General features: G+C 60.7%; 55 protein-coding genes (2 of these 55 only partly in view). 18 read left to right on the top strand and 37 right to left on the bottom strand.

Annotation, left to right across the window (positions count from 1 at the left end; translation table 11 throughout):
- The 4 genes in view from AC13QY_RS27755 to AC13QY_RS27740 are tightly spaced (at most 46 nt apart) and all read right to left on the bottom strand, a layout consistent with a single transcriptional unit that may run on beyond the window.
- Nucleotides 1–928, bottom strand: the 5' portion of a protein-coding gene (locus AC13QY_RS27755; protein WP_488494334.1) for an ABC transporter ATP-binding protein. It extends 131 nt beyond the left edge of the window; the window shows 928 of its 1,059 coding nt (coding positions 1–928); its start codon is at nt 926–928; the stop codon falls past the left edge of the window.
- Between the two features lie 6 nt (nt 929–934).
- Nucleotides 935–1,726, bottom strand: coding sequence for an ABC transporter permease (locus tag AC13QY_RS27750; RefSeq protein WP_488494340.1), 792 nt, complete (start codon nt 1,724–1,726; stop codon nt 935–937).
- Entirely contained in the window at nt 1,726–2,550 is an 825-nt protein-coding gene (locus AC13QY_RS27745; protein WP_488494333.1) for an ABC transporter permease, read from the bottom strand. Before AC13QY_RS27745 ends, AC13QY_RS27750 begins: the two co-directional genes overlap by 1 nt.
- Nucleotides 2,551–2,596: 46 nt before the next feature.
- On the bottom strand, nt 2,597–3,574 hold the full coding sequence (locus AC13QY_RS27740) for an ABC transporter substrate-binding protein (RefSeq protein ID WP_488494339.1): 978 nt from the start codon (nt 3,572–3,574) through the stop codon (nt 2,597–2,599).
- A 607-nt stretch (nt 3,575–4,181) separates the two neighbouring features.
- Between AC13QY_RS27740 and AC13QY_RS27735 the strand changes: the two genes are divergently transcribed.
- The 5 genes from AC13QY_RS27735 to AC13QY_RS27715 all read left to right on the top strand — a co-directional run bounded on the left by AC13QY_RS27735 (nt 4,182) and on the right by AC13QY_RS27715 (nt 9,547).
- Nucleotides 4,182–6,059, top strand: a complete 1,878-nt coding sequence (locus AC13QY_RS27735; protein WP_488494332.1) for an adenine deaminase — start codon at nt 4,182–4,184, stop codon at nt 6,057–6,059.
- A 284-nt stretch (nt 6,060–6,343) separates the two neighbouring features.
- A complete protein-coding gene (locus AC13QY_RS27730; RefSeq protein WP_488486726.1) occupies nt 6,344–7,117 on the top strand; it encodes a sugar phosphate isomerase/epimerase family protein in 774 nt (257 codons plus the stop codon).
- A 333-nt stretch (nt 7,118–7,450) separates the two neighbouring features.
- Nucleotides 7,451–8,239, top strand: a complete 789-nt coding sequence (locus AC13QY_RS27725; RefSeq protein WP_113333559.1) for an EAL domain-containing protein — start codon at nt 7,451–7,453, stop codon at nt 8,237–8,239.
- Nucleotides 8,240–8,339: 100 nt separating this feature from the next.
- On the top strand, nt 8,340–8,927 hold the full coding sequence (locus AC13QY_RS27720; RefSeq protein ID WP_269245698.1) for a helix-turn-helix domain-containing protein: 588 nt from the start codon (nt 8,340–8,342) through the stop codon (nt 8,925–8,927).
- Between the two features lie 170 nt (nt 8,928–9,097).
- Entirely contained in the window at nt 9,098–9,547 is a 450-nt protein-coding gene (locus AC13QY_RS27715; protein ID WP_113333561.1) for a Ros/MucR family transcriptional regulator, read from the top strand.
- Nucleotides 9,548–9,756: 209 nt separating this feature from the next.
- Here AC13QY_RS27715 and AC13QY_RS27710 read toward each other — a convergent pair whose 3' ends face one another.
- Complete coding sequence (locus tag AC13QY_RS27710) at nt 9,757–11,364, bottom strand: inorganic phosphate transporter (RefSeq protein ID WP_113333562.1); 1,608 nt, start codon at nt 11,362–11,364, stop codon at nt 9,757–9,759.
- Nucleotides 11,365–11,604: 240 nt separating this feature from the next.
- Here AC13QY_RS27710 and AC13QY_RS27705 point away from each other — a divergent pair, with 240 nt between their 5' ends.
- Nucleotides 11,605–11,913, top strand: coding sequence for a GCG_CRPN prefix-to-repeats domain-containing protein (locus tag AC13QY_RS27705; protein WP_095433542.1), 309 nt, complete (start codon nt 11,605–11,607; stop codon nt 11,911–11,913).
- 72 nt (nt 11,914–11,985) lie between these two features.
- On the opposite strand, the gene AC13QY_RS27700 is transcribed toward AC13QY_RS27705, so the two are convergent.
- Genes AC13QY_RS27700 through AC13QY_RS27690 form a run of 3 tightly spaced genes read right to left on the bottom strand, consistent with a single transcriptional unit; the run spans nt 11,986 to nt 13,609 of the window.
- Entirely contained in the window at nt 11,986–12,612 is a 627-nt protein-coding gene (locus tag AC13QY_RS27700) for a hypothetical protein (RefSeq protein ID WP_488494331.1), read from the bottom strand.
- Nucleotides 12,613–12,646: 34 nt separating this feature from the next.
- A complete protein-coding gene (locus AC13QY_RS27695; RefSeq protein ID WP_488494330.1) occupies nt 12,647–13,387 on the bottom strand; it encodes a CbtA family protein in 741 nt (246 codons plus the stop codon).
- A 12-nt stretch (nt 13,388–13,399) separates the two neighbouring features.
- Nucleotides 13,400–13,609, bottom strand: coding sequence for a CbtB domain-containing protein (locus AC13QY_RS27690; protein WP_113333565.1), 210 nt, complete (start codon nt 13,607–13,609; stop codon nt 13,400–13,402).
- 242 nt (nt 13,610–13,851) lie between these two features.
- Between AC13QY_RS27690 and AC13QY_RS27685 the strand changes: the two genes are divergently transcribed.
- Nucleotides 13,852–14,418: a histidine phosphatase family protein gene (locus AC13QY_RS27685; protein ID WP_113333566.1), complete on the top strand. Its 567-nt coding sequence runs from the start codon at nt 13,852–13,854 to the stop codon at nt 14,416–14,418.
- A gap of 27 nt (nt 14,419–14,445) precedes the next feature.
- Nucleotides 14,446–14,724: a hypothetical protein gene (locus AC13QY_RS27680; RefSeq protein WP_488494329.1), complete on the top strand. Its 279-nt coding sequence runs from the start codon at nt 14,446–14,448 to the stop codon at nt 14,722–14,724.
- A gap of 239 nt (nt 14,725–14,963) precedes the next feature.
- Here the strand turns inward: AC13QY_RS27680 and AC13QY_RS27675 are convergent, their stop codons facing one another.
- The 5 genes from AC13QY_RS27675 to cyoA form a co-directional block, all read right to left on the bottom strand.
- Nucleotides 14,964–15,728 carry an SURF1 family protein gene (locus AC13QY_RS27675; RefSeq protein WP_488494328.1) on the bottom strand — a complete coding sequence of 255 codons (765 nt, stop codon included), beginning with the start codon at nt 15,726–15,728 and terminating at the stop codon, nt 14,964–14,966.
- 185 nt (nt 15,729–15,913) lie between these two features.
- Nucleotides 15,914–16,318 carry a cytochrome o ubiquinol oxidase subunit IV gene (cyoD, locus tag AC13QY_RS27670; protein ID WP_092714481.1) on the bottom strand — a complete coding sequence of 135 codons (405 nt, stop codon included), beginning with the start codon at nt 16,316–16,318 and terminating at the stop codon, nt 15,914–15,916.
- Nucleotides 16,315–16,944, bottom strand: a complete 630-nt coding sequence (gene cyoC / locus AC13QY_RS27665) for a cytochrome o ubiquinol oxidase subunit III (protein ID WP_095433549.1) — start codon at nt 16,942–16,944, stop codon at nt 16,315–16,317. Before cyoC ends, cyoD begins: the two co-directional genes overlap by 4 nt.
- Before the next feature lie 5 nt (nt 16,945–16,949).
- Complete coding sequence (cyoB, locus tag AC13QY_RS27660) at nt 16,950–18,953, bottom strand: cytochrome o ubiquinol oxidase subunit I (RefSeq protein ID WP_069610896.1); 2,004 nt, start codon at nt 18,951–18,953, stop codon at nt 16,950–16,952.
- A gap of 47 nt (nt 18,954–19,000) precedes the next feature.
- Nucleotides 19,001–20,119: a ubiquinol oxidase subunit II gene (gene cyoA / locus AC13QY_RS27655; RefSeq protein ID WP_488494327.1), complete on the bottom strand. Its 1,119-nt coding sequence runs from the start codon at nt 20,117–20,119 to the stop codon at nt 19,001–19,003.
- Between the two features lie 392 nt (nt 20,120–20,511).
- Between cyoA and AC13QY_RS27650 the strand changes: the two genes are divergently transcribed.
- Nucleotides 20,512–21,849: an MFS transporter gene (locus AC13QY_RS27650; protein WP_069610898.1), complete on the top strand. Its 1,338-nt coding sequence runs from the start codon at nt 20,512–20,514 to the stop codon at nt 21,847–21,849.
- Between the two features lie 57 nt (nt 21,850–21,906).
- Here AC13QY_RS27650 and AC13QY_RS27645 read toward each other — a convergent pair whose 3' ends face one another.
- Both AC13QY_RS27645 and AC13QY_RS27640 read right to left on the bottom strand, forming a co-directional pair.
- A complete protein-coding gene (locus tag AC13QY_RS27645) occupies nt 21,907–22,611 on the bottom strand; it encodes an LrgB family protein (protein ID WP_488494326.1) in 705 nt (234 codons plus the stop codon).
- Nucleotides 22,598–23,005 (bottom strand): CidA/LrgA family protein, encoded by a 408-nt coding sequence (locus AC13QY_RS27640; RefSeq protein ID WP_488494325.1) that lies wholly within the window; start codon nt 23,003–23,005, stop codon nt 22,598–22,600. Before AC13QY_RS27640 ends, AC13QY_RS27645 begins: the two co-directional genes overlap by 14 nt.
- Nucleotides 23,006–23,103: 98 nt before the next feature.
- Here AC13QY_RS27640 and AC13QY_RS27635 point away from each other — a divergent pair, with 98 nt between their 5' ends.
- The 5 genes from AC13QY_RS27635 (at nt 23,104) to AC13QY_RS27615 (ending at nt 29,305) form a co-directional block, all read left to right on the top strand.
- Nucleotides 23,104–23,988 (top strand): LysR family transcriptional regulator, encoded by an 885-nt coding sequence (locus AC13QY_RS27635; protein WP_488494324.1) that lies wholly within the window; start codon nt 23,104–23,106, stop codon nt 23,986–23,988.
- Between the two features lie 119 nt (nt 23,989–24,107).
- Nucleotides 24,108–25,124 (top strand): iron ABC transporter substrate-binding protein, encoded by a 1,017-nt coding sequence (locus AC13QY_RS27630; protein ID WP_488494323.1) that lies wholly within the window; start codon nt 24,108–24,110, stop codon nt 25,122–25,124.
- 217 nt (nt 25,125–25,341) lie between these two features.
- Nucleotides 25,342–26,889: an ABC transporter permease gene (locus AC13QY_RS27625; RefSeq protein ID WP_488494338.1), complete on the top strand. Its 1,548-nt coding sequence runs from the start codon at nt 25,342–25,344 to the stop codon at nt 26,887–26,889.
- Nucleotides 26,886–27,947 (top strand): ABC transporter ATP-binding protein, encoded by a 1,062-nt coding sequence (locus tag AC13QY_RS27620; RefSeq protein ID WP_488494322.1) that lies wholly within the window; start codon nt 26,886–26,888, stop codon nt 27,945–27,947. The genes AC13QY_RS27625 and AC13QY_RS27620 overlap by 4 nt, the downstream gene beginning before the upstream one ends.
- 185 nt (nt 27,948–28,132) lie before the next feature.
- Nucleotides 28,133–29,305 (top strand): M20 aminoacylase family protein, encoded by a 1,173-nt coding sequence (locus AC13QY_RS27615; protein ID WP_488494321.1) that lies wholly within the window; start codon nt 28,133–28,135, stop codon nt 29,303–29,305.
- Nucleotides 29,306–29,389: 84 nt separating this feature from the next.
- On the opposite strand, the gene AC13QY_RS27610 is transcribed toward AC13QY_RS27615, so the two are convergent.
- Both AC13QY_RS27610 and AC13QY_RS27605 read right to left on the bottom strand, forming a co-directional pair.
- Nucleotides 29,390–30,313 carry a nucleoside hydrolase gene (locus tag AC13QY_RS27610; RefSeq protein WP_488494320.1) on the bottom strand — a complete coding sequence of 308 codons (924 nt, stop codon included), beginning with the start codon at nt 30,311–30,313 and terminating at the stop codon, nt 29,390–29,392.
- A 129-nt stretch (nt 30,314–30,442) separates the two neighbouring features.
- A complete protein-coding gene (locus AC13QY_RS27605; protein ID WP_488494319.1) occupies nt 30,443–31,831 on the bottom strand; it encodes a M20/M25/M40 family metallo-hydrolase in 1,389 nt (462 codons plus the stop codon).
- Nucleotides 31,832–32,030: 199 nt separating this feature from the next.
- On the opposite strand from AC13QY_RS27605, the gene AC13QY_RS27600 reads away from it, so the two are divergent.
- Nucleotides 32,031–34,373 (top strand): bifunctional diguanylate cyclase/phosphodiesterase, encoded by a 2,343-nt coding sequence (locus tag AC13QY_RS27600; protein ID WP_488494318.1) that lies wholly within the window; start codon nt 32,031–32,033, stop codon nt 34,371–34,373.
- Between the two features lie 302 nt (nt 34,374–34,675).
- On the opposite strand, the gene AC13QY_RS27595 is transcribed toward AC13QY_RS27600, so the two are convergent.
- Nucleotides 34,676–35,587: a LysR family transcriptional regulator gene (locus AC13QY_RS27595; RefSeq protein ID WP_488494317.1), complete on the bottom strand. Its 912-nt coding sequence runs from the start codon at nt 35,585–35,587 to the stop codon at nt 34,676–34,678.
- A gap of 166 nt (nt 35,588–35,753) precedes the next feature.
- Between AC13QY_RS27595 and AC13QY_RS27590 the strand changes: the two genes are divergently transcribed.
- Nucleotides 35,754–36,425: a glutathione S-transferase family protein gene (locus AC13QY_RS27590; RefSeq protein ID WP_488494316.1), complete on the top strand. Its 672-nt coding sequence runs from the start codon at nt 35,754–35,756 to the stop codon at nt 36,423–36,425.
- A gap of 321 nt (nt 36,426–36,746) precedes the next feature.
- Here AC13QY_RS27590 and AC13QY_RS27585 read toward each other — a convergent pair whose 3' ends face one another.
- Nucleotides 36,747–37,163 (bottom strand): MarR family winged helix-turn-helix transcriptional regulator, encoded by a 417-nt coding sequence (locus AC13QY_RS27585; protein WP_113333869.1) that lies wholly within the window; start codon nt 37,161–37,163, stop codon nt 36,747–36,749.
- 537 nt (nt 37,164–37,700) lie between these two features.
- Between AC13QY_RS27585 and polA the strand changes: the two genes are divergently transcribed.
- Nucleotides 37,701–40,703, top strand: coding sequence for a DNA polymerase I (gene polA, locus AC13QY_RS27580; protein WP_488494315.1), 3,003 nt, complete (start codon nt 37,701–37,703; stop codon nt 40,701–40,703).
- A 284-nt stretch (nt 40,704–40,987) separates the two neighbouring features.
- Here the strand turns inward: polA and phnN are convergent, their stop codons facing one another.
- The 15 genes from phnN to phnG form a co-directional block, all read right to left on the bottom strand.
- Nucleotides 40,988–41,593, bottom strand: a complete 606-nt coding sequence (phnN, locus tag AC13QY_RS27575) for a phosphonate metabolism protein/1,5-bisphosphokinase (PRPP-forming) PhnN (protein WP_092714518.1) — start codon at nt 41,591–41,593, stop codon at nt 40,988–40,990.
- Complete coding sequence (locus AC13QY_RS27570; protein WP_092714520.1) at nt 41,590–42,729, bottom strand: alpha-D-ribose 1-methylphosphonate 5-triphosphate diphosphatase; 1,140 nt, start codon at nt 42,727–42,729, stop codon at nt 41,590–41,592. Before AC13QY_RS27570 ends, phnN begins: the two co-directional genes overlap by 4 nt.
- Nucleotides 42,730–42,739: 10 nt before the next feature.
- A complete protein-coding gene (locus AC13QY_RS27565) occupies nt 42,740–43,432 on the bottom strand; it encodes a DUF1045 domain-containing protein (RefSeq protein ID WP_488494314.1) in 693 nt (230 codons plus the stop codon).
- Nucleotides 43,433–43,621: 189 nt separating this feature from the next.
- Nucleotides 43,622–44,968, bottom strand: coding sequence for a phosphonate ABC transporter, permease protein PhnE (phnE, locus tag AC13QY_RS27560; protein WP_488494313.1), 1,347 nt, complete (start codon nt 44,966–44,968; stop codon nt 43,622–43,624).
- Nucleotides 44,969–44,976: 8 nt separating this feature from the next.
- A complete protein-coding gene (gene phnE / locus AC13QY_RS27555) occupies nt 44,977–45,957 on the bottom strand; it encodes a phosphonate ABC transporter, permease protein PhnE (protein WP_488494312.1) in 981 nt (326 codons plus the stop codon).
- A 66-nt stretch (nt 45,958–46,023) separates the two neighbouring features.
- Nucleotides 46,024–46,935: a phosphonate ABC transporter substrate-binding protein gene (phnD, locus tag AC13QY_RS27550; protein WP_488494311.1), complete on the bottom strand. Its 912-nt coding sequence runs from the start codon at nt 46,933–46,935 to the stop codon at nt 46,024–46,026.
- A gap of 95 nt (nt 46,936–47,030) precedes the next feature.
- A complete protein-coding gene (gene phnC / locus AC13QY_RS27545; protein WP_488494310.1) occupies nt 47,031–47,885 on the bottom strand; it encodes a phosphonate ABC transporter ATP-binding protein in 855 nt (284 codons plus the stop codon).
- Between the two features lie 224 nt (nt 47,886–48,109).
- On the bottom strand, nt 48,110–48,664 hold the full coding sequence (locus AC13QY_RS27540) for a pyridoxamine 5'-phosphate oxidase family protein (protein WP_269245691.1): 555 nt from the start codon (nt 48,662–48,664) through the stop codon (nt 48,110–48,112).
- Nucleotides 48,665–48,754: 90 nt separating this feature from the next.
- A complete protein-coding gene (locus AC13QY_RS27535; protein WP_269245690.1) occupies nt 48,755–49,372 on the bottom strand; it encodes a DapH/DapD/GlmU-related protein in 618 nt (205 codons plus the stop codon).
- Nucleotides 49,369–50,076, bottom strand: a complete 708-nt coding sequence (phnL, locus tag AC13QY_RS27530; protein WP_113333859.1) for a phosphonate C-P lyase system protein PhnL — start codon at nt 50,074–50,076, stop codon at nt 49,369–49,371. The genes AC13QY_RS27535 and phnL overlap by 4 nt, the downstream gene beginning before the upstream one ends.
- A 9-nt stretch (nt 50,077–50,085) precedes the next feature.
- Nucleotides 50,086–50,862, bottom strand: coding sequence for a phosphonate C-P lyase system protein PhnK (gene phnK, locus AC13QY_RS27525; RefSeq protein WP_015338361.1), 777 nt, complete (start codon nt 50,860–50,862; stop codon nt 50,086–50,088).
- Nucleotides 50,859–51,755 (bottom strand): alpha-D-ribose 1-methylphosphonate 5-phosphate C-P-lyase PhnJ, encoded by an 897-nt coding sequence (locus AC13QY_RS27520; protein WP_488494309.1) that lies wholly within the window; start codon nt 51,753–51,755, stop codon nt 50,859–50,861. Before AC13QY_RS27520 ends, phnK begins: the two co-directional genes overlap by 4 nt.
- On the bottom strand, nt 51,752–52,861 hold the full coding sequence (locus AC13QY_RS27515) for a carbon-phosphorus lyase complex subunit (protein WP_488494308.1): 1,110 nt from the start codon (nt 52,859–52,861) through the stop codon (nt 51,752–51,754). The genes AC13QY_RS27520 and AC13QY_RS27515 overlap by 4 nt, the downstream gene beginning before the upstream one ends.
- A 3-nt stretch (nt 52,862–52,864) precedes the next feature.
- On the bottom strand, nt 52,865–53,491 hold the full coding sequence (gene phnH / locus AC13QY_RS27510; RefSeq protein WP_152094642.1) for a phosphonate C-P lyase system protein PhnH: 627 nt from the start codon (nt 53,489–53,491) through the stop codon (nt 52,865–52,867).
- Entirely contained in the window at nt 53,491–53,967 is a 477-nt protein-coding gene (phnG, locus tag AC13QY_RS27505) for a phosphonate C-P lyase system protein PhnG (RefSeq protein ID WP_488494307.1), read from the bottom strand. The genes phnH and phnG overlap by 1 nt, the downstream gene beginning before the upstream one ends.
- Nucleotides 53,968–54,068: 101 nt before the next feature.
- Here phnG and phnF point away from each other — a divergent pair, with 101 nt between their 5' ends.
- Nucleotides 54,069–54,803: a phosphonate metabolism transcriptional regulator PhnF gene (gene phnF, locus AC13QY_RS27500; protein ID WP_145645957.1), complete on the top strand. Its 735-nt coding sequence runs from the start codon at nt 54,069–54,071 to the stop codon at nt 54,801–54,803.
- Nucleotides 54,804–54,810: 7 nt separating this feature from the next.
- Here phnF and AC13QY_RS27495 read toward each other — a convergent pair whose 3' ends face one another.
- The 3 genes from AC13QY_RS27495 to AC13QY_RS27485 form a co-directional block, all read right to left on the bottom strand.
- The gene (locus AC13QY_RS27495; RefSeq protein WP_488494306.1) at nt 54,811–55,107 is read right to left on the bottom strand and encodes a type II toxin-antitoxin system RelE/ParE family toxin; all 297 of its coding nucleotides are present in this window, start codon (nt 55,105–55,107) and stop codon (nt 54,811–54,813) included.
- A complete protein-coding gene (locus tag AC13QY_RS27490; protein WP_488494305.1) occupies nt 55,104–55,394 on the bottom strand; it encodes a CopG family ribbon-helix-helix protein in 291 nt (96 codons plus the stop codon). Before AC13QY_RS27490 ends, AC13QY_RS27495 begins: the two co-directional genes overlap by 4 nt.
- Before the next feature lie 99 nt (nt 55,395–55,493).
- Nucleotides 55,494–55,778: the final stretch of a 2,3-bisphosphoglycerate-dependent phosphoglycerate mutase gene (locus AC13QY_RS27485; RefSeq protein WP_112341831.1), read on the bottom strand. Its footprint extends 351 nt past the window's final position; 285 of the gene's 636 nt are visible here — the last part of the coding sequence; its start codon lies beyond the right edge, outside the window; the stop codon is at nt 55,494–55,496.

Below are 55,778 nucleotides of genomic sequence, written 5' to 3'. Positions count from 1 at the left end.
GATAGGCGCGGCCGAGATAGGTGCGTGTTCCCAGAATCGCCGGCAGGCCGTTGCCTTCGCGTCGAACCGAAAGCCCGTCCGCGCGGCAGCCGAGGACAAAACTGTCCGGGATCGGCCCGAAATCGTCCTGCGACAGAATGATCCTTGCACCGCCCGCAGCCTCGGCTGTCACCACTGCGCCCGCCCGACCGACGACTTGCAGCGGCAGCAGGTTTTCGAAGCCGACGAAGCGGGCGACGAAGCTGTTGGCAGGCTTGCGGTAGAGGGTCTCCGGTGTGCCGAGCTGCATGATGCGACCGGCATTCATGATGGCGACGCGATCCGAGATTGAGAAGGCTTCCTCCTGATCGTGGGTCACGTAAAGCGAGGTCGTGCCATTGGCGCGCTGCAACTGGCGTATCTCGACGCGCATATCGACCCTGAGCTTGGCATCGAGGTTGGAGAGCGGTTCGTCGAACATCAGGAGCGGCGGCTCGATGACGAGGGCGCGCGCCAATGCGACACGCTGCTTTTGGCCACCGGAGAGTGCGCCGGGCAGGCGATCGCCGAGGCCGGAAAGGCCGACGCGCTCCAGCATGGCGGCTGCCTTTTGCCGGCGTTCCTGTGTCGGTATGCGGCGCTGCTTGAGGCCGAAGGCGACGTTCTCAAGTACCGTCAGATGCGGAAAGAGCGCGTAATTTTGGAACACCAGGCCGATATCCCGGGCATGTGCCGGCAGTGTCGTGAGATCGCGGTCACCGAGCTTGATCGTGCCGCTTGTCGGCTGCAGAAAGCCGGCGACGAGCCGCAACGTCGTCGTCTTGCCGCAGCCGCTTGAGCCGAGCAGCGAGACGAGCTCGCCGGCGGCGACGGAAAGCGAAAGATCCTGCAGGACGGCCGTCTTGCCGTAATGGGCGCTGATGGAATTGATGGAGAGCGATACGGTCACGGGCAGCTACTTCGTCAGGAATGTGAGGCCCAGGGTCGCCTCGACGATCGCCATGACGGCGACGGTGACGAGCATCAGCAGCACGGAAACCGAGGCGATGGTCGGGTCGAAGAACTGTTCCATGTGGGCAAGGATCTGGATCGGAAGGGTGGAGATGCCGGGGCCTGTCAGGAAGACCGAGACGGAGACATCGTTGATCGATGTGATGAAGGCAAGGATGAAGGCGGCAATGACGCCGGCGCGGATATTCGGCAGCACCACGGTCGTGAAGGCCTTCAGGGGTGGGCAACCGAGGCTGATCGCGGCCTCTTCGATCGAGAAATCGAAGCTCGCGAGGCTCGCGCTGACGACGCGCACCGAATAGGGCAGCACCAGTAGCGCATGGCCGATCAGGAGGCTCGGGAAGATCGGCAGCCCGAGCCCGATGGTGATCGATTTCATCAGTGAAAAGCCGAAGACGATTTCCGGAACGAGGATCGGCAGCACGAAGAGCGTCGAAAGCCAGCGCGGTAATTCAATCCTGTAACGGCTGATGGCATAGGCGGCGGGAATGCCGATCAGCAGCGACAGCGCCGTTCCGAGGAAGGCAAGCTCCAGGCTGGTGATCGCCGTCGTGCGGAAGGCCTCGATCTGGAAGATGTTCGAGAACCAGTGAAGCGTCAGGCCCTGCGGCGGGAAGGTGAGATAGGTCGTGTCGCTAAAAGCGGCGCCGATGATGATGATGAGCGGCGCCAGCAGGAACAGGAAGACGAGGGCGGTGAAAGCGATGAGCGCGGGATGGACCGTTCTTGTCATGATCACACTGCCATCGGGTTCAGCCGTCGCGCGAGACGGCTCATGATCGCGACAATGCCGATCGTGACCACCACCATGATGGCGGCGATCGTCGAGGTGCCGACCCAATCGAAGGTGACCATGGCGCGCTGATAGAGGAAGGTGCCCATCATCATCTGCTTTTCGCCGCCAAGCAGCTGCGGCGTGGCGTAGGAGGTGAAACTGCCGGTGAAAACCAGCACCGCGCCGACGATCAGGCCCGGCGTGGCAAGCGGCAGGATGACCTGCCGGAAGGTTGCGGCCGGCGTAGCACCGAGCGATGTCGCCGCCTGGATCAAATCCTGCGGTATGCCTTCAAGCACGCCGACAAGCGTCAGGATCATCAAGGGCACGAAGAGATAGACCATCGCGACGATCACAGAGCCTTCGGTATAGAGCATCGAGAGCGGCTCGCTGATGAGGCCGATCGACAAGAGGATGGTGTTCAGAATGCCGTTCTTGCCGAGAATGATCAGCCAGGCGAAGGAGCGCACGACGACGCCAGTCAGCAGCGGAAAGACGGCGGCGATGATCATCACGCTTTTGGCGCGGCCCGGCATCTGCGCGATGACATAGGCGGCGACGAAGCCGATAAACAGCGAGATCGCCGTCGTGATCAGCGCCACTTCGATCGTCCTGAAAAGCACGGTGCGGCGAAAGCCGCTGGAAAAGAAGGCGACGTAGGGGGAGAAAATCCCCTTGGGTTCGCCAAAAGTCGCCGCAATCGTAATGACGACGGGAACGAGCAGGAAGAGCGTTACGGCGAGAATCGCCGGCGCCGCCAAACCCCATTTCACCAAATGCTTCATCAACCAAATTCCGTGAGAACGCCGCATGAAGTGCGGCATGCCCCTGTTACATTCCGAAGATCTCGTTCCAGCGGTCGACCCAATCCGGTTGCGCCTCGATCAGCTTCTGATAGTCGATACGGCTGAGCTTGGCGATCATTTCGGCGCCGTAGGTCCAGAGCTTGGCCTTTTCCGGTGGCAGTATCACCTTGGTCGAGACCGGCGCATCGACGCCCTGTTCGGCTTCCGCCTGCTGCACGTCCTTCGACAGGATGAAGTTGATGAACTGATGCGCGAGCTCGACGTTTTCCGAGCCCTTCGGAATATTGACGGTGTTGAGGACGGCGATATCGCCATCCTTGAGATCGGCCCAGGCCATCGTCGGAACGGCCGATCGCAGGGATGACAGAACAAAATCCTGCGTTATCGCCACCTTGGCCTCACCCGTCGAGATCAGGTTCACCAGTTCGGAGCCGGTATTATAGTTCTTGACGACATTCGGCTTTAGCGCCTCGATAGCTTCGAAGGCCTTGTCGGCATCGGCATAGGGATCGGCGCCGGCATGCTTGCCGGCTTGGAGCACCGTCAGCGGCCCGCCCGTTGTGGTGATGCCGGGAAGCGAAACGGCGCCCTTCAGGTCGTCGCGCCAGAGATCGTTCCAGGAGGAAACCAGTGGGTTCACCTTCGCCGTATCATAGACGATACCAATGCGGCCGATCGTGTAGGCGGGGCCGTAATTGCCTTGCGGTGCCTTGGCGATATCGTAGAGATCGGCAAGGTTGGGGAGCTTGCTGCGGTCGACTTCCTGGAAGAGACCCTGCTGGATGCCGAGCTGCGAATAGCTGTCCGTGAGATAGATGACGTCGACGCCCTTACCGCCGCGCAGCTTCAGCTTGTTGAGGCGGTCGGCATTGTTGCCGGTTTCGAAAACGACATCGCAGCCGCAGATCTTCTTGAAGGGCTCGATGATGTTGGCCTGCATCTTCTCGCCATTATAGCCCCACCAGGAGATAGTCAGCGTCTTTGCCTGGGCGAAGCCCGGCATCGCAGTTGCCGCGGCAAGGAGAACAAATCCCGCGACACGGGCAAGGGTGAGGCCGTTCATTCTCTAAATCCTTTTGGTCAATGAAATCGGGCATATGTTTCAAGCTTGCAGGATACTATTTTTCGAGCACCGGCTTTACAAGCCCAACAAATGGGCAGGGTGGCGGTTTTTGCCTTTGATGGGATGAATATGTCGCGTCACGCTAGGACGTCTGGCCATTACACATCGTTGAGATCCGCGAACTCCTCTCCCTCCTCGGGAGAAGGGCTATCGCATATGAGCTGAAGTCGTTGCCACCTCCCCTTCTCCCCTCGGGGAGAAGGTGCCGACAGGCGGATGAGGGGGTGCCCACCAAACGCACAAAAATCCATGAATTCAAACTGATAGCCCCTCATCCGACCCTTCGGGTCACCTTCTCCCCGAGGGGAGAAGGAGCTTCCGGTGCCCATCCGCTCCATATGCGATAGCCCTGCTCCTTGGGAAAAGGAATAACGCAGCAATACCTTCATTTAACATGCGATTATTCTGCCGGTAGGTCAGGCAACTTTACACGCGGATCGGTCATCTCTACCCTCAATCGACCGAATATCCCTTAGGCATGCGTCCCATGACATCCCCGAAAACGACCCTTCCCGACGATCTGCTCATCAATGCGGAAGACGAAGTGCTGATCCGTCAGGATCTGACGCTGACCGCGCTCGGCCGCCGCCCTGCGGATCGCCTGCTGCGTGTCGGCAGGCTTTTGGATGTGCATAGCCGTACCTGGCTGGACGATCAGGAAATCGTCATCAAAGGCCGGCGGATCGCCTATGTCGGTCCGGCCGGCAGTTATCAGGGTGAGGTGAGCGAGCGTGTGCACGAGCCGCATCTCGCAGCCGTTCCCGGTTTCGGGGAAGCGCACAAGCATATCGAAAGCTCGCATCTGACGCCGGAATGGGAAGCGGCTTTGGTCATGCCGCATGGTGTCACCTGGACTTGCGAGGCGAGCCATGAGTTTTCCAATGTGAACGGCGCCCGCAATCTGGAATTCTGGCTGGCAGCGCGCCGCCGCGGCTCGCCGATGAAGATATTTCCTCTGCCGGGATCGGCCGTGCCGCCGACGGCTTACGAATGGGGCGGCGGTCACTTCGGCTATGACGAGCAGCAGTCGTTTCTGCGTGAAAGCCTGATGGTGGCCGGCCTTGACGAAGTCATGGACTGGCCGTCGGTGAGCAACCCGGAGAATCCGGCTTACGATCGCCTTTGGGGCATGATCCGGGCCACCTTCGAACAGCGCGGCGTGGTCGAGGGTCATGGCGCGGGCCTGCGCGATCTGGCGTCGATCAATGCTTTTGCCGGCGCCGGACTCGCTTCCGATCACGAGGGCTGGTTTCTCGACGAGATCTGGGAGAAGCTGACGCATGGCCTCTTCATCGAGCTCAGGCCGCATTCCCTGCCCGAGGTGATCAAGGGGTTGATCGATAAAGGCCTATCCGACTGGTCGCAGATCGCCTTCGTCACTGACGATCGCAGCGCCAGCGATACGCTGAAGATCGGCGCGACAGACTATAATGTCCGGCTGGCAATTGAGAATGGGTTGTCGCCGGAAATTGCCATTCAATGCGTGACGATCAATCCTGCCCGGCATATGCGGCTGACGCCATGGGTCGGCTCGATCGCGCCCGGCCGTTTTGCCGATATCGTGCTGCTGGACGATGTGAAGACGCTGTCGATTGCCAAGGTCTGGGCCGATGGCAAGCCGGCAGCCGAAGGCAAGGCCTTCGTCGGCGTTCGCCCGGAGATCGACTGGCCGGCATGGGCAACGCAGACGGTCCGCATCGACCGGACCGTCATGGCGGAAGATTTTCGCATTGCCGCTCCATCAGCGTCCGACACGGCCACGGCCGCACTGCTGCGGCCGTTTCACTGGGCCGATGATTTCATCACGATGGATCTGCCGGTTCGCGATGGCGCCGTTCAGCGCGATCATGATCGTAACGTCACGAAATTCGCGATCGTCGACCGCTTTTCCGGCGAGGCCAAGGTCGCGCGCATGTTCTGGCTGGGCACTGGCCCGCGCACGCCGGATACCGCCCTTGGCGCAACGCTCGGCCACGATAAGCACAATATCTGGGTGGTCGGCTCCTCCGATGAAGCCATGGCCATGGTCGCCAATGCGCTGAAGGATCAGCAGGGCGGCTGGGTGCTGGTTTCGGGCGGAAAGGTCGTCGCCCGTGTCCGCTATGAAGTCGGCGGTCTGATGACGGCGCGCTCGGCCGAGGAGCTGGATGCGGAGATGCAGGCGCTGTATAAGGCCGGCGCCGAGATCGATTGGATGTATGAGCCGACCTTCTCACCGCGCTGGTGGCCGGGCTTTCCTGAGCGGCTTTCCTTCGCGACGCTCACCTGCGCGCCCTGGCGCTGGGTTCTGGTCGCGCCCTCCGAAAGGGCGCCGGAAGGTTTCGTCAATGTCGCAACCGGGGAAACGCATCCGATCGTCTGGTGATGGATATCCGGCTTGCTTATTGTGAATATCCCTCGCCGCGCCTTTGATCGTTGATGAGCTGCCCCACGGGGTGGATTGCGATCGGTGCTTGACGGCCGAAGCCAGCTCCTTAATTATCCGTTTGGTTACTTATGTCGAGCCGCAGACCGCGGATGGGTGGAGCGTATCCATCCGCGCATTGAGCGGGTGCCGACCGGGCGGAGGAGGCTCTGGTGATCACAGTTGATAGTGACAGGTCGCGGACAATGTTGGCATTTTCCACACTGGGATGTGCGGAATTCGAATTGAGCGAAGCCCTCGGATTGGCAGCGAAGCATGGCATCGGCGCCATCGAAATCCGCGCCCTTGGCGGCACTGTCGATCTGGTTGCCTATTTCACCGAAAGGTTCGGTTCTCCGGCCGGCTTGGCCAAAGTGCTGCAGGCCTCTCCCGTTAGCGTCTGTGCCTTCAATACTTCGCTGCGTCTTGTCGGCGCGACAGCGCAGGCGAAGGAGGAGTTCCTGCGCTATCTTCCATGGGCGGAGGCCGTCGGCGTTCGTTCGCTCCGGGTTTTCGACGGCGGCGAAACCGCCGACAAGGGCGAGCTGGCCGAGGCGCTGGCGACGCTGCAATGGTGGCGTGAGACTGCGGAGCGTGAAGGCTTTCATGCCGCTATGGTCGTCGAGACACATGATTTTCTTGCATTGCCGGACGCTATTCCACGCTTCCTTGAAATAGCGCCCGATTGCGCTCTTATCTGGGATACGCATCATACTTGGCGCAAGGGCGGGCAAGATCCCGTCGAAACCTGGAAGCAGGTTCGGCGCAACACGCACCATCTCCACATCAAGGACAGCGTTTCCGTGCCGGGGCCGAGACTGCCCTACAGTTACGTGTTGCCCGGTACCGGCGAGTTCCCGATGGCGGCACTGCGGTCAGCGCTCGATGCCGATGGTTATGCCGGCATCATGAGTCTGGAGTGGGAAAGATTGTGGCACCAGGATCTGCCGCCTCTGGATTTAGCCCTGCAGGCGGCGCGGCAAAGTGGCTGGTGGTCCCAGACGGCAAGTGCTGAATAATTGTTGAAGAGCATTAATATTTTAGTTTAGTTGTGCGGGAGAAGCTGCGCGGAGATTGACTTTTGCAGCGCTAGTTAATTAGTGTATTAGCAATTATTAAATAACTATCTCGTAGGCATATCCGTGCCGGGTTGACTATGGTCTTCGGCGCAATATTTCCAGCTCGATGAAGGGGGCCTCAATGATTGAGGTTTGAGGGTGTCTGGAAGATGGAAGAAGCGGATTATAGACACCGGAATCCGATGTTTCGGAGCGAGACGCGCCGTTCATCATCTGCTGTTTCCTGCTCCTGGATGTTCCTCGATCACCGCGTCGCCCCGAAAGGGAAATCCGATGAACGGTAGTGCAAGCCGCGAGGAGGAGGGGCATGGAGCCCTGATCTTGAAGGCGATCGCTGAAGGTGGCCTGGGTTTTGCGGCGCAATGGATTCATGATGCCGGAAATGTCGGCAAGGTATTCTACGCGGAAAGCCTGGCGCGCGTAACGGACTCGGACGGCACCGTGCACACGGCCGGCACCTTCGTCTCGCTGCTCGAGCGGCAGGATCGCTGGTTCGATCTCGATCTGCGCATTCTGGATATGGTGCTGTCCGATCTGACTGCGGATGAGGCGCTGGTTCTCGGTTTCAATCTTTCCGCCACCAGCCTGTCGCGCCGTGATCGGTTCGCCGATGTATTCGGCCGAATCAGCCGCCGCCCGGAGCTTGCTTCGCGCCTCATCATCGAGGTCACCGAAAGTTATCCCGTGGTTGGCGCATCCATCGAACGCATGAAGATGATCCGTGACCTCGGCTGTCGTATCGCCATTGACGATTTCGGGTCGGGTTTCGCCACGCCGGCATCGCTGTTGCAGGTGCCCGCCGATATCGTCAAGATCGATGCAGCCTTTGTGTGGGATAACAGGCAAGGGCGCGACGGAAGCGACAGCCTCTCCCATCTCGTCGGTTTTGCCGCCTGCTTTGCTCCCTTTGTCGTCGTCGAGGGTATCGAAACCAGCTCCCAACTCGATGTGGCGCGGGAAGCGGGCGCAACGCATGTACAGGGCTTCCTGCTGTCGAAGCCGGTTTCCTTGGCCCAGCTCCGGCGCTATAAGCGGAAAGCCGTCTTGCGGGGGGTGGAATGATTTTCCCGCCGAATATGACCGCGATCTCCAAACCTTATGCGTGGCGTATGTATGCCGGTCTTTCGCCGAAGCCTGCCATCAGGGCCTTGCAGGTGAGGTCATGATGAAGCAGCCGGCTTTCACATCGGCCTATCAGATCTCGGCGGCTCGGGCTGCGAGCGAGCTCAAGACGAAGACATTGCTGCGCGCTTTTGTGAGCCGGCTTCGCATCGTCTTTTCCGGGAGCGGCGAGCTGGTCGCCACATTCGTCGGCGGAACCGAGCCGCATGTCCTTATCTGCGATCAGGCGGCAGAAGCGATTGGCCGCGTCAGCATAGATGCCGAGACCGGGCTCTACGTCCTGTGCGAGCTCGGCGGTCATGCTGATGATGTCGTTATCGTGACCGCAAGCGAAAATCGATTGATCGAGGAGATCACCCTCCATCTTGGCGATGGCCGTTTGCTGCAGGGAGCGGTCGATACCGCCGTCAGCAGCCTCGTCGGCCAGACGATGGAGGATGTCGAGCGCAAACTTATTCTCCAGACGCTGCAGCATTGCGGCGGAGATCCCACTCATACGGCGTTCATGCTCGGCATGCCGCTCGTCACTCTTTGCAACAAGCTGGCGGTCTACTTCTCGGACTCCGCCGGCGAACTGCCGCAGACCGCTGCGGATATGGGATACGGAGCGAAAAGCTACCGGCTGTGATTGCGCACGCATTTCATGCGGTCGCATTGTACCCCGGTTACCAAACCGGGATCGCGCCCCTGGAACAGGGCGCAAATCGAAACGGCGCGCTGCCCGGCTGCGGGTATCGCGCATGATGCAATTCGAGCGGGGCGGCGCACGAGGAACCAAATGAGATCCGGGAAAAGATCATGGATTCTTTCAGCGAAAGAAAAGACCCCGCCCCCCAGAAGACGCCTGCTTTGTTCGATGGCTGCGTGAAGATCGTTTCGGCCTATGTCAGCCATAATGCCATCCCTGTTCACAGCCTCCCCAGGCTTATCAAGGATATTCACGAGGCGCTGCAAACGTTGGATGGGTCGGCTTCGATCGTCGATCGAAGCAACCTGGTGCCGGCGGTGGATTTGAAGAAATCGGTAACAAACGACTACATCGTCTGCCTCGAAGACGGCAAACGCTTCAAGACCCTGAAGCGCCATTTGCGCGTGCATTATGGCATGACGCCCGAGGAATACAGACAGAAATGGGGACTTGCTCCCAACTATCCGATGGTTGCTCAGAATTACGCCAACCGTCGCTCGGAACTTGCCAAGATTTCCGGCCTCGGTGCGAACGGCAACAAGAGGGAAGGCGTCGGCTGAAGCAATCCGTTAACAGGCGCCTCATGCGCTCCTGACGGCTCGGCTTCGATGCTCCGTGGGAATGCAGGCGGATCTCGCGAACGCTTTCAATGCGTTTTGCGATGCCGGTCGCAGTGCCGTGTCCGTCGGCGGAATGCTGCAAATGAAATGACGCCCCGTCAGGGGCGCCATAGTCTTATCGAGAATGTTCGACGTCTTTATCGCGACGATTAGAAGACCTGGCGCAGCACGACGAACAGCACGAAGGCAAGCGCGATCGAGGCCGGCAGCGTTAGGATCCAGGCCATCAGCATGTTGCGCACGGTCGACCATTGCAGGCCGGAACCGTTGGCGGCCATGGTGCCGGCGACGCCGGAGGACAGGACGTGCGTGGTCGAGACCGGCAGGCCGAGATGGTCGGCAGCACCGATCGTCAGCATGGCGACGACTTCGGCGGCGGCACCCTGGCCGTAGGTCAGGTGCGTCTTGCCGATCTTTTCGCCGACGGTGACGACGATGCGCTTCCAGCCGACCATGGTGCCGAGGCCGAGCGCCAAGGCGACGGCAACCTTCACCCAGAGCGGGATGAACTTGGTCGCGTGATCGACGGCGGCATGATAGTTCGTGACGGCCTTCAGGTCGTCGGCGCTCATCGGCAGCAGCTTCTGCTTGTCGATGAGCTTCAGCGATTCACCGATCAGGTAGATATCGTTACGAACGTTGCCGACGAGCCCGTTTGGCAGCTTCTCGACGCTTGGATAGGCGGCGATCTCGGCGCTCGTGGCATGAATGTATGCTTGAAGAGCCGGCGTCGTCGCGTCCGTCCAGGTCTTGGTCTTGACGGCACTGCTGACAGCGGCCTTCGGATCGGCCGGAGCGGCAACGCCCGGTTTCACGTACTTGCCAAGCACGGTCTCAACCTGCGTTGAGGCAGCCTTGTAAGCTTCGAGATAGTTGACATCGGGTGTGCGGTTCAGCGCGAAAGCCGTCGGCACGAGGCCGATGAGGATAAGCATGATGAGGCCCATGCCCTTCTGGCCGTCGTTCGAGCCGTGAGCGAAGCTGACGCCGGTGCAAGTGAAGATCAGCAGGCCGCGGATCCAGATCGGTGGCGGCGTATTGCCTTTCGGCGCTTCATAAAGCTCCTTGTTGCGGATCAGCACCTTGGCGACCAGCAGCAATATTGCAGCTGCGGCAAAGCCAATGATCGGCGACAGGAGCAGCGACATGCCGACGTTGCTTGCCTGTGACCAGTCGACACCGCTGGTGGCGGAGCCGGCGGGTGCCAGGAACTGGTTGGCGAGGCCGACCCCGATGATCGAGCCGACGAGCGTATGCGAACTCGAGGCCGGCAAGCCGAGATACCAGGTGCCGAGGTTCCAGATGATGGCGGCGGTCAGCAGGGCGAAGACCATGGCGAGACCGGAGCCGGAGCCGACTTGCAGGATGAGTTCGACCGGCAGCAGCGCCAAGATGCCGAAGGCGACGGCGCCTGAAGACGTGAGAACACCGAGGAAGTTGAAGAAGCCCGACCATATGACGGCGAATTCCGCCGGCAGCGAGCGCGTATAGATGACAGTGGCGACGGCGTTGGCAGTATCGTGGAAGCCGTTGACGAATTCGAAGCCGAGCGCGATCAGCAGCGCCAGGCCGAGCAGGATCCACGGAACGGCGGCGGCTTCGGCGAGGTCGCTGCCAAGAGCATAGCCGACATAGGCAAGGCCGGCCAGCACGACGACACCGAAGATCGGCAGAAACCATTTTGCCGAACTACCGGCGCCGTGAATTGGATGGTTGGCATTGCCACCCTCCGAAGTGTTTGAAGCGAGGTCGACCATCCCAAACTCCTTTATGGCAATTGATATCGTTGGTGTAAGCCTCCTTCATGAAACTCTCGTGACGCGCGAGTAGGTTGCGGCTGGCTGCAAATACCGGCAACAGGACGCTTTTTTGGCTGCGGTCAGGCGTTTGGTCTGATCTTGATTTCGCCGTCAAATGACCTTTTTCGGTTCAGCCGGCGTTCATACCTTAGGGGGTTAAATCCCGCATGTAAGGGACTTGGATAGAGGGCCATCAAAATGAGATCGTCCGTGATTGCCATCGCTGCCTTGTTTGGCAGCCTGGTTGTATCTTCGGCAGAGGCAATGCCTATCCCAGCCGTTGGGACAGCGGCCTCAGCGCCGATCGTGAAAGTTGACTATGCCTGCGGTCGTGGCTGGCACCTGACGCGCTGGGGCGAATGCCGCCCCAATCGCTGGGGTCCGCCGCCCCGGCGCTGGGGGTACTACAGGCCGCCACCGCCGCCGCCATGGGGCTGGCACGGCCATCGCCATCATCGCGATGGCTGGCGCGATGACCGTTGGCGCGATCGCCCGCGTTACTGGTAAGATCAGAAACACCGCCGCATCTTGCGGCGGTGTTTTGTTAAGGCCAGTTCGAGGAACAGTGCGCAGCGGTTCCTAAGATTGAGCTTGCGCCCGCAATGCGCGCGCTCCTAACCATAGCCCTGCAAGTACGAACAGGCTGGCCGATAAGATCGCAGCAAGGCTTTTCGCATGAAGCGCGATATCTGCAAGCTTCGGCCGGATGAGATCGGCCGTGTTGAAGTTCTCGCCGCTGAATTTGCACAGGACGAGCGAGAGATTATTGCGCACGAGTGCCATATCGATATCGGAGACGAGGTCGTCGACCGGTTCCTTTTCCACTTTCATCACGCGCATCTGCAGCAGCACTGCTTTTGCAGCCGCAAAATAGGCGTGCGAACATTCGTTGAAAGGGCTTTCCTCGTCGCTGACGCTGCCTGGCATCACGCCCCATAGGCAATAGGCGCGCTGGATCTGCGCGAAGTTCAAGAGACGGCGGAAGGTTTCGTCGGTATCCGATATGCTCTCGGCAAGCGAGATGATCCGCCCGTAATAGGGAGCGATCACCGCCATCTCGCCATGGGTGAGACTGGGAATCGGGATGCCGGCCTGGCTGCCGGAGGAGCCGCCGCCATGTGCGGCAACCGAAGCTGGCCAACCTGCAACGATGAGACAGAAGATTGCAAATAGGACGCCACCTGGATACGGGCGTCTCCCGCGCATGTTGCCATGCGCGGGATGCGATCTATTTACCACACTAAGCCCGGCGTAGGGCCGCATTGCCGTAGCGTGTCTGCGGCAACTGACGTTCCGCCCAGGCTCCGAAGGCAAGACCGAGCGTCGTCCAGAGAATGGCGTGCATGCCGAGCGAGGTGACGCGGAAGCGCCAGAGCACGACGGCGGAAAACTGCTCGGGCACTTCGTTGATGGGGGGAAGCAGATATTGGATCAGCGCGATGAAGGCGATGTAGCCAATGCCGGCAATGATCGCACCGTTCCAGGAACCATATCGCGCCGCCAGCCTCCGACCGAAGCCGACGGCGACGATCATGCCGATGACGGAGGCAACGATCATGATGAAGAACAGTTCCGTTCTCGCGCCGATCGTATCGGGATTGCCGACGGCCGGCGGATTTGCCGGATACTTGAGATCGGGCACGAGCGAAATCGTCACGAAAGCGGCGAGCGCGAGCAGCGCTGCCGTGCCGCGCGCACCCAAGGGGCTGATGCGGCCGTAGATGAAGGAGAAAACCAGCGCGAACAATCCGCCGATTGCGGTGGAAAAGATCACGCTGCCGGTGAAGAGACCGATGCCCGCCTGCGTAGCGCGGCTGACAATCTCTGGTTCAGGAGCTTCGCCGGCCGCCTGCGCGGCCTTTTCTTCAAACCCGATGGCCCAGTCGACCAGCGGTTCGCCGAAGATGTGGGCAAAAGCAAAAACGAAAATACCGGCCAAGGCCCCGACGATCATGCCGCGGAGCAAAAGACGTCCAACCATGTGCTTGAACCCTTAGTGGCAGGGGAAGCCGAGAAGGTGGCGGGCATCATGCACGAATTCGTGCACATACATGCCCGAGAAGAGCGAGGTCGCGCCTTCCTCTGCACCGATGAAATAGATCGCGAGCAGCATCAGCAGGCCGGCAAAAATGGCCCAGGGCAGGATTTGGCCGAGCGGAATCGGCTGCGGAACTGCGGATGGGGCGAAAGTGGTGTCGGACATTGTATTTCCCTCGTTAAGAAAAGCGCGTTCCATTTGCGGAAGGGTTCGTGCGGGAAGGGTCTGGCTCTCGAAGGCGAAGTTTCCGTCATCGATTACAGTGGCGCGACCGCGCCGGGTTTCCACCGGCTTCCACACCCGCAAGTGCAAGTTTATAGCTATCTGCAAATATAATTGTCAATCAAGCGCCACTGCGATGCGAAATCGCGACAAGAGCGCACCAGGGGATGGAATAGAGGAGTTTCATGAAAACGCGTTTGAGCTGGATTTGCCATGGGGCAACGCAAGCCAATCGGAATGGCTGCTTTCCGGATGACGAACCCTTGGAGGCGAAGGCGGCTCAGCAGGCTCAATCCTTATCCTTCGGGCTGGGGGCGATCGATCGGGTCTGGGCGAGCCCGGCTCTGCGCGCGCGCCAGACCGCCGCGGTCCTCGGTCTCGACGCTATCCCGGATGTCGCCTTGCGCGAATGCGATTATGGCGACTGGCGGGGGCAATCGCTAGCCGAACTGCATGAAAGGGATGCGGAGTCCCTCGCGCTCTGGATGACGGACACGTCGGTCGCGCCGCATGGCGGCGAAGCCCTCTTGTCGGTCATGAAACGCGTCAGCGAATGGATGGGAAATCATATCGAGGATGCCGGCCATATCGTCGTCATCACCCATGCGAGCGTCATTCGCTCTGCCGTTCTGCAGGCCTTGCAGGCGCCGCCTGCAGCATTCTGGGCTGTTGATGTCGAGCCGTTCGGGATTGTCGAAATGACGAGTGACGGCCGGCGCTGGCAGCTTCGCTTCCCGAAGATGACGATCTAAGGTCTGTGGGATTCACGTTGGCTTGATGTGATTCAAGCCTTTGATGGACCGTTTATTCTGACTGACGCCCAATGGGCGAAGATGGCGTCGTATTGTCTGGCAACCAACCGATCCGGACGTAGCGGCAGTGACAAACTGTGTTCGGTGGGCGCTTACGATCCGCTGGTTTCGTTATTTCTTCTTTCCTTGATCATGATGCCATTTGATGGCGAAGAACATGCCCGTGCCCAACACGAGAACTTTGAACGTAATGAAGACTATAGGGAACCAATCCATTATTTTGAATATTTCCAGGCTATTACTTGACACTATCTATCGTGAGGAGCGCTAACTCAAAACTGCTGCTTCAGCAGCTTCATCTTTTGTTCAAACCATCGCCGAATCCAACTTCGATCATAACATTCCCATCCACACGGCATAAATGGTGCTATCACCCATCTCGCCGCAGCCGCCCTTAATTCACGATGAATCCCCACAGACCTTTGAGTAGTTTCGGCAAAAGCGCGGTTTGGCATCGGAAATTACGTGAAAGCAAAGGGTGGCGATCAACGGGCCACTTTTGCCCGCTGCCGCTCGAAATAGACGAGATAGACGGCCAGCCCTAATGTCATGGTAGCCAGTCCATACCAGGTGATGGCATAGACGAGATGGCTGTTGTGGAAGGTGATCTGCGTCAGCCCGCCCACGGGCAATCCGCCGGGATTTTTCGCATCGTCGGCATCGATGAAGTAGGGCGCCACGTTCTGCAGCCCCCGGGCCTCGGCGATGGCTGCCACGTCGCGCGAATACCAGCGCTCCTCCGCCGGCACGTTCGAACGCAGCAGCGTGCCTTTGGGCTCGCTGATACGCAATAGGCCGGTAACGGTGGTCTCACCGGAAATCTCGCCTTCGGCGCGCGTCGCCGGATTGCGCTTCTCTGTGGGAACGAAGCCGCGGTTGATGATGATGATCGTGCCATCTGCAAGCTTTAGCGGCGTCAGCACCCAATAGCCTGCGCCGAGGGCGGTCGAGGCATAGACCTGCACTTGCTTGTCGTTGAGGAAAGTGCCGCTTGCCTGCACATGCTTGTATTCGGAGTTTTCGGCCGTGATATCGGCCCATTGCGTCGGGCCGGGTGCCTGAACCGGCGGCGCATGCACGCGTGCATCGACCCGGGCGATCAGATCCAGCTTCCAATGCAGCCGCTTCACTTGCCAGGTGCCGAGACCGATGAGGAGGGCCGTCAGAAGCAGAAGCAGCGACACCCAGATGACCAGGGTCAGCGTCGAGCGCGGCTTGCCCTGAGAAGTGTTCGAGGGAATATCGGTCATGGCGCTGATCTCCGGGGAGGCGCTGCCGCATGATTTCGGGAGGTTCAATTCTCTTCGCTGAAGATCATGCGCGGTCGGGAAGATTTGGCTGCGGCTTTCGGCATTTCAAGCATGCAACGCGCAGCACCCGGCGGATTTCACGCCGGAAGAGGGCGGGCCTTCGCCTGAAGGCCCGCCGTTGGAATTTACGGCATGTTGCGCATCATCTCGGGCGACATGGGCATCATGTTCGCGTTGAGGTGATGCATGACCCAGAGCGAGCCGGACAGCGCGATGATGACGATCACGATCGTAAAGATCAGCGCCATCATGTTCCAGCCGCCTTCTGAGCGGGTGTTCATGTGCAGGAAGTAGATCATGTGCACGACGATCTGGATCGCACCGAGGATCATGACGATCGCTCCGGTGACGGCCGGATCGGGGATGACCTTGGCCATGACCAGCCAGAAGGGAATGGCGGTCAGGATGACGGAGAGGATAAACCCCGTCATGTAGCTCTTGAAGGTGCCGTGCGCCGCCTCGTGGCCGCCATGGTGATCGTGGCCGTGGGCGTCGCCGGAATGATGCGAATGGTTAGCGTTCGAGCTCATCCGAGAACTCCCATGAGGTAGACGAGAGAAAACACGCCGATCCAGACGACGTCCAGGAAGTGCCAGAACATCGAAAGGCACATCAGGCGGCGCTTGTTTTCCGGGATCAATCCATAGCGGCCGACCTGCACCATCAGCGTGATCAGCCAGACGATACCGGTGGTGACGTGCAGACCGTGCGTGCCGACCAGCGTGAAGAAGGCCGAGAGGAATGCACTGCGCTGCGGGCCGGCACCATCGAGGATCAAGTGATAGAACTCGTAGAGTTCGAAGAAGATGAAGAGGGCGCCGAAGATGCCCGTAATCGTCAGCCACATCAGCGTGCCCGACTTGTTATCCTTCTCCATTGCCAGCATGGCGAAGCCATAGGTGATGGAGGAGAAGAGCAGCATCGCCGTGTTGAGGGCGACGAGCGGCAGCTCGAAGAGGTCGGCCGGCGACGGGCCGGCCGCATAGCTGTGGCCGAGCACGGCGAAGGTGGCGAAGAGGACTGCGAAGATCAGGCAGTCGCTCATGATGTAGATCCAGAAGCCCAGCATGGTGCTGCCTTCCGGATGATGCTCTTCCGTCATGTAGAAGGCGGGTGTTTCGCCATCCTTGGGAGCGTGTGCGGTTGGGGTCGTCATAAGTCTTACACCTGTCCTGCGAGCTGCTTCGTACGCTCGTTCTCGGTCTTAACGACCTCGTCGGCGGGGATGTGGTAGTCGCGCTTGTAGTTGAAGGTATGGCCGATCGTGATGACGATCATCGCGACGAAGGTGATGGCGGCAAGCCACCACATGTACCAGATCATCCCGAATGCGAAGCCGATGGAGAGAACGCCGAGTATGATGCCCGTGCCGGTGTTCTTCGGCATGTGGATCGGAATGAAGCCTTCGGTCGGCCTGACATAGCCGCGGTTCTTCATGTCCCACCACGCGTCATGATCGTAGACGATCGGCGTGAAGGCGAAGTTGTAGGCCGGCGGCGGCGACGAGGTGGACCATTCCAGCGTACGGCCGCCCCACGGGTCGCCGGTATGGTCGCGAAGCTCCTCGCGCTTCATGAAGCTGACGGCCAGCTGGATGAGGAAGCAGGCGATGCCGATGGCGATGAGACCGGCGCCGAAAGCGGCGATGATGAACCAGATCTGCAGCGACGGATCGTCGAACTGGCTGACGCGGCGCGTCACGCCCATCAGGCCGAGGATATAAAGCGGCATGAAGGCGAACCAGAAGCCGATCTGCCAGAACCAGAAGCTCATCTTGCCCCAGAACGGATCGAGCTTGAAGCCGAAGGCCTTCGGGAACCAGTAGTTGACGCCCGCGAACATGCCGAAGAGCACGCCGCCGATGATCACATTATGGAAGTGGGCGATCAGGAACAGCGAGTTGTGCAGCACGAAGTCCGCCGGCGGAACGGCAAGCATGACGCCGGTCATGCCGCCGATGGTGAAGGTCACCATGAACCCGACGGTCCACAGCATCGGCGGCTCGTAGCGGATGCGGCCGTGATACATCGTGAACAGCCAGTTGAAGAGCTTCGCGCCCGTCGGGATCGAAATGATCATCGTCGTGATGCCGAAGAAGGAGTTGACGCTGGCGCCCGAGCCCATCGTGAAGAAGTGGTGCAGCCAGACGAGGTAGGAGAGGATCATGATCACGCAGGTGGCGTAAACCATCGAGGCGTAGCCGAAGAGGCGCTTACCGCAGAAGGTGGCGACGACTTCCGAGAAGACGCCGAAGGCCGGCAGGATCAGGATGTAGACTTCCGGGTGGCCCCAGATCCAGATGAGGTTGACATACATCATCGGATTGCCGCCGAGATCGTTCGTGAAGAAGTTCGTACCGGCATAGCGGTCGAGGGTCAGCAGAGCGAGCGTGGCGGTCAGGATCGGGAAGGACGCAACGATCAGGATGTTGGTGCAGAGCGAGGTCCAGGTGAAAACGGGCATTTTCATGAAGGTCATGCCCGGCGCGCGCATCTTGACGATGGTGGCGATCAGGTTGATGCCCGAAAGCGTCGTTCCGATACCCGCGACCTGCAGGCCCCAGATATAATAATCGACGCCGACATCGGGACTATAGGCGATGCCGGAAAGCGGCGGATAGGCCAGCCAGCCGGTCTTGGCGAATTCGCCGATGAAGAGCGAGATCATGATGACGATCGCGCCCGCCGTCGTCATCCAGAACGAGAAGTTGTTCAGGAACGGAAAGGAAACGTCGCGGGCACCGATCTGCAGCGGCACGACGAGGTTCATCAGGCCGGTGACGAAGGGCATCGCCACGAAGAAGATCATGATGACGCCATGCGCCGTGAATATCTGGTCGTAGTGATGCGGCGGCAGATAACCTTCGGATCCGTTGAAGGCGATTGCCTGCTGCAGGCGCATCAGCAGCGCGTCGGAAAAGCCGCGCAGCAGCATGATCAGCGCCAGCACGACATACATGATGCCGATCTTCTTGTGGTCGATGCTGGTGAACCATTCCTTCCAGAGATAGCCCCAGAGGCGGAAATAGGTCAGCAGGCCGAGGACGGCGATGCCGCCGATGGCGACGCCGATGAAGGTCACGACGAGGATCGGCTCGTGATACGGGATCGAGTCGAGCGTCAGCCGACCGAAGATGAATTTATAGAGGTCCGGGTTGGAAAACATGGATTGCCTCTGTCCCTTATGAATGTCTTGTTATTGAGCGCACCGGATCAATGACCCTGATGCTGCGCCGAACCGGTCGACGAATCGGAAGAAGAGCCGTTGCCCATATCCATGCCCGGCATGGAGTTGTCGCCATGCTGCATGGTGTGGCCGGCGCCGCCGTCGGCCTTGACCGGCGTAACTTCGGCCGAGGCACCATCGCGATTGTCATAGATCAGGCGCTCGCGATTTTCGTGGCTTTCCTTGCCGCCGCCGCCCTTGGCGTCGATATGCATCATCTCGCTCATGCACATCTTGCTCGGATCGGCGCACATGTTGAGGATGGCGTTGTAGAGACCATCGTCGACGGCGTTGAAGTAGCGCACCGGCTCGCGTTCGCTGGGCTTGGCAAGCGCCAGATACTCCTGGCGGCCGAGCGCCGTGCCCTGGCTCTTTGCCTTCTGGACCCACTGGTCGAAACCGGCCTGATCCAAACCGTGGAACTTGAAGCGCATGTTCGAGAAGCCGGCGCCGCTATAGTTGGCCGACAGGCCCTGGAATTCGCCGGGATGATTGATGACGGCGTGGAGCTTCGTCTCCATGCCCGGCATGGCGTAGATCTGGCCTGCCAGCGCCGGGATGAAGAAGGAGTTCATCACCGAGGAGGCCGTGATCTTGAAGTTGATCGGGCGGTCGACGGGAGCCGCCATCTCATTGACGGCGGCGATGCCGTATTCCGGATAGAAGAAGAGCCATTTCCAGTCGAGCGCGACCACTTCCACCGTCAGCGGCTTGACGTCGGCGCTGAGCGGCTTGTCGGCGGCGATGCGATCGAGCGGGCGGTAGGGGTCGAGCTGATGGGTGCTGATCCAGGTCACCGCGCCGAGCGCGATGATGATGGCAAGCGGAGCGGACCAGATGACCAGCTCCAGACGTGTCGAATGATGCCACTCCGGCTCGTAGGTCGCTTCGTTGTTCGACTGGCGGTATCTCCAGGCGAAGAGCAGCGTCAGGAAGATCACCGGGATGATGATGATCAGCATCAGCACGACCGAGACGATGATGAGGTCTCGCTGCTGCATGGCGATATCGCCGGAGGGAGCCATCACCACCAGATTGCAACCTGAGAGCAGCAAAAACAAAGGGATGACGGATAAACGGCTGAAAATCTTCGATAGTCTTGGCACGTCTTAAAGCTCTTTTTGTTTCGACCCTACCGCGACTAAAGGACGGCGGTCATGAACGATATGAGGTGTTTCGTCGCACCGCAGCAAGCTTGAGTGCATTGCGGTATGGAATGCTGTCCCACGTATCGGGAAAACCCTCAGAAATCCAGAAGGTTTTCTATCAAGCAGTTCGCTTTTGCCGGCGCTAATATACCTGGATCGGAACAAATGGCCATCACCGGCGGTTTTTCTTCGTCCGGAACGCGGCGCCAAAGGCAGATAATGGCCCGACCGATTGCTAATTTGCGAATTATTTCATGCTGGATACTTGATATGTTCGCACGTTTGATCGACATTTTCATTACGCGCGAATTCGTGGAGGAATTCGTGCTCGGAGAGGGAGGCTCCCGCGCATGGTCAGCGTAACGCATGAATCACTGAACCCCACATCTTCAACTCTGGAGAGCGATGCCCGCAGCATGCATGCGGGGGGCTCGGTCGCACCCGGCAATATCGCCATCGGCGTGATCATTGGTCGCACGTCGGAATTCTTCGATTTCTTCGTCTATGCCATTGCATCCGTACTGGTCTTCCCGAAGCTCATCTTCCCCTTCGCCGACCCGCTGCATGGCACGATGCTTTCCTTCCTGGTCTTCGCGCTGGCCTTCATCGCCCGCCCGATCGGTTCGTTCATCTTCATGGCGATCGACCGGCGTTACGGGCGCGGGGTAAAACTCACGATCGCGCTGTTCCTGCTTGGCGGCTCGACGGCTGCGATGAGCTTCCTCCCTGGCTATTCGGAAGTCGGTGTCTACGCAATCATCCTGCTTGCCATTTTCCGCATCGGTCAGGGCCTTGCACTTGGTGGTGCATGGGACGGCTTGGCCTCGCTCCTGGCGCTTAACGCACCGACGAACCATCGTGGCTGGTATGCGATGATCCCGCAGCTCGGCGCCCCGATCGGCTTCATGCTGGCAAGTGCTCTGTTTGCCTATTTCGTCACGAGCCTCACGACGGCGGACTTCCTGGATTGGGGCTGGCGCTATCCCTTCTTCTGCGCCTTCGCCGTCAACGTCGTCGCGCTCTTTGCCCGTCTGCGCCTGGTCGCCACCGAGGAGTTCGGCACGCTCTTGGAGCGTCATGAACTCGAGCCCGTGAAGATGACGGAGCTGCTGCGCGTGCATGGCCGCGATGTCCTGATCGGCGCCTTCGTGCCGCTGGCAAGTTTTGCGACCTTCCACCTCGTGACCGTCTTCCCGCTCGGCTGGGTGACGCTTTACAGCGAGCAGACTCCCGGTTCGTTCCTGCTGGTGGAGTTCCTCGGCGCGATCTGCGGCATTCTCGCCATCATCTGTTCCGGTATGCTCGCCGACCGGATTGGCCGCCGCAATCAGCTCGCCATCGGCGCGGTGTTGATCGCCTGCTTCGCCTTCGTCGCACCCTGGCTGCTCGATGGCGGCGCGACTGGCCGCCACATCTACGTAGTTCTCGGCTTCACGCTGCTCGGCCTCTCCTTCGGTCAGGCGGCGGGCGCCAGCGCTTCCCGCTTCAGCCAGAACTATCGCTACAGCGGCTCGGCCCTTGTGTCGGATCTCTCCTGGCTGATCGGTGCCGGCTTCGCGCCATTCGTGGCGCTTGCCCTCTCCAGCCAGTTCGGCCTCGTCTATACCAGCCTCTATCTGCTGTCGGGCGTCGTCTGCACGCTGATCGCCATCTTCTTCAGCAAAACGCTGGAGACGCGGGACAACTAAGTCAGATTCGCGAAATGAAATAAGGCTGCGGCATGAAAGTGCCGTAGCCTTTTTCGTTCAGGCTGTATGCAGGAGCCACGCGATCAGCGGCGCCGCCAGCACATTCGTCACTCCTACAAGCACCATGACGAGACCGGCGATCGATCCTTCCTCGCGACCGATCTCATGCGCCTTGGCGACGCCGATGCCATGTGCCCCCATGCCGTAAAGCGCACCACGGGCCATGCCCGACTTCAGTGGCAGCAGCTTTAGCAGTGCCTGGCCGACCACGGCGCCGAACAGGCCGGTGATGACGACGAAGACGGCTGTCAGATTGGGGACGCCGCCGATATCGCCTGAAACCACCATGGCGAACGGCGTGCTGATCGAGCGCGGCATCAGGCTGAGCCGCAGGTTCCCATCGAGGCCGAGAAGGCTTGCAAGCCCCCAGGCCGAAACCATGGCCGTGGCGCTGCCGACGCTCACGCCGAACAGCAGGACCGGCCAATAGCGCTGGATGAGGCCGCGCTGTTCGTAGATCGGCACTGCAAAAGCCACTGTCGCCGGTCCGAGCAGCGCGAGCAGCCAGCGGCTGTCATGCATATAATCCTGGTAATTTGCGTGCAGTGCCAGTGCGAGCACGATCAAGATAGCAGGTGCCGCCACCAGCGGTGACAGCCAGAGCGAAGGCCGACGCCGATAGAGCGTCTTGGAAAGATAATAAAGTCCGATCGTCGCCAGCGGCCAGAACAGACCTGATGCCGCGGTTTCAATCGTGGGCATGGTGTGACGCTCCCTGACGCATCATCAGGCGGTAGCCAAAATCGATCGCTATCGCGGTAACGCCCATCACGATGATGGTCCCTGCGAAGATCACCGCAAGCACCTTCAGCCCGATGATGCCGATAAATTCGCCATGATCGAGCAAAGCCAGCACTGCCGGCACGAAGAACAAGAGCATTTCGGCGAGAAACCACTCCGCGCCACGCTTCATGCTTGCCAGCCTCACTTTGCCGCTCGCAAACAGTGCCAGCACCAGCAGCATGCCGGCGATGGCGCCGGGTATCGGTAGATGTGCTAGGCGGACAATGGCTTCGCCCGCTTGCCAGAAGGCAAGCAGCAGCAGGATCTGAGCGAGGCAGCTCAATTTCGGATGGTTCTTTGGGTCGATACGCATGGAAGGCTCGGGAAAATCTCTTGACCTGACAATAGGCGTTTCCGTTCCATGAAGAAAATGAATTGATTTCATAAAATCTAGTCCTATAAGGAATAGTTATGGAGCTTCGGACGTTGAAAGCCTTTGTCGAGGTGGTGCGCCAGGGCGGCTTTTCGGAAGCCGCCAAGGTGGTGTTCACTACGCAATCGGCCGTCAGCAAAGCCGTGCGCCAGCTGGAGGATGAGCTTGGCCTGCCGCTGCTCAACCGCATCGGCCATCGCGTGACCCTGACCGATGCTGGTGAGGTGGTCTATCGTCGGGCAATTGCGATCCTTGCCGGGCGCGACGATCTGCTGGCGGAATTGTCGGAGCTTCGTGGGCTCGCGCGCGGCGCCCTGCGGCTTGGCTTGCCGCCGATCGGCAATGATGCCCTCTTCGCTCCGGTGTTCGCCGTCTTCCGCAATCGTTATCCGGGCATAGAGATCAGACTGGTGGAGCAGGGCGCCAAGCGGCTCGAGGAAATGGTACTGGCCGATGAGGTCGATCTCGGCGCCTCGCTGCTGCCGATGCCCGATGTCTTCGAGTGGCAGACCGTGCGCTGCGAGCCGATGCATGTCCTCCTACCGTCGGCGCATCCGCTTGCCGGGCAGCAAACGGTGCCGCTGGCGGCACTCAAGGACAATCCCTTTCTCCTCTTCGAAACCGGCTTCGCGCTGAACGGCATCATTCTCGACGCCTGCCGCGCGGCTGGCTTTGTGCCTGACATTGCCGCGCGCTCAAGCCAGATCAATTTCATTGTCGAACTGGTCGCTGCGGGCCTCGGTGTAGGCTTCCTGCCGCGGCTGATTGCCGAACAGCGCCAGCGTTCGGGCATCGCCCATGCGCTTGTCGTCGAACCGGGCATGGAGTGGAACATGGCCTGGATCTGGCGGCGCGGCGGATATCTGTCGCATGCCGGTCGCGCCTGGCTCGACCTCGCTGCTGAGATAGCGGCGAAATCTTGACTCTATTCTCAAACTTTTGTGATAAGCGGGAACGACCGTAAACTTGAAATAAACGGTCAGGAAAAATATAGGCTATTCCATTGCCGCTGCAGGCGGTGGTTTCCAAGCGAGAGGACTTAATGACTTTTTCCTTTTCTCATCTCACCAGTGCGCTGGCGCTCGCCGCGGGCCTTGCGGTTGCTCCGATGATGGCGAATGCCGCCGATTCCGAAGGCATCGTCGTCTACAACGCTCAACATGAAGCGCTGACGCAGGCCTGGGCGGATGGCTTCACCAAGGAAACCGGCATCAAGGTCACGATCCGCAACGGTAGCGATATGCAGTTTGCCAACCAGATCGTCCAGGAAGGTGCTGCCTCTCCGGCAGACGTTTATCTGACGGAAAATTCCCCTGGCATGACGCTGGTCGATGCCAACAAGCTCTTCGCTCCCGTCGATGCCGCCACGCTCGCCCAGGTGCCGGAAACCTTCAAGGCTGCCGATGGCAACTGGGTCGGTGTCGCCGCGCGTTCCACCGTTTTCGCCTATGACAAGACCAAGCTGAAGGAAGCTGATCTGCCGAAATCGCTCCTCGATCTCGCCGATCCCAAGTGGAAGGGCCGCTGGGGCGCTTCGCCGGCCGGCGCCGATTTTCAGGCGATCGTCAGCGCACTTCTGGAACTGAAGGGCGAAGACGCGACCCGTGCCTGGCTGAAGGCGATGAAGGAAAATGCGAGCTTCTACAAGGGCAACAGTGTCGCGATGAAGGCCGTCAATGCCGGCGAGATCGAAGGCGCTGTCATCTATCACTATTACTGGTTCGGCGATCAGGCCAAGACCGGCGAAAACAGCAAGAATGTCTCGCTGCATTATTTCAAGAACCAGGATCCGGGCGCATTCGTCAGCATCTCCGGCGGCGGCGTCCTGGCATCCAGCCAGCATCGGAAGGAAGCGCAGGCTTTCTTGAAGTGGATCACCGGCAAGGGCGGTCAGGCCGTTCTGCGCGATGGCGATTCCTATGAATATGCCGTCGGCAACGGCGAAGCTTCCAATCCGAAGCTGGTGCCGATTCCCGACCTGCAGGCTCCAAAGATCGAGCCTTCGAAGCTGAATAGCAAGAAGGTCACCGATCTGATGACGGAAGCTGGTCTCATCTAAGGCGAAAGCCCGTCCCGCAGCGCCTTTCGCGCGCGTTCGGCCGGGCTTTGCTCTTGCATCGCAGTCGCATGCCCTGCTAGGGGCATGGGATGGCCTTTAAGGCCGACCGATCGGGCAATCGCCGTCAACGGCGGTTGCCTTCCTATTTCAGGGCGTGAAAGGCAGCTCGGATTTGCTGCAGAAAAACACATATGCCGGCGAGCCTGCCGCCATGCGAATGCCCCCGTTGACGGCTGCCCCCCGCAGCCGCGTCCGGCATGCCTCCGTCGTCGCCCTTGCTTCCGTCGTCGCGCTTCTGAGCCTCGTGCCGCTCGGCTTCATCGTCTGGATCACGATCGACACAGGCTGGGCCGAAGTCATAGCGCTCATCTTCCGCAATCGCGTCGGCGAGCTGCTCGTCAATACCGTCCTGCTCGAAGTCTGCACCATCCCTCTTTCCATCCTGCTGGCGGTCACGCTCGCCTGGCTGACGGAGCGCACCGATATTCCGGGCGCGCGCCTCTGGTCCTGGCTTGCGGCGGCACCGCTTGCCGTGCCCGCTTTCGTGCACAGCTATGCCTGGGTCAGCCTCGTGCCGAGCATGCGCGGGCTCTGGAGTGGCGTGCTGGTCTCGGTGCTCGCCTATTTTCCCTTCCTCTACCTGCCGGTCGCGGCCGCCCTGCGCCGGCTCGATCCGGCGATCGAGGATGCCGCCGCCTCGCTCGGCCTCGGCCCCTGGCGCGTTTTCTTCCGCGCAATCCTGCCGCAGCTTCGTCTCGCCATCTGCGGCGGCTCGCTGCTGATCGGCCTGCATCTCCTGGCGGAATACGGCCTCTACGTGATGATCCGCTTCGATACCTTCTCGACGGCGATCGTCGACCAGTTTCAGTCCGCCTATAACAGCCCGGCGGCAAACATGCTCGGCGGCGTGCTCGTCTTCTGCTGCCTGCTGCTGCTCGGCATCGAGGTGCTGGTGCGCGGCAACGAGCGTTATGCCCGCATCGGCTCGGGTGCCGCCCGCCCCGCCGATCGCCGTCGTCTCGGCTGGTTCGTCGTTCCCGCGGTCGCGCTGCCCATCGTTACCGCCGCATTGACGCTCGGTGTTCCCTTCGTCACCCTGGCCCGCTGGCTTTATCTTGGCGGTGCCGACGTCTGGCGGATCGATACGGTCGGCTCGGCCTTGCTGCAGACCATTCTTCTCGCGATCGCCGGAGGCCTTCTTGCCACGATTGCAGCAGCCCCCATGGCATGGTTGTCGGTGCGTGCGCCTGGCCGGCTGCAGCGCATTCTCGAAGCATGCCACTATTATGTCGGCTCGCTGCCGGGTGTCGTCGTCGCCCTGGCCCTGGTGTCGATCACCGTCCGGCTGATCCTGCCGCTCTACCAGACCTTTGCGACGCTGCTGCTCGCCTATGTGCTTCTGTTCCTGCCGCGTGCCATGGTCGGCCTGCGCGCCAGCATCGCCCAGGCGCCCGTCGAGCTTGAGCGTGCAGCCATGGCGCTCGGCCGCACGCCCGCGCAGGCCGTGCGGCAGATTACCATGCGGCTCGCGGCTCCCGGTTTTGCCGCGAGCGTGGCGCTCGTCGCGCTCGGCATCACCAACGAGCTGACCGCGACGCTGATGCTCTCTCCCAACGGCACAGAAACGCTGGCGACGAAATTCTGGTCGCTGACCAGCGAGATCGATTATGTTTCCGCAGCACCCTACGCCTTTATGATGGTCGTCCTGTCGCTGCCGCTCACCCTTCTTCTCTATGTGCAATCCAAGCGAACGGCCGGACAATGACCTTTCTGGCGATCAAGAACATCAGCAAGCGTTACGGCCCCGTGCAGGCGCTCGACAATATCGACCTCACGGTATCAGCCGGTAGCCGCACCGCCATCGTCGGCCCCTCCGGCTCTGGCAAGACGACGCTGCTGCGCATCATCGCCGGCTTCGAAACGCCCGATGCGGGCCAAGTGGTGCTGCAGAGCGAGACCCTGGCCGATGGCGAAGCCATCGTGCCGGCGCACCGCCGTGGCATCGGCATCGTCTCGCAGGACGGAGCCCTGTTTCCGCATCTGAGCGTATCGGAGAATATCGGTTTCGGCATGGAGCGTGGTGCGCGCGATCGCGATCAGCGCATCAATGCACTCATCGATATGGTCGAGCTCGATCGCGGCATGCTCGACCGCCGGCCGCATCAGCTTTCCGGCGGCCAGCAGCAGCGCGTCGCGCTTGCCCGAGCGCTCGGCCGCAAGCCGCGATTGATGCTGCTCGATGAACCCTTCTCGGCCCTCGATACAGGACTGCGCGAAAACATGCGCAAGGCCGTCGCCCGTGTCCTGCAGATCGCCGGTATCACCGCGGTCCTGGTGACGCATGATCAGGCGGAGGCGCTGTCCTTTGCCGATCAGGTTGCTGTCCTGCGCGAGGGCAGGCTCATACAGGCCGGCACGCCGCAGGCGCTCTATCTCAGTCCCAGAGATCGCGAGACCGCGCTCTTTCTCGGCGATGCCATCGTACTTTCGGCTGATCTCGACAAAGGGTCTGCCAAATGCGTCCTGGGACAGATTGCGGTCGATGCCGATAATCGGCAGGGACGCACCGACATCATGTTGCGGCCCGAGCAATTGCGCCTCGAGGCCATTGATGAGGCCGGAGCGGGAGCTGCCTGCATCGGCAAGGTGACGGAAATCGAATTCGGCGGTGCCGTCTGCGCCGTTACGGTCGTACTCTCCAATGCCAACGGCTCCGAAACCTTGAATATCAAGAGCTCCGGCGTCGGCCTGCCCGAGGTCGGCAGCATGGTTTCAGTGAGCGTCATCGGAAAGGCACATGTCTTCAACAAGCTCACGGCCTGAGCGTCATTTGGGTTGAAGCAGGCGATGCTTTCGGGAAGATAAAGCATGTCGCGCAAAAGTGTGCAGCGGTTTTGCGACAACGACCTGCGTCAAATCAAGGTCCTAAAGCGCAAGAAGCGAATCTGAAAGATCTCGGTGCGCTTTAGGCACGCCATCATCATGCCCCATGCCGAAGGAACCTCCCCATGTCTTTTCCCGGCGAGATCGAACCGGATCTTCCTTTCCTCACCTCGCTTCGCCGCAATCTTCATGCCCATCCCGAACTCGGCTTCGAGGAGGAGCGTACCAGCGGCATCGTCGCCACTTTGCTGGAGGAAGCAGGGCTGACGGTGCATCGCGGCCTCGGCAAGACCGGTGTCGTCGGCACGCTACAGGTCGGCAATGGCACGCGTCGCATCGGCCTTCGCGCCGATATGGACGCACTCGCCATGCCTGAAAAGGGCAATCGCCCGTATAAATCCACCATTCCGGGCAAGATGCATGCCTGCGGGCATGATGGCCATACAACTATGCTGCTCGGTGCCGCTCGTCATCTGGCGGCTACGCGCAGCTTTTCCGGCACGGTGCATTTCATCTTCCAGCCGGCCGAAGAAGGCCGAGGCGGTGCCAAGCGCATGGTGGACGAAGGCCTTTTCGATCTCTTTCCCTGCGACGCCGTTTACGGGTTGCACAATATGCCCGGTCTCGCGGTCGACGAGATGGCCGTTGTCGAAGGGCCGCAGCTTGCCTCATCGGACAGCTGGCGCATCACCTTCCGCGGCACCGGCACCCACGGCGCCAAGCCGCATCTCGGCAAGGACCCGATCACGGCGGCGGCAACCTTCATTTCCGCGCTGCAAACCATTGTCGGCCGCGTCGTCGATCCGCTGCAGCCAGCCGTCGTCAGCGCCTGCTCGCTACAGGCGGGCGACCCCAAGGCGCTAAATGTGATACCAGATACGGTCGAGATCGGCGGCACCGCGCGCGCCTATACGCCTGAGGTCCGCGATCAGCTGGAAGAGGAGATCGGTCGTCTGGCGCAGGGGACTGCAGCCATGTTCAACATTGCCGTCGACTATCAATTCGAGCGCCGCATCCCGCCCGTCGTCAACGATGCCGATGCCACGGCGCGGGCGCTGAAAGCTGCGACGACTGTTTTCGGCGAGAATGTGCTGACCCGCTTTCCGCCATCGACAGCCGGCGACGATTTCGCCTTTTTCGGCCAGAACGCCCCCGGCTGCTATGTCTGGCTCGGCAATGGCCCCGCCGTTGACGGTGCCCTGCATCACAATACCGCCTATGATTTCAACGACGAGGCGATCGCCTCCGGCGTGGCCTTCTGGACGACACTGGTCGAGCAGGAATTGAGAGAGCAGTGAGACGATTCTCAACGTGCCTCATTGCAGTACATCCTGTATCACCGCAGCTTGAGAGTTTGAGATACGATATTTCTCCGTCACTTCTCAGCGGCCGGCTTCCCGCATCAGCGCATCGAAGACGATCCGGCGCGCCCTTTCCGCGTCTATCTCCGCGGCGAAATGCGCATTGAATTGCCCATGCGAGGCCCGCGTTTCGACGACGGTGCGCCCGCGCGTATGCTGCCCCTGCAGTTCCGCGTCGATCCGAGCATGCCGAAGGGTAGCGATGTCAGGTTCGACGAAAATGGCGGCCGCTGTTGGATCGTAGATCGCCATGGCCGGTCTGCCGCGGCTGACGGCGATGTTGATGTAGCCTTCCAGCAGGTCTGCAAGCAGCTGCGCCTTTTCTCCGGCTATCTTCCGGATATGGGTGACATCTTCCGGCCAAGCCAGCACCTTGCGGCAGATATCGAGATCGACCATACGCAATGGCAGGCCATGCGCAAGGACGATCCCAAGCGCCTCCGGATCGGCAAAGGCATTGAATTCCGCCGACGCCGTGTGGTTGCCCGAGGTGACGCCGCCACCCATCCAGGTCAACTCGTCGATGCGGGCGGCGAGATCCGGCCGTGCCAGCGCCAGCGCCGCGATGTTCGTAAGCGGTCCGAGCGCCAGGATGCGCTTCTGGCTGTTTCCCTCGGAGAGCCAATTGCTGAGGGCGTCAAAGGCATCGCTCGCCGGAAGCGGGTTGGCCGGCGGCAGGCTTCTGCCCGCAGTGGGAATGCCACTCTGGCCGAGAATGCCTTGCGCCGTTTCCAGCCTACAAAGCACTGGCAGCTCGCGGCCGGTATGCATCGGAAAGTTCCAGTTGAAGACGGTGGCAGCACTCGCCGCATTGGCCTGCACCTGCGAGAGCGGAGCATTGCCGCTGACAAGCGAAACGCCATCGATGACAAGATCCGAATGCGCCACCACCACGATGGCGGCGATGTCATCGAATCCCATATCGGTATCGATCCAGATTCCCATGTCTTATCTCATCGGCGGTATGAATTGACGCGACGACCGTCTCGGCCCGTCGCTTCGAATGACGGCATCCCTTGCCATCCGGCGGGATGGTCGCGGGGCGCGCAAGGACGCGCACCCGCCGCAGATGGCTTAGCTGGCGAGCGCGTCGAGGATGCGGATCCAGGAGCGGATGCCCTTGTGATAGGAGCGCAGCTCGTATTTCTCGTTCGGCGAATGGATGCGATCGTCGGAGAGGCCAAAGCCGACCAGCAGCGATTCCATGCCGAGCATCCTTTGGAAGTCGCCGACGATCGGGATCGAGCCGCCTTCGCCGACAACGATAGCGGGCTTCGGCCACTCGTTGGAAAGTGCCGTCTTGGCCTTGCTCAGCACCGGCGAGTCGTAGGAAAGCTGGATGGCCGGCGAGCCGCCATGCTCATGGAATTCCACCGAGCAATCCCCAGGGATCTTCGAGCGTACATAGGCGCGGAAGTTCTCGCGGATCGCCGCCGGGTTCTGCTGGCCGACCAGGCGGAAGGAGACCTTCGCCGATGCTTTGGCAGCGATCACGGTCTTGAAACCGGCGCCGGTATAGCCGCCGGTGATGCCGTTGACTTCCGCGGTCGGCCGCGCCCAGATCAATTCCATCACCGAACGGCCCTTTTCTCCCGAGGGAATGGACAGGCCGACCTCGCCGAGGAATTTTTCCGTCGTCATCCCGAGCGTTTCCCAGGAGGCCTTGATATTAGCCGGCGTTTCCTCGACGCCGTCATAGAAGCCGTCGAGCGTTACGCGCCCGGTCTCGTCATGCAGGCCGGCGAGAATATCGGAGAGGATGTGGATCGGATTAGCAGCGGCACCGCCGAACATGCCCGAGTGCAGGTCGCGGTCGGCGGCGTTAATGATGATCTCCTCGCCGACGAGGCCGCGCAGGCTGGCCGAGATGGACGGCGTTTCACCATCCCACATGCCGGTATCGCAGACGAGGGCGAAATCCGCCTTCAGCTCGGCGGCATTGGCTTCGAGGAAGGGCTTGAGCGAGGGCGAGCCGGATTCCTCTTCGCCTTCGAAGAGGATGGTGATGCGCACCGGCAGTGCGCCCCTGGTTTCCTTATAGGCGCGCACCGCTTCGACGAAGGTCATCAACTGCCCCTTGTCGTCGGACGTGCCGCGGCCGGTCAGGACCTTGCGGCCATTGCCCAGGTCCTTGATTTCCGGAGCGAATGGGTCGCTTTCCCAAAGCTCGAGCGGATCGACGGGCTGCACGTCATAGTGGCCGTAGAACAGCACATGCGGCGCATCTGCGCTGCCGGCATCGTGATGGGCGACCACCATCGGATGGCCGGACGTATCGCGCAGGGAGGCCTTGAAGCCGATCGAGTTCAGGTAGGTGACGAGCCATTCCGCCGCCTTGCGGCATTCCGCCTTGTAGTCCGGATCGGTCGAGATGGACTTGATGCGCAGCAGTTCGAAGAGATTGTCGAGGCTGGAAGGGAGGTTCTGATCGGCGCGGTCGAGAACGGGCGATAGATCGGTCATATCCGACTCCTTACATGAGATTTGGATGGACGATAGACCAAAGCCCGCCGGGTTTCGAGGCGTTAAAACTGAAAATTTACCGTAGCTTGCGTCTTTCGATCGAGGCGCGCTCTTATGTGATTAGTTGCGCATGTAGTTTACAAGTTTTTTAGATTATTAGAAATAACGTCAATCCAGAAGCGTATTCTGGAGACGCGTAATGTTTTCAGTGATTGCATGTATTCGTGACGATCATGACTTCAGGCTTATTATTGTAGCGGCGATCATCTGCCTTATCGGCAGTCTTGCCACCATGCTCCTTTTTTCGCGTGCGCAGGAATGCCAGTCGCATCAGCGCCGCTATTGGATTGTTGCTGCGGCTTTTGCCAGCGGTGTCGGCATCTGGGCAACGCATTTCATCGCCATGCTCGCCTATCAGAGCAGTCTTCCGATCTCATATGGCGTTTCACTGACGGTGCTTTCCGTGGTCTTTGCCATCGTCGGCTCATGGCTCGCGATTGCCGTTGCCTTCGAATGGGATAATCGCGTTTCCTTTGCGGTCGGCGGCATGCTGATGGCGTTTGGAATAGCCGCCATGCATTTTACGGGAATGCAGGCCGTCGAGGCCTCGGCAGAACTCTCCTTCGATATACCGCGCGTCGTCGCTTCCGTCGCCATCGGTGGCGTCTTCTCCTCACTGGCTTTCCTGGTGTTTCGCAGTCTTCATGGCTTCAGGCGCATCATGGCTGGCGCTCTTCTGCTGCTGCTTGCGATTTGCTCCCTGCATTTCACCGCGATGAGCGGCGTCACGCTGACGCCCGAAGTGACCCTGCCGGGTGCTGCCCTCGCCATGGATCGAAGCATCCTTGCCGGCATCGTCATGGCTGCCGCGATGGGGCTGATCCTCATCGCTCTCGGCGCCATCTTCATTGATCGTCATTTGACCGACCTCCGGGGTTTCGCCAATGCTTCGCTGGAAGGGCTGCTCATCGTCCGCGACGGTCGGGTGATCGATGCGAACGAGCGGTTCTTCGCCATTTCCGGCTGGTCGGCGCAGCAGGTGATCGGTGTCGCGCCGGATGTCTTTCTGAGCATCGACATGGATATCCATACCGAAGCCGCCATTCCGCTGGAAACAACGCTGTCGGGGTGCGATGGCAAGGCGATCCCCGTCGAGACCGTGCGGCGCTCCATCACCTATCGCGGCCACGAATGCAGCGTGCTTGTCGTGCGCGACCTGACCGAGCGTCGCCAGGCGCAGCAGATGATCGAGCACCTGGCCCATCACGATATATTGACGGATCTGCCCAATCGCTCGCTATTCGATCAGCGCATGCGCCAGGCACTGCAGATGGTGAACCGCAGGGGCGGCGAAGTCGCGATCTTCTGCCTGGACCTCGACCGCTTCAAGGCGATCAATGACGTTTTCGGTCACGCCGAAGGAGACCGTATCCTCTGCAAGGTCGCCGGCATCCTGCAGCGCGCAATCGAGGATGGCGATACGGTGGCAAGGCTTGGCGGCGATGAGTTTGCCATCATCCAGCCGAAGCGCCGGCAGCCCGAGGGAGCAACCCGCCTTGCCGAGCGCATTCTCGCCGAATTCGGCATGGAGATGGATACGGCGCGCGATCCGACGGCTGTCGGCGTCAGCATCGGCATCGCCATCTATCCGCGTGACGGCACCGGCGCAGAGCAGCTTTACGCCAATGCGGATATGGCGCTTTATCGCGCCAAGCATGCGGGCCGTGGCCATGCCTGCTTCTTCGATGCGGAAATGGACAAGGCCGTGCGCACGCGCCGTCAGCTAGAGAACGATCTGCGCCAGGCCATTCTCCGCCGTCAGCTCTTTCTGGAATATCAGCCGATCTACGATGTCGGCAGCGACAGCGTCAGCGGCTATGAGGCGCTGTTGCGCTGGGCGCATCCGGATCGCGGCGTGATCGACCCGGAGACGTTTATTCCCATTGCCGAGGAAAGCGGATCGATTGTCGCGATCGGCGAATGGGTGCTGCAGCAGGCATGCCAGGAGGCGACGCGCTGGAGCGAGCCCGCGAATGTCGCGGTCAATCTCTCACCACTGCAATTCATGGTCCCGACCCTTTACGACCAGATCGAACGGATCCTGCGCAAAACCGGCCTCGATCCGCAGCGCCTCGAACTGGAGATCACAGAGGCTGCCCTGATGCGCGAGCGCACGGCTGTCATCGCGACCCTGCAGCGGCTGCATCGCCTCGGTGTGCGCGTGGTCATGGATGATTTCGGCACCGGCTTTTCCTCGCTTAGCAATCTGCGCGCCTTCCCCTTCGACAAGATCAAGGTCGACCGCAGCTTCACCGGCGCCCTCGAACACGATCCGGCAGCACGCTCGATCGTCCGCGCCATCATCGGCCTCGGCCACAGCCTGAACATGCCTGTCGTCACGGAAGGTGTGGAAACGGAAACCCAGCGTCGCATCGTCATCGAGGAAGGCTGCGCTCAGCTTCAGGGAATATTCTTCGGCAGGCCGGATGTCGGACCCAGCCAACACCAAGCTGCGCTGGATAAGGTGGCCGGACGGGGCTAGGGCTTTTTGCCGCTTTGACGCGTGTAGCAATTTCATGCAATCCCAGGCAGAAAACCGTTGCGCCCTTCCATGGGGTTGCATCGCGGCGCAAATGCAATCAACATGTTTAGGCGGTAAAAGTCGGCGAAACCCTCCATACTGAGAATAGCCACAAGTACGGCCATGCGACCGCTGTCTTGTTGCTGCGCAGCGGGATAGTCGCCAATGATCGATTGGACCAATGATCGACTGGACCGACGACAAAGGCCCGTTCAGCGTCCTCCTGCGCAGAGCCAACCCGGAGCCGTCCGCTCCATGACGGGTTAGCCATTATCTATCCTTAATTCCGGTTCCTCGGCGCAAATCGCAGCGAGGAAATCAATAAATTGCCGTACTCGGGAAGGCATGCGCCGTCCGGCAACGGTAACGGCGTTGATCGGAAAGGGCGGCGGCGCATGCTGGTGCAAAATTCGCACAACCTCGCCGGAGGCCAGCACATCCGTGAACAGCCAACTTGCGTGGTGGGCGATGCCGAGGCCCGCGAGGACCGCGCCGCGGACATGCTCTGCGTCGTTCGTACGGAAAGCTCCCCCACCGTCGACCGTGACCTGCCGGCCGTCCACTTGGAAACCCCACCCAATAATATCGCCCTGGTAGACATAGCTGATACGCTGGTGGATGCGTAGTTCGTCCAACGTTTGCGGCGTGCCGTGTTGGGCAAGATACCCGGCGGAGGCCAGGGTTATCATACGCATGTCGCCGATGCGTCGGGCGATCAGCGCTGAATCCGAAAGCCGACCGATGCGGATCGCAACGTCTATTCCCTCCTCGATGAGGTCAACGTGCCGTCCGGAGACTTCCATCTCGATGGTAACATCAGGGAAACGGTTCCTGAAATCCGCTAGCCGGGGGATAACGAACATCCTCCCGAATGCTGGCGAGAGCGTCACGCGGACCAGCCCTGAGGGGGCCGATTGCCCTTCGAGGATTCTCTCCTCGACGGAGTCGAGATCTTGAAGGATACGGACGGTGGCTTCGTAATAATCCTGTCCTGCGGGCGTTACGGCAAGGGCGCGCGAACTTCTCGCAAGTAGCTGTGTCCCGAGTCGCGCTTCGAGCGCAGCGAGCTGTTTGCTGACCGTCGGCTGGCTGACGTTCAGGTCCCGCGCTGCCTGCGAAAAGCTTCCGCTTTCGACGACGCGCACGAACATCCGCATCGCATCTAGCTTATCCATCACCTGTATCCCGACCCGTCGCGCAGCCACCGCTGTGCAGCCACCACTGTGATGAATTCGAATAGAGAATAGATGACATTCGTCAAGCGCCAATTCCATTCGCAAAGAGAATATGAAAATTGACGTTCGACCGCCCGATCACGGGCCTGAACCGAAAGGAACAGTTATGACAATCAAGATCTATGGTGATGCGGGCTCGGGCAGCTTGCGTCGCGTGACCACCGCTGCAAAAATCATGGGCGTTGAACTCGAACGCGTTAAAGTTGACCTCTTCAAAGGCGAGAGCCAGACCGTCGAGTTCAAATCGCGCCTCAATCCCCACGGTCTGACGCCGGTTCTGGAGGATGGGGACACCATTCTCTGGGAAGCTTCTGCGATCAACCTTTATCTCGCTGGCAAGGTGGATTCGTCGCTGGTCGGAACCACGCAGGACGAGCGCTTCCAAGTACTTCAGTGGATGTTCTGGTCGGGCGAACAGTGGCGCACCTTCACCACCACCATCTTCGATGAGCGTGTGGGGAAGACGGTCATGGGCGTACCGAAGGACGAGTCCCTCATCAAATTTGCCGAGGGTAAGATCCGCGCTGCAGCGAAGGTACTCGACCGGCATCTTGAAGACCGTGAGTTCATGGTTGGCAATGCGCTGACCTTCGCTGATATCGATATCGCGGCTCCGTTCTCCCAGGTCGATCGTGCGAAGTTTCCGTTCAAAGAATATCCAAACCTTATCGCTTGGCACGACAATCTTCTGCAGTCGTTCCCAGCGTGGGCGGAGACGAAGGCTGAGGTTGACAACCGTATGGAAAGCTTCCTGGCGAGCGTCGGCCTGAAACTATAATTTCTGCCCCTCCTGTCTGGCCGGGGCGCGCGTGAAGGTGATACGCGCTGGCGGCAATCGATGATCTTGTATGCTGATCGGCTGCGTTGCCTAGCTCACTATGTCGGCGCCGTCCCGGTGATCCCGGCACAACCGCAAGGCAACCATCCGCTAAGATAAGCGGCGCTTCCGTGCTCGGCATCTCATTGAGAACGCCTTCCGCAGCCTCAGGGGCTTCGGCCGCGTCGCTGCCGGCTATGGCAAACTCGCCACCAACTTCCGCTCAGGCTTGGCACTCGCCACCGCCTTGGCCCTCTAGCTGGCTCTGAATTAGTCTAGGCCCTAGAGCTGCTTGGCATTCTCCAGCACACGCCGGATATATTCCAGCAGCAGTTCGCGCTCGAATTGACGAAAGTCTTTGAGGAGATCCGTGTCCGCGGCCATGGCGGCTTCGATCGCTTCCGCCTGCATGGCTGCGGCCTTGTTCGTCAGGAAGACCAGTTGCGCCCGCTTGTCCGAAGGATGCGGGCGGCGTTCCACCAATCCGTCCCGTTCCATGCGCGACAGCGTATTGGCCATTGTCGCCTGTTCGATGTCGACCCTATCGAGCAGCTGTTTCTGCGTGAGCCCATCCTCGGACCACAATTCCAGCAGGATTGGAAACTGACCGGGGGAAAAGCCGAGCTTCGCCGCGCGTTGTTGTAGCGAGCGAGCGAATCCCTTTGCCATCTGACTGGCAAGGTAGGCGGCGGAGTCCATCCGATTAAATCCCATGATTGCAAATATGCCGACAATTCAAGGTCAAGACAATCGGCAATTATTTAGGTAGAGACCCCTGAAATCAGCAACTTCAGCCGATTTTTTCACGTTCACTGGTTGTATTTTTTGCATGAAAAAGCCGCCATGGCCTGGAGGGGACACCATGGCGGCTCTCGAAAGGGGGACAAAGGCCCGGAGAGGGGATAGGCCTTTGTCCAAGTCTGACATGGCGGGGGACAGGCCGGTTGCCAGACCCGCGGCGTATCAATCGCCGGTGAGTATGATTTGAGGTTTCGAATGTGGTTTTTCAAGGGAATGCGCAGATTAGATTGATTAAAAGTTAGTAACGTTTCGGTGAGAGATTTGGCCTTCCCACCAAAGTAATTCCAGGAAAAGTGTATCGCGGTTTTCCGTCCGGAATTGCGTAAAAACAAAAGATAAAGCGTTTGCGCGATTTGAAGAAAAGCGGAAGCGTTCTAGCCTGCAAAACTGAAGTTTATATGGACGTTGGAGGTGCGTCACGCTATCCATGCTTCCATGAAAAAAGGTGATCATCTCTTCCTCGTCGACGGCTCCGGTTTCATATTCCGGGCCTTTCACGCCCTGCCGCCGCTGACGCGCAAGTCCGACGGATTACCCGTCGGCGCCGTCTCGGGTTTCTGCAACATGCTGTGGAAGCTTTTGACTTCGGCGCGCGACACCTCCGTCGGGGTGACGCCGACCCATTTCGCCGTCATCTTCGACTATTCGTCGAAGACCTTCCGCAAGGACATCTTCCCGGAATACAAGGCCAATCGCTCGGCGCCGCCGGAAGAGCTGATCCCGCAATTCGGCCTCATCCGTGAGGCGACCCGCGCCTTCAATCTGCCCTGTATCGAGACCGACGGCTTCGAGGCCGACGACATCATCGCCACCTATGCCCGACAGGCGGAGGCAGCCGGCTCCGATGTGACCATCATCTCGTCCGACAAGGACCTGATGCAGCTCGTCACGCCAATGGTCCACATGTATGACAGCATGAAGGACAAGCAGATCGGCATTCCCGATGTCATCGAGAAATGGGGCGTGCCACCGGAAAAGATGATCGATCTGCAGGCCATGACCGGCGATTCGGTCGACAACGTGCCGGGCATACCCGGCATCGGCCCGAAGACCGCGGCGCAACTGCTGGAAGAATTCGGCGACCTCGACACGCTGCTTGCCCGCGCCGACGAAATCAAGCAGCAGAAGCGCCGCGAAAACATCATCGCCAATGCCGAGCTTGCTCGCATATCCCGCCAGCTGGTGACGCTCAGGACCGATGTGCCGCTGGAGCTTGATCTCGATGCGCTGGTGCTGGAGCCGCAGAACGGCCCGAAGCTGATCGGCTTCCTGAAGGCGATGGAATTCACCTCGCTGACGCGCCGCGTTGCGGATGCCTGCGATTGCGATCCCGCGGCGATCGAGCCCGCCGTCGTCAAAGTCGAACTGGGTGAGAGTGCGCACGGCCCCGATCTCGACGCCGGCGAAAATGCCGAGCTTGTTGCAGGCAGCGAGGTTACGGCCGAGGGAGCCTCCGTTCCGGCACCGGCGGTAAAGCCGCGCCTGGCCGTCGAGGGGCTGACGGAACCGGCCGCACTTGCCAACGCAAGGGCGGCAAGCTTCGCCACTGCTCCGATCGATCATTCAAAATATGTGACCATTCGCGATATTGCCACCCTCGATCAATGGATCGCGGATGCGCGCGAGACCGGCATCGTCGCCTTCGATACCGAAACGACGTCGCTCGATGTCATGCAGGCCGAAATCGTCGGTTTCTCGCTGGCGGTCGCTGATAACCGCAATGATCCCACGGGCAGCTCCATCCGTGCCGCCTATGTCCCGCTTGCCCACAAGACCGGTGTAGGCGATCTGCTCGGCGGCGGCCTGGCCGATAATCAGATTCCGCTGCGCGATGCTCTTGCGAGGTTGAAGGACCTTTTGGAGGATACCTCCATCCTGAAGATCGCGCAGAACCTCAAATACGACTATCTGCTGATGAAGCGCTACGGCATCGAGACCAAGGCGTTCGATGACACGATGCTGCTCTCCTATGTGCTCGATGGCGGCTCCAACGCCACGCATGGCATGGACAGCCTCTCCGAGCGCTGGCTCGGCCACAAGCCGATCGCCTACAAGGACGTTGCCGGCAGCGGCAAATCCAATGTCACCTTCGATCTCGTCGATATCGACCGCGCCACCGCCTATGCCGCCGAGGATGCCGATGTGACGCTGCGCCTGTGGCTGGTGCTGAAACCACGACTTGCAGCAGAAAAACTTTCGGCCGTCTACGAGCGGTTGGAGCGGCCTCTCGTGCCGGTGCTTGCGCATATGGAAGAGCGTGGCATCACCATCGACCGGCAGATCCTGTCGCGCCTTTCGGGCGAGCTGGCGCAGGGTGCCGCCGCTCTCGAGGACGAGATCTATACGCTCGCCGGCGAGCGCTTCAACATCGGCTCTCCGAAGCAGCTTGGCGACATCCTCTTCGGCAAGATGGGACTGGCCGGCGGCAGCAAGACGAAGACCGGGCAATGGTCGACCTCGGCACAGGTGCTGGAGGATCTGGCGGCGGCCGGCTTCGAACTGCCGCGCAAGATCGTCGACTGGCGTCAGCTCACCAAGCTGAAATCGACCTATACCGATGCTCTGCCGGGCTACGTCCATCCCGAGACGAAGCGCGTGCACACATCCTATTCGCTGGCCTCGACTACCACGGGGCGTCTGTCGTCCTCCGAGCCGAACCTGCAGAATATTCCGGTGCGCACGGCGGAAGGCCGCAAGATCCGCACGGCCTTCATCTCGACGCCCGGTCACAAGCTGGTTTCCGCCGACTACAGCCAGATCGAACTGCGCGTGCTGGCGCATGTCGCCAATATCCCGCAGCTCAAGCAGGCTTTCGAAGACGGCATCGACATTCACGCGATGACGGCGTCGGAAATGTTCGGCGTTCCGGTCGAGGGCATGCCGAGCGAAGTTCGCCGCCGCGCCAAGGCGATCAACTTCGGCATCATCTACGGCATCTCAGCTTTCGGTCTTGCCAACCAGCTGTCGATCGAACGTTCGGAAGCCGGCGATTACATCAAGAAGTATTTCGAGCGCTTCCCCGGCATCCGGGACTACATGGACGGTGCCAAGCAGGCCGCGCGCGACAAGGGTTATGTCGAGACGATTTTCGGCCGCCGCATCCATTTCCCGGAAATCCGCTCCTCCAACCCCTCCGTCCGTGCCTTCAACGAGCGCGCCTCGATCAACGCTCCGATCCAAGGGTCTGCGGCAGACGTCATTCGCCGCGCCATGATCAAGATGGAGCCGGCGCTGGCTTCAGCCGGGCTCGGTGATCGCGTGCGCATGCTGCTGCAGGTGCACGACGAACTGATCTTCGAAGTCGAGGATGCCGATGTCGAACGCACGACGCCGATCATCGTCTCGGTCATGGAAAATGCCGCCATGCCGGCGGTCGATATGGCCGTGCCGCTGAAGGTCGATGCCCGCGCCGCAAACAATTGGGATGAGGCCCACTGAGGCTCTCAATCCCGACCTCCTGAGCTTATCGAAGGGGCGGGCGGGAAAGCAAAATCAGTATTTAGCCGCAAGGCTAAGTGCTAGATTTTGCAAGGGCGGGGGCGGACAGGGGCAAGCTGAACCCTGAGACGATTTACGCAAGAAAAGGCCCCTCTCTTGCAATTTCAATGGCTTAGAAATTGCGCCAAGCTCCGGAGTATGCGGAGCCTTCGGTATCGCAATTTCTAAGCCATTGAAATTGCTTTCTCGCCCGCCAGGGGCGAGATTGGGCGGCTTCAGCGCTCTTACTTCCGGACCAACGCTTCCAGCACGGAAATGATCGCGCGTTCCGCCTCTTCGAGCGTGCCGCTGTTGTCGATATCGGCGACGTCGTAGCTGCCCTGAACGGTCAGGGAGCTTCTTTCCAGCCGCTTCAGCACGTCCTCGCGGCTTTCGCGTCCGCGCGCCATCAGCCGTTCGGCAAGCACGTCGCGTGACGCCGTGATGTTGATGACCTTCAGACGCGGGAATGCAGCCTGGAAATGATGCAGCGCCGAGCGCGAGCCATTGGCGATGACCAGATTGCCTCGCGCAAGTTCAGCGAAGATATCGGCTGGGATGCCGTATTTCAGCCCATGCGCCTCCCAGGACACGGCAAAGGCGCCAGTCTTCTCCATCGCATCGAAGTCGGCATCGGAAACGCTTCTGTGATCTTCGTTGCCGGCCTCGCCATCGCGGGTGATGACGCGGCGGACGAAGTGAATATCGGGCCGGCCGGCGAAATGCCGGGCAGCCAGGTTCATCAGCGTATCCTTGCCGGCACCGCTCGGGCCGACGACAACAGCCAACGTGCCCGAAGCGGCATCCGACAAGCCGTCATGAGCCGGCTTGGTGTTGGCGTCCGCGCTCATGCGACCCGCCGTCCTTCCCGCCAGACCGACCGCGTGACCGGCACGCCGTGGTCGCGGCGAACGCGCACGAGATCGGCGCGCAGGCCTTCGGCAATGCGGCCGCGGTCGTTCAGGCTGACGGTTCTTGCAGGCGTCGCCGTCACCATCGCAATCGCCTGCGGCAGCGAGATGCCCTCGACTTCATCTGCCAGGATGAAGGGCGCGTGCAGCAGGCTGAGCGGCACGTAATCGGAGGAAAGAACATCGAGTACGCCAAGCTCGGCAAGATCGCGAGCGGCGATATTGCCCGAATGCGACTTGCCGCGCACGATGTTCGGCGCGCCCATCAGCACGCTCATGCCGGCGCCATGCGAAGCCTTTGCGGCTTCGACGCTGGTCGGGAATTCGGCGAGGCGAACGCCATAGTGGATGGCTTCGTCGACATGGGCAAGCGTCGCGTCGTCGTGGCTGGCGACGGTGATGCCGCGCTCGGCGCAGACCTTGGCGATCGCGTCGCGGTTCGGTGTGGCGTACTTTGCCGATTCTTCCTGCCGCTTGGCGACGAAACGAGCAAAGACCTCATCGCTCAGGCCGCGCTTCTTCTGGTAGTAGAAGATGTACTGATCCATGGTCTGGAACTGGCGCTGGCCCGGCGCATGGTCCATCAGCGAGACCAGACGGACGTAAGCATCCTTCTCGAAATCCTGGAAGTGATCTAGAACGTTGTCGGAGGAGACTTCGCAGCGCAGGTGGATCAGGTGGTCGGCGCGCAGGCGGTCTTCGCGCTGGGCTGCCTGAATGGCGTCGGCCATGTCGCGCATCTCGCCCTTTTCGAAACCGCCATCCTCGTCCGAGCCCATGCGCAGGCAGTCGAACACCGTGGTGATGCCTGATGTGACGACCTGGGCGTCATGGGCCTGGATGGCAGCCGTCTTGTTCCAGCGCACGCCTGGGCGCGGGGAGTAATGCGCTTCCAGATGGTCGGTATGCAGCTCGACCAGACCGGGAATCACAAAGTCACCCTCGAAATCCTCGCCGACCGCGGACTTGCCCTCGGAAATGGCGGCGATGCGACCGTCGCGGATCAGCACGGAGCCTTCCACGATCTGGTCTTCGAGGACGATGCGGGCGTTGGAAAGGACGGTTTCTTTGGTCATGTCAGGTCTTTCACTTTGAAGCGCCGGTCAGCGGCAGCCAGGAACGGACGGTAAAGGGAGCACCGCGCTCATCTTCCGCGAAGATCGCGAGGCCGGAAATGTCGAGCGGCTTGCCTGTATGCTCGGCGAAGCGCTCGGCGAGGATTGCCTGCAATTCGGGCTGACGCTCGGAGGGCACACGTCCCGTCAGCGTCATGTGGAAGCGGAACTCGTCGTTGACGTAAGGATAGCCCCAGCGCAGCAGGTTGGCGCGCTGTGGTTCTGTCAGGCCCTCCGGCTTGCGCCGGGCAATATCATGGTCCGAAAGCGGCGCGCGGAGCGGTTCGAAGGTCTTGACCACGCGCGAGGCGAAATCCTGCAGCGGCTGGTAAAGCGAGCCGGGCACAAGCGCGAAGAAATGGCCGAGCTGGCCAAGCACAAGCTCGGGAATGGTGAAGGCCTTGGTCTGCGCGGCGAATTCCGCGGCAACCTCGAGAAGGTCGCGCTCGGTCACCGAGGCGGCGAGCTCGAAGGGTGCCTTCAGTGTGGCATGGAAACCGTAGCGGCGCGGATCGTCCGTCAGTTCGGCATGGCCTTCAGGCACGGGTCCCATGGCTTTGTCGGAAAAAATCTCATTGGAAAATGCATCGCGGCCCAGCCAGCGGGCGGCAAGCGACGTCAACGGATCGTCTTTGGGCGGTGTGAAATAGAGAGCATAGCGCAAGGCTGCATTCCTTGGAAAAATCGGCTGCGCGGGACACTGTTGGGTGATTTGCGACAAACCGCAAGAGCAGCAAGGCAGCAACGATTCGAATCCGGCTAAAGCCGGCTTGACCGTTACGGTCTTGCCGGCCTGCGCTACCGGATTCCCGTGACAGAATGATGATGCGGAACGATTTTTTCCGGTTCTTTTTTATCTGACCCGCGTGCCCATCAGCCGCGAGCGCAAGGCGTTGGATGCGGCATCGAACAGGAAGACGACGATCAGGATCAAAAGCACCATATAGGCGACATTTTCCCAGTTGGCATTGGTGCGCATGGCTTCCCAAAGTTTGAGACCTATGCCGCCCGCGCCGACGGCGCCGATGATGGTCGCGCCGCGCACGTTCGATTCCCACTGGTAGAGCGTCTGGCTGACGATGACCGGAACGATCTGCGGCATGATGCCGTAGCGATGCACGAGAATGGTCGGAGAGCCGGTGGATTTCACGCCTTCGCGTGGCTTGTTGTCGATGTTCTCAAGGCCCTCGGAATAGAGCTTGCCGAGGGTGCCCGTCTCGGTGAGGAAGATCGCGCCGCTGCCGGCGAGCGGGCCGGGGCCGAAGGCGCGGGTCAGGAACAGCGCCCAGATCAGCATGTCCACCGAACGCAGGAAATCGAAGAAGCGCTTCAATATCTGATTGAGTAGCCGGTTCGGCGTGATGTTGCGGGCGGCCAGGAAGGCGAGCGGGAAAGCCGCGAGCGAACCGAGCAGCGTGCCGAGGAAGGCCATGACGATGGTCTGGAACAGCTTGGTCCAGACGTCGCCATGCTGCCAGGCGCCATTGTTCCAGATATTGTCGAAGGCCAGCGACAGATTGGATTGCGTGGGGTCCAGTCGCGGCCCGGAAACGATCAGGCCGATGACTTCGCCAGCCGACTTGTCGAAGAAGGGCGAATGCGTATCGAAGACGAAATTGGCCCAGCCGATGAAGCGCTTGCGGATCTTCACACGATCGCTGGAAATGCTGGCATCGCCGGCAAAGCCGAGATTGACCAGGATATTGTCGTCATAAACGGTCATCCAGCTGGGAACAGGCTCGGAGCCGACGAGCTTCGGCGTGTCGCCGGTAATGTCGATCGGGATGGTGATGCCATGCGCCGTCACGATCGCCTGCGTCTTCGTTACCGTTACTGTGCGGCTGGTACCGCTGACCGAAACGGTCATGCTGCCGTCGGGATTGGTTTTCACCCAGTCCGGGTTCGGATTGTCGCCGAGCGGCGAGAAGCGCGGATATTTGATGCTGATCTTGTCGCCGGAAATGCGGAATTCCGGCTGCACGTCATAGCTCACCCACTCGCTGAGATAGATGCCGACGCGCTCCCAATGCGCTTCCGAGATGACCTTCGGCAGATCGAAGAACCATACGGCATAGATGCCGTAGAGGATGACGCCGATGAACATCATCAGCGCGCCGAAGCGCTGGCGGAAGGACCGGTGAAGGATCTCCGGGTAGCGCGCTTCGATTTCCTGCATACGGCCGGCGTCGATGACGGACATGGTCAACCTCAATGCTGCAAAAGAAAGGCATGCTCGCCGACGAGACGGCGGCGGAGCCATGCGGAAAACTGGTCGACGGCGATAATGGTCACGAAGAGCAGCAGCACCAGCGCCATCGTCTTGGCGCCGAAGCCGCGCGAGATCGAAAGCTTCAGTTCCTCGCCGATACCGCCGCCGCCGACGGCGCCGATGATCGTCGAGGCGCGGACGTTGATCTCAAGGCGCAGCAGCGCATAGGACATGAAGTTCGGCAGCACCTGCGGCATGGCGGCAAAGCGGACGCGCTCGGTCCAGCTCGCACCCACGGCGCGCATGCCTTCGTCTGGCTTCATGTCGATATTCTCGACGACTTCGTAGAACAGCTTGCCGAGCGCACCGATCGTGTGCAGGCCGACGGCGATGATGGCGGCGATCGGGCCGATCGACAGGATCGCGGAGAACAGGCCGGCAATGACGATTTCCGGGAAGGCCCGCAGGAATTCCATGATGCGCTTCGTCACCAGGCGGACTGGATTAGATGGCGACATGTTGCGGGCGGCGAAGAAGGCCAGAGGCACCGCGAAGACGAAGCCGATGATGGTCGACACCAGCGCCACGTTGATGGTGATGATCATCAGCTCGAAATATTCGGGAATGTAGAAATCGCCCCAGACATAGACGCGGCCGAGCGGGAAATTGAATTCCTCACCGCCGGCGCCGTTCGCCCCATTCGGGCTCGGCAGGTCGAAAAGGGCGCGATAGACGTCGTGCCAGTCCTTGGGGATGAGCCAGCTCAGGAAGTCGAAGAGATGCGGCAGTCGCTCGAAGAAGTGGCCGGCATTGCTTTCGTCGGCGAAGCGGACCGAACTGACGAAGGCGACGAGCAGGATCACGAGGCCGATGCCGGTGTAGAGGCGGCGCTTGGCCACCATCTTGCTCCAGGCGTCGCCGATCTCCTTGGCGCTCTGTGGCGCGCTTTGCATGTTCGGGTGCGTATCGGCGATCGTCATCAAATCCAGCCTTTGTGAATAGCAAAAGGGCGGCCGTTGCCGGCCGCCCAATTATCGGAATGCGGATCAGCCGCCGATGGCAGCCTTACGAACGTCGATAACGGCGTTGTAGAAGTCCGGGGTAACCTTGACATAACCCTTGAAATCGCCGCCTTCGACGGCGTTGAAGCACTTGGCGTCAGCCGTCGGGAGCTTCATGAAGAAGTCCGTCAGCTTGGCCTGCCATTCGGTGCCGAGAGCGTTGCGAACGACGAGCGGGCCGTTCGGGATCAGCGGCGAACGCCAGACTTCGACGAGCTTGTTGGGGTCGACGGCGCCCTTGTCGACTTCCTTGCGGAAGGTGCCGGAGGTGAAGCCGTCCTTGAAATCGCCAACGCCCGAGGAGTCATCGACAGCAACGTCGACCTTGCCGTCATAGGCGGCGAGCAGGTTGTTCTCATGGCCGCCGTTGAACTGGGTCGAAGCGAAGAACTTGTCGTTCGGAACGCCGGTGGTCTTCGGAATCTGCGTCAGCGGAACGAGGTAGCCCGAGGTGGAGTCCGGATCGGCGTAGCCGAGCTTCTTGCCCTTGGCGTCCATGATGGTCTTGATGCCGGAGGACTTGAGAGCCAGGCCGATCGAGTAGTAGCCGGTCGAGCCGTCGGTCTGCTGCGTGGTCAGGATCGGGGTAACGGCCTTCGGGTCCTTGATGGCGACGGCTGCATAGCCGGACGCGCCGAGTTCTGCGAAGTCGAGCGTGCCGCCGAGCAGGCCCTGGATAACGCCGTCATAGTCGGCGGCCGGGAACAGCGAAACCTTCTCGAAGCCGAATTCCTTCTTCAGGTGGTCGGAAAGGCAGGCGTAGTTGCGCAGACGGTCGGCTTCGTTTTCGCCGCCGAGAATGCCAACGCGGAATTCCTTGAGATCTGCAGCGTTAGCCGCAGCGCCGGCTGCGAGCGCAACAAGCGCCGTAGCGGCAAAGAGTGCTTTCTTCAACATGGGTTCGTCTCCTGATTAACCGGTGTCCCCGGATGTCTTCGGTCTGATAGAAGAAATGCGCCCTTGACGCGGGCCTTCGATCCCGGCCGTCCCTCTCAGAGACCGGCCAGTGCCAGCGGTTGCGGGCCGGCAGATTCAGTCGTCGCGGCTTGTGCGGCCGGATCGGCGATGTTGATGGAGGTCGACGTCATGGTCTCGTCGATGCCGGCGCCGTCCTTGTCGGTGCCGTAGATTTCCTTGACGGCGGCCGCCGTCAGATCGGTAGGCTTGCCGTCGAAGACGACCTTGCCGGCCGCCATGCCGACGATGCGTTCGCAATAGTTGCGTGCCGTATCCAGCGTGTGCAGGTTTGTGATGACGGTGATGCCTTCGCGCTCGTTGATATCTCGCAGCGCGTCCATGACGATCTTGGCGTTGAGCGGGTCGAGTGAGGCGATCGGCTCGTCGGCCAGCATCATCTTCGGCTGCTGCATCAGGGCACGAGCGATGGCAACACGTTGCTGCTGGCCGCCGGAAAGCGTGCCCGCCATCTGCAGTGCCGTCTGCTCGATGCCGAGGCGCTCCAGCGCCGCAATCGCCTCGATGCGCTCCTCGCGGGTGAAGACCGAAAGGAGACTCAGCATCGTCGAACGATGGTTGAGGCGGCCGAGCATGACGTTGGTGAGCACGTCGAGGCGCGGCACCAGATTGAACTGCTGGAAGATCATGGCGCAATCGCGCTGCCAGCTGCGCAGTGCACGACCGGTCAGCTTGGAGACTTCGGTGCCGGCGAAATGGATGGAACCGGAGCTCGGATCGGCCAGGCGGTTGATCATGCGCAGCAAGGTGGACTTGCCGGCGCCCGAACGGCCGATGACGCCGACCATCTGTCCCTGCGGTATGTCCAAAGTCACGGAATCGACGGCGAGCTTGTTACCAAACCGGCGTGAGACATTCCTGAGTTCGAACATAGTGCTTCCCTTTCGCGGCTCCCGGGCTGCAGAAATTTCAGCGGTACCGGTGCTAAGAACGGGCGCGTGCCCCTGTCTCGAAAGGAGTTTCGAGGGGGCTGGCGCCAACCACAAGGCAACCGATTAGTCCCGCTTCATGAAGCTCCAATGTCAGTTTTGTGTAACTGCTGTTACAATTCCCGGCGATTTTGCAAGATTAGCCGGCTGAGAGCTTTCCTTTAAGTTTAGCCGTCAAACATGCCGGTCGGCAGACCGTCTATGCTGAAGCTGTTCTTCTCGCGCCGGTATTCCTCGATGCCGTCGGGACCCTTGGCTTTCGCCCATTGGTCCAGGCTCGGCCGTTCGCCTTCATAGCTGAAGAGCGGTACGCCGAAACCACAGGACGTTTGTACGAGATCGAAGTCCAGCCATACGATCTGCCGTGCGCCGAGCGGTTCTTCGCCCTCATAGTGATCGTGCAGCAATTCGCGATATTCGGGTGTCGATCGATGGATGATCCGGCCGCGGCCATAGAGGCGCAAGATCATCGGCGGCCCTTCGACGGCGCAGAACATGATCGTCAGCCGTCCGTCGGCCTTCATATGCGCAGCGGTCTCGTTGCCACTGCCGGTGCGGTCGAGATAGATGGCGGTGTTCGGAGAGATGATGCGCAGGCACTGTGTCTCGCGGGGCGAAACATTGACACGGGAATCCGATGTTGCGGATGCCGTGAAGAAGATGTGTTGCCGCGCGATGAAATCGCGCAGCCGACCGTCGATGCTGGAAAACTGCTTTGCCATGAAAACTCCTCTCGATCCCGCATTGAAAGGACCGGCTAAGCTGGATCGCTTGTCAGCGCCTTGCAAGTCCGATGAGGGTGGAAACCGTTCTCAGGCTTCGTAGCGATCCAGAAATTCCTCCGCCGAAAGGGCGCGGAAATCCGCAAGCGCTGTGCGCAGGCGATCGTGATCCCAATCCCACCATGAAAGCTTGTCCATGCGCGCGCCGACCTCGGACGTGAAACGCTCGCGGATCAGCTTGGCCGGCACACCGCCGACGATGGTGTAGGGAGCAACGTCCTTGGAAACGACGGCGCCGGCTCCGATGACGGCACCATTGCCGACTGTCACGCCGGGCAGCACGGTCGCACCATGCCCGATCCAGACGTCATGGCCGATCACAACCCGGTTGTCGCGCCGCCAGGTGAAGAAATCCGTCTCCATATCGGCATCCGGCCAGTAGTCGGCGGCGCGATAGGTGAAGTGGTGCAGGGTCGCGCGCCATGTCGGATGGTTGGTGGCATTGATGCGCACGGCGGCGGCAATGTTCACGAACTTGCCGATCGTCGCACACCAGACCGCACCATCCTGCATGATGTAGGAATAGTCGCCCATCTCGACTTCATCGATGCGGCAGCGGTCGGAGACTTCGGTATAGCGGCCGAGCGTCGAATTGTTGACGCTGGCCGAGGGGCTGATGAAGGGTGGTTCGCCCAATTTGCGGCTCATGCGGCGGCCTTCCGCGGCGAGAACTGCGAGACATCGAGAATGCGGCTGCCGACAGCTTCGCGCACTTCCTCGTCATGGAAGATGCCGAGAAGGGCGACGCCGGCCTCCTTCTTCTGCTCGATCATGTCGACGACGACGGCCCGGTTACGGGCGTCGAGCGACGCCGTGGGCTCGTCGAGCAGCAGGATGGCGTGATCGGTGATGAAGCCGCGGGCGATGTTGACGCGCTGCTGCTCGCCGCCGGAAAAGGTGGCGGGCGGCAGCTGCCAGAGTTCCCTAGGCAGGTTCAGCCGTGCGAGCAGTTCCGCTGCCCTGTCGCGGGCATCGGTCACGCTCACACCGCGAGCGAGCAGCGGCTCGGCGACGACGTCGATGGCAGCAACACGCGGCACGGTGCGCAGGAACTGGCTGACATAGCCCATGGTCTGGCGGCGGACGTCGAGCACGGTACGCGGATCGGCTGTCGCAAGATCGACGATCCTGCCCTTGTGCGTGACAAGGATCTGGCCGCTGTCGACGGCATAATTGCCATAGATCATTTTCAAGAGCGAGCTCTTGCCGATACCCGACGGGCCGCCGAGCACGACGCATTCGCCCGAAGCGACGGAAAAGGAGACATCGGCGACAACAGGCAGGCGAATGCCGTCGCGCAGATGCATGGTGAAGCTTTTGAAGACTTCGGAAACGACGAGTGGGGTTGCCATGTTTCTTCCTCAGACCTGCAGGATCGAAGAGACCAGCAGTTGCGTATAGGGTTCGCGCGGATCGTCGAGCACGCGGTCGGTGAGACCGTGCTCGATCACCTGGCCGTCCTTCATCACCATCATGCGATGCGACAGGAGACGGGCGACCGCGAGATCGTGGGTTACGATGATGGCGGAGAGGCCGAGATCGTTGACGAGGCCGCGCACCAGATCGAGCAGGCGGGCCTGCACCGAGACGTCAAGACCGCCGGTCGGCTCGTCCATGAAGACGAGGCGCGGGCCGGTCACAAGGTTGCGGGCGATCTGCAGGCGCTGGCGCATGCCGCCGGAGAAGGCGCGGGGCTGGTCGTCGATGCGGTCGGCGTCGATCTCGACCCGCTCGAGCCAGTCGATGGCGGTATTGCGGATGTTGCCATAGTGGCGGTTGCCGATCGCCATCAGCCGCTCGCCGACATTGGCGCCGGCGGACACCGTCATACGCAGGCCATCGGCCGGGTTCTGATGCACGAAGCCCCAGTCGGTGCGCATCAGGAAGCGGCGCTCGGCCTCGTTCATGCGGAAAAGATCGCGATAGGTCTCGTCGCGCATGTGGTATTCGACACTGCCCGTCGTCGGCAGCAGCCGGGTCGAGATGCAGTTGAGCAGCGTCGTCTTGCCGGAGCCGGATTCGCCGACGATAGCCAACACTTCGCCGGGCCAGAGTTCGAAGGACACATCGCGGCAACCGATGCGGCTGCCGTAGAATTTCGAGACGTCCTTGACCTTGAGGAGGGGTGAGTCACTCATTCGGCAGCCTCCTTGCTACCAGGCAGTCCATCTGGCGCCAGCATTGGGCCGGCATGGCCATGGGCGCGACGATCCTCGCAGAAATCGGTATCGGAGCAGACGAACATGCGGCCGCCCTTGTCGTCGAGGATCACCTCGTCAAGATAGACCTGCTCGGCGCCGCAGAGAGCGCAGGGCTTGTCGAAGCGCTGCACTTCGAAGGGATGATCCTCGAAATCCAGGCTGACCACTTCGGTATAGGGCGGCACGGCATAGATGCGCTTCTCGCGGCCGGCGCCGAAGAGCTGCAGCGCATCCGACAGATGCATTTTCGGATTGTCGAACTTCGGCGTCGGTGAGGGATCCATGACGTAGCGGCCGGCGACCTTGACCGGATAGGCGTAGGTGGTGGCAATGCGTCCGTTGCGGGCGATATCCTCATAGAGCTTCACATGCATGAGGCCATATTCCTCAAGCGCATGCATCTTGCGCGTCTCGGTCTCGCGAGGCTCCAGGAAGCGCAACGGCTCCGGGATCGGCACCTGATAGACGAGCACCTGGTTTGGCCCGAGCTTGGCTTCCGGAATGCGGTGGCGCGTCTGGATGATGGTCGCCTCGTCCGTGCGGGTGGTGACGGCGACATTGGCGACCTTCTGGAAGAAGGCGCGGATGGAGACGGCGTTCGTCGTGTCGTCGGCCCCCTGGTCGATGACCTTCAGCACATCCTGCGGGCCGATGATCGCCGCCGTCAGCTGTACGCCGCCGGTGCCCCAGCCGTAAGGCATCGGCATTTCGCGGGAGGCGAAAGGCACCTGATAGCCGGGAATGGCGATCGCCTTCAGGATGGCACGGCGGATCATCCGCTTGGTCTGTTCGTCGAGATAGGCGAAATTGTAGGTGGCGAGTTCGGTCATTCGGCTGCCTCCGTCATGGGTTCCATGCCGCGATCGCGAGCGGCCTCGAAGTCGCGGCGCATGCGCCGCACCAGGTCGAGCTCGGCCTGGAAGTCGACATAATGCGGCAGTTTCAGATGTTCGACGAAGCCCGTCGCCTGCACGTTGTCTGAGTGGGAAATGACGAATTCCTCGTCCTGAGCCGGCGCAACGATGTCTTCGCCGAGCTCCTCTGCCCGCAGCGCCCGGTCCACCAGCGACATCGCCATCGCCTTGCGCTCGCTTTGGCCAAAGACGAGGCCGTAGCCCCGGGTGAACTGCGGCGGTGCCTTGGCCGAACCTTTAAACTGGTTGACCATCTGGCATTCCGTTACCTGGATGCGGCCGAGCGAAACGGCAAAGCCGAGTTCCGGCACCTCAAATTCGACCTCTACTTCGCCGATGCGGATTTCGCCGGTGAAGGGGTGGGTGCGGCCGTAGCCGCGCTGGGTCGAATAGCCGAGTGCCAGCAGGAAGCCTTCGTCGCCGCGGGCGAGCGCCTGCAGGCGAAGGTCCCGGGTCATCGGGAATTCCAGCGGCTCGCGCGTCAGGTCGCCGATCTCGTGATCGACAGGCATGGTGCCGTCGTCCTCGATCAGGCCTTCCTGGTTGAGGATTTCCGAGACGCGCATCACGCGGCCGTCCTCGGCCGGCCGCTGCATCGGCTCATCCACCGGCTCATCTGTCAAAAGGCTGGGGTCGAGCAGGCGGTGCGTGTAGTCGAAGGTTGGGCCGAGAAGCTGACCGCCCGGCAAATCCTTGTAGGTCGCGGAAATGCGGCGCTCGATCTTCATCGCTGAAGTGTCAAGCGGCTGGGAATAACCGAAGCGCGGCAGCGTGGTGCGGTAGGCTCTGAGCAGGAAGATCGCTTCGATCATGTCGCCGCGCGCCTGGCGAACGGCAAGTGCGGCCAGCGTCCGGTCATAAAGCGAGGCTTCGGCCATGACGCGATCGACCGCGAGTGCGAGCTGCGCCACGATCTGGTCGATACCGATTGCCGGCAGCGAGCGGTCGCCGCGGCGACGGTCGGCCAGCAGCCGGTGAGCATTGGCGATGGCGGCTTCGCCGCCCTTAACGGCAACATACATATGTCACAACTCCGTCGCGGTGATCTTGGTGGTGCGCGGCAGGCAGATGAATTGCCGGCCCGCCGTCAGGATGAGATCGACGCCGCGCGGGAAGAGCGCGCGATTGTCGTTCCAGATACGCAGCAGCGCATCCGGCAGCCCGATCGGGGCGATCATGGTCACATCCTTGATGCCAGGGCCTGAAAGCGCCAGTTGTTTGCCGCCCACCAGGCTTTCGATTTCCAGAACGATCGTGGTCGACCGATCGGGATATTCCTGGGTGCCGATGCCGAACTGGCTGAAGGAGGAAAGCGCCATGCCGGCTTCGATGAAGGCGAACTGCGCCTCCAGCCGTTCCGAAATGACGGGCGCTCCGGTGTGGAAGGCCAGCCATTCCGCCAGGCTTGATCTTGCCAGGCTGTTGGAGAGCCAGACAGGCGTGTCGTGATCGCAAAGGGTGAGGCCGATGGCGCCTGCGGCAACACCGAGTGGAGCGGGCGGCGCGACGTCAGCGTCAACGGTCTGCAGGGTGCCTGGACGTGCCATGGCATCCATCGTCATCTTGAAGACGCTTTGCGCGTCGAAGACCGGATCGGTGAAACCGCCGGTCAGGGCCTCGTTGCCGAAGGTCGGAGTGCTGGAAAGGCTCATCAATCTTCTCCGCGAACCATGGTGAAGAAATCGACGCGGGTTGCCGCCGTCTCTTCGGCGCGCTTGCGGTCATATTCGGCGATACGCTCGGTAACCGGCTGCAGAAGAGCCTTTTCGACGAAATCCTTCGTGGCCGATTGCTGCCAGAGTGCATCGAAAATGGCCGAAAGCCGGGCCTTTTCCCGATCCGTGCCGAGCGCGTGCGCGTGGCCGATCGTGTTGGATGCCAACCGGACGGTAGCGCGCGTCACCGTGACTTCGCCGAGGTTGAAGGGGGAGCCGCCGCCGCCGATGCGGCCGCGCACCATGACGAGCCCTGTCTCTGGTGCGCGCACCGGCTGTACCGTCGGCTTGCTCGGCAATGCCTCCCAGGCAGCCTCTAGCTCGTCGCGTTCTGCCTGCGCCAAGAGATCGGCGACGCGCTTGCGTTCCCGACGCTCCTGTGCCGCCGCTTCCTGCCTCTGTGCTGAATTCATCGCGCCTTCCTCTAAATGTCTATTGATATAGACAACCATACAAGATAGTTTTATATTTATTAGTGAGTCGTGACAAGCGTGTGACAGGGCGAGTGGGCGAGATGGCAGGGCAGAAGATACAGAGGCAGACGGGCGTAGCGCTCTGGCGGCAGATTGCCGATCGCATTCGCACGTCAATCAATCACGGCGATTTCGACGAGACGGGCATGGTGCCGCCGGAAACGGTGCTGGCGCTGCAGTTCGGCGTCAACAGGCACACGATCAGAAGTGCGCTCGCAGCACTGGCGCAGGAGGGGATCGTCCGCGCCGTGCAGGGGCGCGGCACGCTGATCGAGCGCAAGGAGCGACTGAGTTTCCCGATTTCAAGGCGCACGCGATTTTCGCAAGGGATCGGCGACCAGGTACGTGAGACCCGCAGCGTGCTGCTTGCATCGGGCGAAGAAGCTGCCAGCGCCGAATTGGCCAAACAGCTCAAGCTCAAGACAGGTACGCCGTTGATCCGGCTGGAAACGCTGGGCCAGGCGGATCATCGTCCGGTATCGCGCGCAACAAGCTGGTTCCCGGCGGATCGTTTCGGCGATATCGCCGAGATCTATCGGACGACCGGATCGATCACCAAGGCATTCAAGGAGCTTGGTGTGCCGGATTACGTCCGCGTCGTCACCGAGATCACCGCGACGCATGCCGACGAGGGCGACCTCACCGATCTGCAATTATCCCCGGGCGCCATCGTTCTCGTCGCCCAGGCGCTCAATGCGGATCTCGATAATGTCCCGGTGCAATATTCGATTTCCCGCTTCGCCGCCGATAGAGTGCGCTTCACCGTTGAGAATTGATGCCGCACTAGGGAAACGGCTGAAAATCGTTTGGCGGCCATTGCTGTGCGGCATGCAGGATACGGATTATGCGCACCGTCTCGCCTGCGAGATCGTAAATCAGCAAATAGTTTCGATGCACGACAAGCTCTCGTGTCCCGGACACGCGACCGAGCCGGCCCGTCATTGGATGGGTAATCAGCTGTTTCGACCGTTTGGCAAAGAGTTCGTCCAGCGCGAGTGCTGCGGGGACGTTTTCCGCCTCGATATAGGTATAAATTGCGCGTCGGTCAGCCCTTGCTTCGGGAGTCCAAGCAAGTTTCACGAAGAACGCCCGCTGAGTTTGCGGCGTGTTTCTTCTCGCAAGGCGGCAAATTCAGCGTCCACGTCGTCGTCAGCAATGAGGTTGCCGGCATTAGCGGAAGCAAGACCGGCCTGAACCTGCTGGCGAAACCAAATGTCATATTCGGCGACATCTTGCTGGCGCCGCACATAATCGCGCATGAAAGCCCGGAGCAACTGCGCACCGGTTTGATCATGCGCTTTCGCAGCCTCGCTGAAAGCCGCCTTCAACTCTTCTTCAACTCGGAAGGTAAATGTCGCGTCGGTCATGTCAGTCCATGTGTTACATACGCAGTGCAATGTAACACATATTGCGGCATTTCCCACCCCTCATCTCAGGCATAGGAGGGGTGGTTTCCGTTCAACAGCTCAATGCGCGCCGGACATGTCGCCGAGGACTTCCTTCGAGGCGACGGTGGAATCGGCCTTGAGCTTGTAGACCATGGGTACACCGGTCGCGAGGTTCAGCTCCAGGATCTGTGCCTTGCTCAGGCGGTCGAGAACCATGACGAGTGAGCGCAGCGAGTTGCCGTGGGCGGCCACCAGCACGTTCTGGCCGGCAAGCACGCGCGGCAGGATTTCCGTGAGATAATAGGGCCAGACGCGGGCGCCGGTGTCGCGCAGGCTTTCGCCGCCGGGCGGCGGAACGTCGTA

This window comes from Martinezella sp. CNPSo 3795, assembly GCF_057784475.1.
The sequence above is the reverse complement of the archived record's forward strand: the minus strand, read 5'-3'. Positions and strand labels throughout refer to the sequence as shown.

Coding starts and splice junctions, on each gene's coding strand:
- AC13QY_RS27630 (WP_488494323.1), top strand. CDS start 24,108: ATGACTTTTTCCTTTTCTCATCTCACCAGTGCGCTGGCGCTCGCCGCG.
- AC13QY_RS27720 (WP_269245698.1), top strand. CDS start 8,340: ATGATGAAGCAGCCGGCTTTCACATCGGCCTATCAGATCTCGGCGGCT.
- AC13QY_RS27590 (WP_488494316.1), top strand. CDS start 35,754: ATGACAATCAAGATCTATGGTGATGCGGGCTCGGGCAGCTTGCGTCGC.
- AC13QY_RS27535 (WP_269245690.1), bottom strand. CDS start 49,372: ATGAGCCGCAAATTGGGCGAACCACCCTTCATCAGCCCCTCGGCCAGC.
- AC13QY_RS27610 (WP_488494320.1), bottom strand. CDS start 30,313: ATGGGAATCTGGATCGATACCGATATGGGATTCGATGACATCGCCGCC.
- phnH (WP_152094642.1), bottom strand. CDS start 53,491: ATGAGCCTTTCCAGCACTCCGACCTTCGGCAACGAGGCCCTGACCGGC.
- cyoD (WP_092714481.1), bottom strand. CDS start 16,318: ATGAGCTCGAACGCTAACCATTCGCATCATTCCGGCGACGCCCACGGC.
- AC13QY_RS27715 (WP_113333561.1), top strand. CDS start 9,098: ATGGATTCTTTCAGCGAAAGAAAAGACCCCGCCCCCCAGAAGACGCCT.
- AC13QY_RS27600 (WP_488494318.1), top strand. CDS start 32,031: ATGTTTTCAGTGATTGCATGTATTCGTGACGATCATGACTTCAGGCTT.
- AC13QY_RS27615 (WP_488494321.1), top strand. CDS start 28,133: ATGTCTTTTCCCGGCGAGATCGAACCGGATCTTCCTTTCCTCACCTCG.
- phnC (WP_488494310.1), bottom strand. CDS start 47,885: ATGTTCGAACTCAGGAATGTCTCACGCCGGTTTGGTAACAAGCTCGCC.
- phnD (WP_488494311.1), bottom strand. CDS start 46,935: ATGTTGAAGAAAGCACTCTTTGCCGCTACGGCGCTTGTTGCGCTCGCA.
- phnK (WP_015338361.1), bottom strand. CDS start 50,862: ATGAGTGACTCACCCCTCCTCAAGGTCAAGGACGTCTCGAAATTCTAC.
- phnN (WP_092714518.1), bottom strand. CDS start 41,593: ATGAGCGCGGACGCCAACACCAAGCCGGCTCATGACGGCTTGTCGGAT.
- AC13QY_RS27735 (WP_488494332.1), top strand. CDS start 4,182: ATGACATCCCCGAAAACGACCCTTCCCGACGATCTGCTCATCAATGCG.
- AC13QY_RS27690 (WP_113333565.1), bottom strand. CDS start 13,609: ATGTCCGACACCACTTTCGCCCCATCCGCAGTTCCGCAGCCGATTCCG.
- AC13QY_RS27570 (WP_092714520.1), bottom strand. CDS start 42,729: ATGACCAAAGAAACCGTCCTTTCCAACGCCCGCATCGTCCTCGAAGAC.
- AC13QY_RS27585 (WP_113333869.1), bottom strand. CDS start 37,163: ATGGACTCCGCCGCCTACCTTGCCAGTCAGATGGCAAAGGGATTCGCT.
- AC13QY_RS27710 (WP_113333562.1), bottom strand. CDS start 11,364: ATGGTCGACCTCGCTTCAAACACTTCGGAGGGTGGCAATGCCAACCAT.
- AC13QY_RS27620 (WP_488494322.1), top strand. CDS start 26,886: ATGACCTTTCTGGCGATCAAGAACATCAGCAAGCGTTACGGCCCCGTG.
- AC13QY_RS27745 (WP_488494333.1), bottom strand. CDS start 2,550: ATGAAGCATTTGGTGAAATGGGGTTTGGCGGCGCCGGCGATTCTCGCC.
- AC13QY_RS27490 (WP_488494305.1), bottom strand. CDS start 55,394: ATGACCGACGCGACATTTACCTTCCGAGTTGAAGAAGAGTTGAAGGCG.
- AC13QY_RS27650 (WP_069610898.1), top strand. CDS start 20,512: ATGGTCAGCGTAACGCATGAATCACTGAACCCCACATCTTCAACTCTG.
- AC13QY_RS27515 (WP_488494308.1), bottom strand. CDS start 52,861: ATGTATGTTGCCGTTAAGGGCGGCGAAGCCGCCATCGCCAATGCTCAC.
- AC13QY_RS27540 (WP_269245691.1), bottom strand. CDS start 48,664: ATGGCAAAGCAGTTTTCCAGCATCGACGGTCGGCTGCGCGATTTCATC.
- AC13QY_RS27645 (WP_488494326.1), bottom strand. CDS start 22,611: ATGCCCACGATTGAAACCGCGGCATCAGGTCTGTTCTGGCCGCTGGCG.
- AC13QY_RS27725 (WP_113333559.1), top strand. CDS start 7,451: ATGAACGGTAGTGCAAGCCGCGAGGAGGAGGGGCATGGAGCCCTGATC.
- phnG (WP_488494307.1), bottom strand. CDS start 53,967: ATGAATTCAGCACAGAGGCAGGAAGCGGCGGCACAGGAGCGTCGGGAA.
- AC13QY_RS27640 (WP_488494325.1), bottom strand. CDS start 23,005: ATGCGTATCGACCCAAAGAACCATCCGAAATTGAGCTGCCTCGCTCAG.
- AC13QY_RS27605 (WP_488494319.1), bottom strand. CDS start 31,831: ATGACCGATCTATCGCCCGTTCTCGACCGCGCCGATCAGAACCTCCCT.
- phnL (WP_113333859.1), bottom strand. CDS start 50,076: ATGGCAACCCCACTCGTCGTTTCCGAAGTCTTCAAAAGCTTCACCATG.
- polA (WP_488494315.1), top strand. CDS start 37,701: ATGAAAAAAGGTGATCATCTCTTCCTCGTCGACGGCTCCGGTTTCATA.
- AC13QY_RS27705 (WP_095433542.1), top strand. CDS start 11,605: ATGAGATCGTCCGTGATTGCCATCGCTGCCTTGTTTGGCAGCCTGGTT.
- cyoC (WP_095433549.1), bottom strand. CDS start 16,944: ATGACGACCCCAACCGCACACGCTCCCAAGGATGGCGAAACACCCGCC.
- AC13QY_RS27595 (WP_488494317.1), bottom strand. CDS start 35,587: ATGGATAAGCTAGATGCGATGCGGATGTTCGTGCGCGTCGTCGAAAGC.
- phnF (WP_145645957.1), top strand. CDS start 54,069: ATGGCAGGGCAGAAGATACAGAGGCAGACGGGCGTAGCGCTCTGGCGG.
- AC13QY_RS27635 (WP_488494324.1), top strand. CDS start 23,104: ATGGAGCTTCGGACGTTGAAAGCCTTTGTCGAGGTGGTGCGCCAGGGC.
- phnE (WP_488494313.1), bottom strand. CDS start 44,968: ATGTCCGTCATCGACGCCGGCCGTATGCAGGAAATCGAAGCGCGCTAC.
- AC13QY_RS27685 (WP_113333566.1), top strand. CDS start 13,852: ATGAAAACGCGTTTGAGCTGGATTTGCCATGGGGCAACGCAAGCCAAT.
- phnE (WP_488494312.1), bottom strand. CDS start 45,957: ATGACGATCGCCGATACGCACCCGAACATGCAAAGCGCGCCACAGAGC.
- AC13QY_RS27700 (WP_488494331.1), bottom strand. CDS start 12,612: ATGCGCGGGAGACGCCCGTATCCAGGTGGCGTCCTATTTGCAATCTTC.
- cyoB (WP_069610896.1), bottom strand. CDS start 18,953: ATGTTTTCCAACCCGGACCTCTATAAATTCATCTTCGGTCGGCTGACG.
- AC13QY_RS27625 (WP_488494338.1), top strand. CDS start 25,342: ATGCCCCCGTTGACGGCTGCCCCCCGCAGCCGCGTCCGGCATGCCTCC.
- AC13QY_RS27675 (WP_488494328.1), bottom strand. CDS start 15,728: ATGACCGATATTCCCTCGAACACTTCTCAGGGCAAGCCGCGCTCGACG.
- AC13QY_RS27695 (WP_488494330.1), bottom strand. CDS start 13,387: ATGGTTGGACGTCTTTTGCTCCGCGGCATGATCGTCGGGGCCTTGGCC.
- AC13QY_RS27740 (WP_488494339.1), bottom strand. CDS start 3,574: ATGCCGGGCTTCGCCCAGGCAAAGACGCTGACTATCTCCTGGTGGGGC.
- AC13QY_RS27520 (WP_488494309.1), bottom strand. CDS start 51,755: ATGACCGAACTCGCCACCTACAATTTCGCCTATCTCGACGAACAGACC.